50 protein-coding genes and 1 tRNA gene (1 of these 51 cut by a window edge) are annotated in these 56581 nt (G+C 68.7%); 17 read left to right on the forward strand and 34 right to left on the reverse strand.

All coding sequences use genetic code 11. The features are described from left to right. Nucleotides 1–117 precede the first annotated feature (117 nt). A complete protein-coding gene (locus BN948_RS10970) occupies nucleotides 118–1833 on the forward strand; it encodes an ABC transporter transmembrane domain-containing protein (RefSeq protein WP_051756097.1) in 1716 nt (571 codons plus the stop codon). Between the two features lie 15 nt (nucleotides 1834–1848). Here BN948_RS10970 and BN948_RS10975 read toward each other — a convergent pair whose 3' ends face one another. Continuing rightward, nucleotides 1849–2901 (reverse strand): M48 family metallopeptidase, encoded by a 1053-nt coding sequence (locus BN948_RS10975; RefSeq protein ID WP_009520142.1) that lies wholly within the window; start codon nucleotides 2899–2901, stop codon nucleotides 1849–1851. Between the two features lie 7 nt (nucleotides 2902–2908). Then, nucleotides 2909–4090 (reverse strand): YjgN family protein, encoded by a 1182-nt coding sequence (locus tag BN948_RS10980; RefSeq protein ID WP_009520143.1) that lies wholly within the window; start codon nucleotides 4088–4090, stop codon nucleotides 2909–2911. A gap of 170 nt (nucleotides 4091–4260) precedes the next feature. On the opposite strand from BN948_RS10980, the gene BN948_RS10985 reads away from it, so the two are divergent. Then, nucleotides 4261–5565 (forward strand): Glu/Leu/Phe/Val family dehydrogenase, encoded by a 1305-nt coding sequence (locus BN948_RS10985; RefSeq protein WP_009520144.1) that lies wholly within the window; start codon nucleotides 4261–4263, stop codon nucleotides 5563–5565. 8 nt (nucleotides 5566–5573) lie between these two features. Here BN948_RS10985 and BN948_RS10990 read toward each other — a convergent pair whose 3' ends face one another. The 26 genes from BN948_RS10990 to tsaD form a co-directional block, all read right to left on the reverse strand. Further along, nucleotides 5574–6041, reverse strand: a complete 468-nt coding sequence (locus tag BN948_RS10990) for a DUF1178 family protein (RefSeq protein WP_009520145.1) — start codon at nucleotides 6039–6041, stop codon at nucleotides 5574–5576. Then, nucleotides 6038–6619 (reverse strand): NUDIX domain-containing protein, encoded by a 582-nt coding sequence (locus tag BN948_RS10995; protein WP_009520146.1) that lies wholly within the window; start codon nucleotides 6617–6619, stop codon nucleotides 6038–6040. The genes BN948_RS10990 and BN948_RS10995 overlap by 4 nt, the downstream gene beginning before the upstream one ends. Next, nucleotides 6612–6914, reverse strand: coding sequence for a DUF2818 family protein (locus BN948_RS11000; RefSeq protein WP_009520147.1), 303 nt, complete (start codon nucleotides 6912–6914; stop codon nucleotides 6612–6614). Before BN948_RS11000 ends, BN948_RS10995 begins: the two co-directional genes overlap by 8 nt. Nucleotides 6915–6963: 49 nt before the next feature. Next, nucleotides 6964–8460 (reverse strand): NADH-quinone oxidoreductase subunit NuoN, encoded by a 1497-nt coding sequence (gene nuoN / locus BN948_RS11005; RefSeq protein ID WP_009520148.1) that lies wholly within the window; start codon nucleotides 8458–8460, stop codon nucleotides 6964–6966. 18 nt (nucleotides 8461–8478) lie between these two features. Then, nucleotides 8479–9954, reverse strand: a complete 1476-nt coding sequence (locus BN948_RS11010) for an NADH-quinone oxidoreductase subunit M (protein ID WP_009520149.1) — start codon at nucleotides 9952–9954, stop codon at nucleotides 8479–8481. A 21-nt stretch (nucleotides 9955–9975) separates the two neighbouring features. After that, complete coding sequence (gene nuoL / locus BN948_RS11015; protein ID WP_009520150.1) at nucleotides 9976–11988, reverse strand: NADH-quinone oxidoreductase subunit L; 2013 nt, start codon at nucleotides 11986–11988, stop codon at nucleotides 9976–9978. Nucleotides 11989–11995: 7 nt separating this feature from the next. Further along, nucleotides 11996–12307, reverse strand: coding sequence for an NADH-quinone oxidoreductase subunit NuoK (nuoK, locus tag BN948_RS11020; RefSeq protein ID WP_009520151.1), 312 nt, complete (start codon nucleotides 12305–12307; stop codon nucleotides 11996–11998). Continuing rightward, nucleotides 12304–12942 carry an NADH-quinone oxidoreductase subunit J gene (locus BN948_RS11025; protein WP_009520152.1) on the reverse strand — a complete coding sequence of 213 codons (639 nt, stop codon included), beginning with the start codon at nucleotides 12940–12942 and terminating at the stop codon, nucleotides 12304–12306. The genes nuoK and BN948_RS11025 overlap by 4 nt, the downstream gene beginning before the upstream one ends. Nucleotides 12943–12959: 17 nt before the next feature. Further along, entirely contained in the window at nucleotides 12960–13472 is a 513-nt protein-coding gene (gene nuoI / locus BN948_RS11030; protein ID WP_009520153.1) for an NADH-quinone oxidoreductase subunit NuoI, read from the reverse strand. A gap of 13 nt (nucleotides 13473–13485) precedes the next feature. Then, the gene (nuoH, locus tag BN948_RS11035) at nucleotides 13486–14562 is read right to left on the reverse strand and encodes an NADH-quinone oxidoreductase subunit NuoH (protein WP_035621680.1); all 1077 of its coding nucleotides are present in this window, start codon (nucleotides 14560–14562) and stop codon (nucleotides 13486–13488) included. Beyond that, nucleotides 14559–16703, reverse strand: coding sequence for an NADH-quinone oxidoreductase subunit NuoG (gene nuoG, locus BN948_RS11040; RefSeq protein ID WP_009520155.1), 2145 nt, complete (start codon nucleotides 16701–16703; stop codon nucleotides 14559–14561). Before nuoG ends, nuoH begins: the two co-directional genes overlap by 4 nt. Before the next feature lie 25 nt (nucleotides 16704–16728). Continuing rightward, the gene (gene nuoF, locus BN948_RS11045) at nucleotides 16729–18090 is read right to left on the reverse strand and encodes an NADH-quinone oxidoreductase subunit NuoF (RefSeq protein WP_009520156.1); all 1362 of its coding nucleotides are present in this window, start codon (nucleotides 18088–18090) and stop codon (nucleotides 16729–16731) included. Further along, the gene (gene nuoE, locus BN948_RS11050) at nucleotides 18090–18611 is read right to left on the reverse strand and encodes an NADH-quinone oxidoreductase subunit NuoE (RefSeq protein ID WP_009520157.1); all 522 of its coding nucleotides are present in this window, start codon (nucleotides 18609–18611) and stop codon (nucleotides 18090–18092) included. Before nuoE ends, nuoF begins: the two co-directional genes overlap by 1 nt. Further along, nucleotides 18608–19861 (reverse strand): NADH-quinone oxidoreductase subunit D, encoded by a 1254-nt coding sequence (locus BN948_RS11055; protein WP_009520158.1) that lies wholly within the window; start codon nucleotides 19859–19861, stop codon nucleotides 18608–18610. Before BN948_RS11055 ends, nuoE begins: the two co-directional genes overlap by 4 nt. Nucleotide 19862: 1 nt before the next feature. After that, entirely contained in the window at nucleotides 19863–20483 is a 621-nt protein-coding gene (locus tag BN948_RS11060) for an NADH-quinone oxidoreductase subunit C (RefSeq protein ID WP_009520159.1), read from the reverse strand. A 28-nt stretch (nucleotides 20484–20511) separates the two neighbouring features. Continuing rightward, the gene (locus tag BN948_RS11065) at nucleotides 20512–20991 is read right to left on the reverse strand and encodes a NuoB/complex I 20 kDa subunit family protein (protein ID WP_009520160.1); all 480 of its coding nucleotides are present in this window, start codon (nucleotides 20989–20991) and stop codon (nucleotides 20512–20514) included. 36 nt (nucleotides 20992–21027) lie between these two features. Next, nucleotides 21028–21387 carry an NADH-quinone oxidoreductase subunit A gene (locus tag BN948_RS11070; RefSeq protein ID WP_009520161.1) on the reverse strand — a complete coding sequence of 120 codons (360 nt, stop codon included), beginning with the start codon at nucleotides 21385–21387 and terminating at the stop codon, nucleotides 21028–21030. 49 nt (nucleotides 21388–21436) lie between these two features. Next, nucleotides 21437–21521, reverse strand: a tRNA-Leu gene (locus BN948_RS11075). 154 nt (nucleotides 21522–21675) lie between these two features. Further along, on the reverse strand, nucleotides 21676–22086 hold the full coding sequence (gene secG / locus BN948_RS11080; RefSeq protein ID WP_009520162.1) for a preprotein translocase subunit SecG: 411 nt from the start codon (nucleotides 22084–22086) through the stop codon (nucleotides 21676–21678). A gap of 58 nt (nucleotides 22087–22144) precedes the next feature. Beyond that, entirely contained in the window at nucleotides 22145–22891 is a 747-nt protein-coding gene (gene tpiA, locus BN948_RS11085; RefSeq protein ID WP_009520163.1) for a triose-phosphate isomerase, read from the reverse strand. A 4-nt stretch (nucleotides 22892–22895) separates the two neighbouring features. Further along, nucleotides 22896–23885: an NAD(P)H-quinone oxidoreductase gene (locus BN948_RS11090; RefSeq protein WP_009520164.1), complete on the reverse strand. Its 990-nt coding sequence runs from the start codon at nucleotides 23883–23885 to the stop codon at nucleotides 22896–22898. Nucleotides 23886–23904: 19 nt separating this feature from the next. Next, nucleotides 23905–26136, reverse strand: a complete 2232-nt coding sequence (pnp, locus tag BN948_RS11095; RefSeq protein WP_009520165.1) for a polyribonucleotide nucleotidyltransferase — start codon at nucleotides 26134–26136, stop codon at nucleotides 23905–23907. 246 nt (nucleotides 26137–26382) lie between these two features. Then, on the reverse strand, nucleotides 26383–26649 hold the full coding sequence (rpsO, locus tag BN948_RS11100; protein WP_009520166.1) for a 30S ribosomal protein S15: 267 nt from the start codon (nucleotides 26647–26649) through the stop codon (nucleotides 26383–26385). A gap of 149 nt (nucleotides 26650–26798) precedes the next feature. Beyond that, nucleotides 26799–27980: a pyridoxal phosphate-dependent aminotransferase gene (locus BN948_RS11105; protein ID WP_009520167.1), complete on the reverse strand. Its 1182-nt coding sequence runs from the start codon at nucleotides 27978–27980 to the stop codon at nucleotides 26799–26801. Nucleotides 27981–28000: 20 nt separating this feature from the next. After that, entirely contained in the window at nucleotides 28001–29287 is a 1287-nt protein-coding gene (locus BN948_RS11110) for a branched-chain amino acid ABC transporter substrate-binding protein (RefSeq protein ID WP_009520168.1), read from the reverse strand. Nucleotides 29288–29420: 133 nt separating this feature from the next. After that, nucleotides 29421–30506, reverse strand: a complete 1086-nt coding sequence (gene tsaD, locus BN948_RS11115; RefSeq protein WP_009520169.1) for a tRNA (adenosine(37)-N6)-threonylcarbamoyltransferase complex transferase subunit TsaD — start codon at nucleotides 30504–30506, stop codon at nucleotides 29421–29423. Between the two features lie 73 nt (nucleotides 30507–30579). Here tsaD and BN948_RS11120 point away from each other — a divergent pair, with 73 nt between their 5' ends. The 5 genes from BN948_RS11120 (at nucleotide 30580) to BN948_RS11140 (ending at nucleotide 36554) form a co-directional block, all read left to right on the forward strand. Further along, entirely contained in the window at nucleotides 30580–31836 is a 1257-nt protein-coding gene (locus BN948_RS11120) for a nitrate regulatory protein (protein WP_009520170.1), read from the forward strand. A 288-nt stretch (nucleotides 31837–32124) separates the two neighbouring features. After that, nucleotides 32125–33417 carry a CmpA/NrtA family ABC transporter substrate-binding protein gene (locus tag BN948_RS11125; protein WP_009520171.1) on the forward strand — a complete coding sequence of 431 codons (1293 nt, stop codon included), beginning with the start codon at nucleotides 32125–32127 and terminating at the stop codon, nucleotides 33415–33417. Nucleotides 33418–33473: 56 nt separating this feature from the next. Further along, nucleotides 33474–34343 carry a nitrate ABC transporter permease gene (gene ntrB, locus BN948_RS11130; protein WP_009520172.1) on the forward strand — a complete coding sequence of 290 codons (870 nt, stop codon included), beginning with the start codon at nucleotides 33474–33476 and terminating at the stop codon, nucleotides 34341–34343. Between the two features lie 29 nt (nucleotides 34344–34372). Next, on the forward strand, nucleotides 34373–35218 hold the full coding sequence (locus BN948_RS11135) for an ABC transporter ATP-binding protein (protein ID WP_009520173.1): 846 nt from the start codon (nucleotides 34373–34375) through the stop codon (nucleotides 35216–35218). A gap of 109 nt (nucleotides 35219–35327) precedes the next feature. Then, nucleotides 35328–36554 (forward strand): MFS transporter, encoded by a 1227-nt coding sequence (locus BN948_RS11140; RefSeq protein ID WP_009520174.1) that lies wholly within the window; start codon nucleotides 35328–35330, stop codon nucleotides 36552–36554. Nucleotides 36555–36570: 16 nt separating this feature from the next. On the opposite strand, the gene BN948_RS11145 is transcribed toward BN948_RS11140, so the two are convergent. The 3 genes from BN948_RS11145 to BN948_RS11155 all read right to left on the reverse strand — a co-directional run bounded on the left by BN948_RS11145 (nucleotide 36571) and on the right by BN948_RS11155 (nucleotide 40756). After that, complete coding sequence (locus tag BN948_RS11145) at nucleotides 36571–37560, reverse strand: hypothetical protein (RefSeq protein WP_009520175.1); 990 nt, start codon at nucleotides 37558–37560, stop codon at nucleotides 36571–36573. A gap of 158 nt (nucleotides 37561–37718) precedes the next feature. Continuing rightward, entirely contained in the window at nucleotides 37719–39461 is a 1743-nt protein-coding gene (locus BN948_RS11150) for a bifunctional protein-serine/threonine kinase/phosphatase (protein ID WP_035621682.1), read from the reverse strand. An 8-nt stretch (nucleotides 39462–39469) separates the two neighbouring features. Then, entirely contained in the window at nucleotides 39470–40756 is a 1287-nt protein-coding gene (locus BN948_RS11155) for a type IV pili methyl-accepting chemotaxis transducer N-terminal domain-containing protein (RefSeq protein WP_009520177.1), read from the reverse strand. A gap of 356 nt (nucleotides 40757–41112) precedes the next feature. Between BN948_RS11155 and nirB the strand changes: the two genes are divergently transcribed. The 10 genes from nirB to BN948_RS11205 all read left to right on the forward strand — a co-directional run bounded on the left by nirB (nucleotide 41113) and on the right by BN948_RS11205 (nucleotide 52706). Next, nucleotides 41113–43593: a nitrite reductase large subunit NirB gene (gene nirB, locus BN948_RS11160; protein ID WP_009520178.1), complete on the forward strand. Its 2481-nt coding sequence runs from the start codon at nucleotides 41113–41115 to the stop codon at nucleotides 43591–43593. After that, complete coding sequence (gene nirD / locus BN948_RS11165) at nucleotides 43590–43982, forward strand: nitrite reductase small subunit NirD (RefSeq protein WP_009520179.1); 393 nt, start codon at nucleotides 43590–43592, stop codon at nucleotides 43980–43982. Before nirB ends, nirD begins: the two co-directional genes overlap by 4 nt. Continuing rightward, complete coding sequence (locus tag BN948_RS11170) at nucleotides 43979–46759, forward strand: nitrate reductase (RefSeq protein WP_009520180.1); 2781 nt, start codon at nucleotides 43979–43981, stop codon at nucleotides 46757–46759. Before nirD ends, BN948_RS11170 begins: the two co-directional genes overlap by 4 nt. Before the next feature lie 76 nt (nucleotides 46760–46835). Then, nucleotides 46836–47753 (forward strand): DNA-binding protein YbiB, encoded by a 918-nt coding sequence (gene ybiB, locus BN948_RS11175; RefSeq protein WP_009520181.1) that lies wholly within the window; start codon nucleotides 46836–46838, stop codon nucleotides 47751–47753. Beyond that, nucleotides 47734–48522 carry a uroporphyrinogen-III C-methyltransferase gene (gene cobA, locus BN948_RS11180; protein ID WP_009520182.1) on the forward strand — a complete coding sequence of 263 codons (789 nt, stop codon included), beginning with the start codon at nucleotides 47734–47736 and terminating at the stop codon, nucleotides 48520–48522. Before ybiB ends, cobA begins: the two co-directional genes overlap by 20 nt. Before the next feature lie 100 nt (nucleotides 48523–48622). After that, nucleotides 48623–49306: a methyl-accepting chemotaxis protein gene (locus tag BN948_RS11185; RefSeq protein ID WP_009520183.1), complete on the forward strand. Its 684-nt coding sequence runs from the start codon at nucleotides 48623–48625 to the stop codon at nucleotides 49304–49306. 37 nt (nucleotides 49307–49343) lie between these two features. Continuing rightward, nucleotides 49344–50471: a sterol desaturase family protein gene (locus BN948_RS11190; protein WP_009520184.1), complete on the forward strand. Its 1128-nt coding sequence runs from the start codon at nucleotides 49344–49346 to the stop codon at nucleotides 50469–50471. Between the two features lie 3 nt (nucleotides 50472–50474). Further along, nucleotides 50475–51683, forward strand: coding sequence for a BaiN/RdsA family NAD(P)/FAD-dependent oxidoreductase (locus BN948_RS11195; RefSeq protein ID WP_009520185.1), 1209 nt, complete (start codon nucleotides 50475–50477; stop codon nucleotides 51681–51683). A 245-nt stretch (nucleotides 51684–51928) separates the two neighbouring features. Continuing rightward, nucleotides 51929–52141, forward strand: coding sequence for a 30S ribosomal protein S21 (gene rpsU / locus BN948_RS11200; protein ID WP_009520186.1), 213 nt, complete (start codon nucleotides 51929–51931; stop codon nucleotides 52139–52141). 118 nt (nucleotides 52142–52259) lie between these two features. After that, entirely contained in the window at nucleotides 52260–52706 is a 447-nt protein-coding gene (locus tag BN948_RS11205; protein WP_009520187.1) for a GatB/YqeY domain-containing protein, read from the forward strand. Nucleotides 52707–52740: 34 nt separating this feature from the next. Here the strand turns inward: BN948_RS11205 and BN948_RS11210 are convergent, their stop codons facing one another. The 3 genes from BN948_RS11210 to pmbA all read right to left on the reverse strand — a co-directional run. After that, on the reverse strand, nucleotides 52741–54489 hold the full coding sequence (locus BN948_RS11210; protein WP_009520188.1) for a ShlB/FhaC/HecB family hemolysin secretion/activation protein: 1749 nt from the start codon (nucleotides 54487–54489) through the stop codon (nucleotides 52741–52743). A 78-nt stretch (nucleotides 54490–54567) separates the two neighbouring features. Next, nucleotides 54568–55458, reverse strand: a complete 891-nt coding sequence (locus BN948_RS11215; protein ID WP_009520189.1) for a DMT family transporter — start codon at nucleotides 55456–55458, stop codon at nucleotides 54568–54570. 4 nt (nucleotides 55459–55462) lie between these two features. Beyond that, nucleotides 55463–56581 carry the 3' portion of a metalloprotease PmbA gene (gene pmbA / locus BN948_RS11220; RefSeq protein ID WP_009520190.1) on the reverse strand. 288 nt of this gene lie beyond the right edge of the window, so only the last 1119 of its 1407 coding nucleotides appear in the window; its start codon lies beyond the right edge, outside the window; the stop codon is at nucleotides 55463–55465.

Raw genomic sequence — 56581 nt, forward strand, 5'->3', positions numbered from 1 at the left:
AGAGGCCCAGGGTCCCGGTGGCCTGGGAAAGTTGTAAAAGAACCACCCCCAAGCCCCACCGCCTCCGACCGCCCCTCGGGCAAAAGCCCGCGTTCGCTCACCGGGCTGCTGCCGTTCATGCGCCCCTACCGCCTGCAGATGGGGTTGGCCCTGCTGTTCCTGGTGCTGGCGGCGGCGGCCACGCTGGCGTTTCCGGTGGCGCTGCGGCTGCTGATCGACGACGGGCTGGTGCCGGCGGGGCGCGGCGATCAGGTGCTGGCGCTGCGCGAGCACTTCGCGGCGCTGTTCGGGGTGGCGGTGGCGCTGGGGCTGTTCTCGGCGGTGCGCTTTTATCTGGTGAGCTGGATCGGCGAGCGCATCACGGCGGACTTGCGCAACGCGGTGTACCGCCATGTGCTGCGGCAGAGCCCGCAGTTCTTCGAGACGACGCAGACGGGCGAGGTGCTGTCGCGCCTGACGGCGGACACGACGCTGGTGCAGACGGTGGTGGGGTCGTCGCTGTCCATGGGGCTGCGCAACGCGGTGATGGGCATCGGCGCGCTGGTGATGCTGGTGTGGTCGCACCCGTATGTGATGGTGCTGGTGCTGGCGACGGTGCTGCTGGTGGTGTTGCCGGCCATGTGGTTCGGGCGGCGGGTGCGCCGGCTCTCGCGCGCCAGCCAGGACCGCATCGCCGATTCGAGCTCGATCGCGGCCGAGGTGCTGAACGCGATTCCCACCGTGCAGAGCTACGCGGCGGAGGGGCGCGAGTCGCAGCGCTTCGACCAGTCCACGCAGCATGCATTCGAGACGGCGGTGCGCCGCACCAAGGCGCGCGCGGTGCTGGTGGCGTTCATCATCATCGCCAATGCGGCGCTCATTCTGTGGGGCATGTTCCAGGGCACGCAGGCGGTGCTTGATGGCCAGCTCTCGCCGGGGCAACTGGGCCAGGCGGTGTTTTACGTGGTGATCTTCGCGGGCGCGGTGGCGGTGCTGGGCGAGGTGTATGGCGATCTGCTGCGCGCCGCGGGCGCGAGCGAGCGGCTGGTGGAGTTGCTGGCGAGCGAATCGCCGGTGAAGTCGCCCCCGCAGGCGCTGGCCGCGCCGCTGCCGGCGGGGGGCAGCGCGCTGGCGTTCGAGGGCGTGCACTTCAACTACCCGTCGCGCCCGGCGCAGGCGGCGCTGGACGGGTTTTCTCTAACGGTGGAGCCGGGGCAGACGGTGGCCATCGTGGGGCCCAGCGGCGCGGGCAAGACGACGGTGTTCTCGCTGCTGCTGCGCTTTTACGACCCGCAGCAGGGCCGCATCGTGCTGGACGGCACGCCGATCAACGCGCTGCAACTGCAGGATCTTCGCGAGCGCATCGGCATCGTGCCGCAGGAGCCGGTGATCTTCTCCAGCAGTGCGATGGAGAACATCCGCTACGGCAAGCCGGGCGCGAGCGACGAGGAAGTGAAGGCCGCCGCGCGCGCCGCCTTCGCGGACGAGTTCATCTCGACGCTGCCGGAGGGCTACGACACCTTCCTGGGCGAGCGCGGGGTGCGCCTGTCGGGCGGGCAGCGTCAGCGCATCGCGATTGCGCGGGCCATGCTGAAGAACCCGCCGCTGCTGTTGCTGGACGAGGCCACGAGCGCGCTGGACGCGCAGAGCGAGCGCGTGGTGCAGGCGGCGCTGGAGGCGGCGATGCGCGACCGCACGACGCTGGTGATCGCGCACCGGCTGGCCACGGTGCAGCGGGCCGACCGCATCGTGGTGTTGGACCACGGGCGCCTGGTGGAGCAAGGCACACACGCGGAGCTGGTGGCGCGCGGCGGGGTGTACGCGGGGCTGGCGGCCTTGCAGTTCAACGCCTGAGCGGGCGGCGCGGCTTCAGCGCTCGGGCGTCCACTCGCGGAAGTAGCGGATGCGGTCCTCGTCGGCCGGGTGGCTGGCCAGGGCGATGGGCAACACGCCACCGCGCTCGCCTTCTTTCTGGCGCACGGCCGCCAGGCGCTCGAACAGCGTGACCATCACGGCCGGCGAGAGGCCGGCGCGGTGCAGGCGCTCGGCCGCGTAGGCGTCGGCACGGCGCTCCACGTCGCGCGAGTACGACTGGGTGAGCAGCGCGGCGGGCACGGTCGCGATGAAGGTGCTGGCGTCGCCGAAGACGACGCCGACGATGGCGCTGAGCAGGCTGGCGCGCACCAGCATGTCCAGGCCGTCGCGGTGGTGCACGTGGCCCAGCTCGTGCGCCAGCACGCCCGTGAGCGCGTCGGGCCGGTCGCGCAGCAGCTCGACGAGTTGATCGGTGACGATGATGTGGCCGCCCGGCAGGGCCAGCGCGTTGGGGCCCAGGTCGGGCGCGTGGCGGAACGACAGGCGCCAGGCGGGTTCGTCGCCTTCGACGTGGGCGCGCTCGACGAAGGACTTCCAGCGCTGCTCGACCTCGCGCTGTTGCGCTTCGTCGAGGCGCGTGGGCTTGAGCAGCACGCGGTCCAGTTGCTCCAGGCTGTCGCGGCCCAGGCGCTCGTCCAGTTCCATCGGCAGGCGCTGCGCCACGAATTGGCTGGCGGCGGGCACCCCCCAGAGCCAACTGGCCAGCACCACGGCCACGGCACCCACCACCGCCCAGACCGTGGCGCACCAGCTCTGCTGCCAGCCCACCACCCAGGATTCGCTCAAGCCCTGCCCGGCCCACCAGTCGTCCCACTCGGGCGCGTCGGCGTGCTGGATCAGGCTGCCGTCGGGCAGGTCGGTCTGGCGCTGGCCGTGGGTGCGGCGCTCGGGCCAGCGCACGCGGCGCAGGGGGTAGCGCCGCGCGGGGCCATCGGCCGCTTCGTCCAGCGGCTGCAGCACGAATTCGTCGCCGTCCAGGTGCACGCGCACCGCCCGCCCGCGCGGGCTGCGGCCGTCGAACCAGAGGGTGCGCAGGGGCAGGCGCATGGCTGGCTTACAGGCCCAGGTCGATGCCGAAGAAGTCGCCGGCGGCGTCGCCCAGCGGGCCCACGTCGCGCTGTTGGGCGTTGGCCAGCCAGTCGTTCACCGAGCCCTTGACCTGCAGGGCCATGGCCTCCAGCCGCACGCGGGTGAGGCGCACCTGGGCGAAGGGCCAGTACAGGCCGAGCGTGACGATGATGAGCGCCCAGTTGAGGGCGTTCACGCGCGCCAGCGTGCCGAAGCGCAGCTCACTGCGAAAGCGGGTGTTGCGGCTGCGCGTGTTCGCCCACACCAGGTTCTGCAGCCGGGCGGTGACGAAAGGCACCAGGATCAGCGGCACGGCGATGTAGCCCAGCGCCACGATGCCGAACACCGCCACCACGCCACTGGCCATGCCGCGTGCGGCCATGGCAACACCCACTGCGAGCCCACCCAGGACCAGCACCACCAGCAGCAGCACGCCACCCGCGCGCAGGCCCAGTCCATAGAACTCGCGCCACCCCGCGCGCAGTTCGGTGCGTTCACCGGCGAAGCGGTAGCCGCCGTGCTGGTACTGCTTGAGGCGCACGAAGCTCCAGGGCAACACGAGCGCGAACAGCAGCAGGGCGCCGAAGTACAGGAAAGCGAAGAACTGACGGTCCTCTCGCGTGGCCTCTTCTGCGGGCACCATCGCCGACGCGCTCAGGCCCACGGCCACGAGCGCGAGCACCGGCAGCAACAGCGGCGCATAGGCCAGGTAGGCGCCCTTGAGGTCGCCCTCGAACGCCAGGCGCACGCCGCGCCAGCTGGTGTTGCGCAGGCGGAACTGCAGCGAGGCGCGCCACAGTGCGGGCCACAGCAACGCGAAGACCAACATGATGACCCCGGCTACCTCCGGCGCCGTTTCCGAGGCGATGGCGTAGGCCAGGCCCAGGCCCGCCACCAGCAGGTAGCCGCGGAACATCTTCCAGGGATTGGCGTGAAAGCCCAGCGGGTCGTCGCCCACCAGGGTGTTGTTCTGAAAATAGGCGATGCGCCGCGCCCGCGCGAAGGGCCAGTACAGCGTGAACGTCACCAGGATCAGCAGCAGGTTGACGATCCAGATGCGGAAGTATTCGCTGCCCGATCCGGTGAAGCGGATCGGCAGCGTCTGTACGGGTGGGCGCGCGTCCTGTGCGCCCGGAAAACGACCGTCGGGTGTGTCGATGATCTTCATGGTGCCTCCCTCCATTTGCAGGCCGGCGCATGCTAGCACCGCCGCCGGGCAGGCCATGCGCCCCGGGCATGGAGCCATCCTGAGCCCGCCTTGGACAAGCGCGGGACGGCTGCGTACAGTGCTTTTCGCCGTGGCCCACACAGCGGCCACGTCCAAACGAAGGACCCACCATGTCGTCGCAAACCCCTCCCGCCGTCTTCACCCAGGCGCTGCCCTCCTACCTCGATCCCAACCACCTCGGCCCCTGGGGCATCTACCTGCAGCAGGTCGACCGCGTCGCCCCCTACCTCGGCAAGCTGGGCCGCTGGGTCGACACCCTCAAACGCCCCAAGCGCACGCTCATCGTCGACGTGCCCATCCACCTGGACAACGGCACCATTGCCCACTTCGAGGGCTACCGCGTGCAGCACAACACCAGCCGCGGCCCGGGCAAGGGCGGCGTGCGCTTCCACCAGGACGTGACGCTGTCCGAGGTGATGGCCCTCTCAGCCTGGATGTCCATCAAGAACGCCGCGGTGAACGTGCCCTACGGCGGCGCCAAGGGCGGCATCCGCGTCGACCCGAAGCTGCTCTCGCGCGGCGAGCTGGAGCGCATCACGCGCCGCTACACCAGCGAGATCGGCATCATCATCGGCCCGAGCAAGGACATTCCTGCGCCCGACGTGAACACCAACGAGCAGGTGATGGCCTGGATGATGGACACGTATTCCATGAACGAAGGCGCCACCGCCACCGGCGTGGTCACCGGCAAGCCGGTCGACCTGGGTGGCTCGCTGGGCCGGCGCGAGGCCACGGGCCGGGGCGTCTTCACGGTCGGCGTCGAGGCCGCGCGCCGCATCGGGCTGGACGTTGCGCGTTCGCGTGTGGCGGTGCAGGGCTTCGGCAACGTGGGCGGCGTGGCCGGCAAGCTGTTCGCCGAGGCGGGTGCCCGCGTGGTGGCCGTGCAAGACCATGGCGGCACGGTCTACAGCGACGCCGGCCTGAACGTGCCCGCCCTGCTCGACCACGTGGGCCGGCACGGCTCCGTGGCGGGGTTTGCGGGCGGAGAGGTCATTCCCGACGAGGACTTCTGGGGCGTGAGCTGTGACATCCTCATCCCCGCCGCACTCGAAGGCCAGATCACCGACAAGAACGCGGGCCGCATCCAGGCCCGCATGGTGATCGAAGGCGCCAACGGCCCCACCACCCCGCAGGCCGACGACATCCTGCACGACCGTGGCGTGCTGGTGCTGCCCGACGTGATCGCCAACGCGGGTGGCGTCACGGTGAGCTACTTCGAATGGGTGCAGGACTTCTCCAGCTTCTTCTGGACCGAGGACGAGATCAACGCCCGCCTGGTGAAGATCATGAAAGACGCCTTCTCGGCCGTGTGGCAGGTCTCGGAGGACCACAAAGTCAGCCTGCGAACGGCCACCTTCATCATCGCGTGCCAGCGCATCCTGCACGCGCGCGACCTGCGCGGCTTGTACCCCTGACTTCCCTGCTACTGCAGGGTGTCTTTCACCGCGGGCAGCATGGGCAGGGGCATCACCTCCACGCCCTCTTCCAGCAACTCCAGCGCCACGGCGGCGCTGGTCTGGCCGCGGATGTTGCGGCGCTCGATCTCGCCGTGGTGCATGGCGCGGGCCTGTTCGGCGAAGCGCTCACCCACGTCTTCCGTGCTCGTCATGATCTCGCGCATGGCCTTGAGCATACGGCCCTGCAATTCCACCAGCTCGGCCTGCGCCGGGTGGTTGCTGAGGGTGACGCCTTCGGGCCGGGTGGCGGACGATTCCTCGCGGGCCGCGCGCAGGTTCAGGCGCGGCGCCGAGAGCTTCTTTTCCACGCGCAGGTCACCGCACAGCGGGCAGCTCACCAGCCCACGTTCCAGTTGCTGGTGGAAATCGTCTTCGGAGCCGAACCAGCCTTCGAACACGTGCTGGTGGGCGCATTGCAGATCGAGCACCTTCATGGCGCGGGATTATCCTGCCAGTCCAGTACCCACAGGCCCGACAGCACGTTCTGCAGCCACAGCATGCCCGCCAGGGTCTTGCTGTCGATGACCTTGCCTTCACGGCACCAGGTCTGCAGTTCGTCGGGCGTGGCGGCGAACACGTCCAGCGCCTCGCCGTCGTCAAGCGCGCGTTCGCCCAGGCTCAGGCCGCGCGCGAACCAGATGTCGATGACCTCGTCGGAGTACGCGATGGTGGGTGCCAGGCGCCCCGCGAAGGCCCACTGCCGGGCCGCGTAGCCGGTTTCCTCGTGCAGTTCGCGGCGGGCACAGGCCAGACTGCCCTCGCCCGCGTCGAGCTTGCCGGCGGGAAATTCGACGATGACCGAGCGCATGGGGTGGCGGTACTGGCGCTCCAGCACCACGCGACCATCGTCGAGCAGGGGGATCACCATCACCGCGCCGGGGTGCAGCACGAATTCGCGCGTGGCCTCGGCGCCCGTGGGCAGGCGCACGGTGTCGCGCACCACGTGCAGGAAGTGCCCGCGCAGCAGCTCGGTGCGCGCCAGGGGCACTTCGGTCAGGTGCGCGTCATCCACGTCGTTTGTAGAGGTAGCGGTACACGAAGCCGGGGAAGGCCAGCGTGACGAACAGGCTCGCCGTGGTGGCGTAGAACTCCCAGCCCTGCGAATAGATCTGGCCGACGCGGTGCTCCAGCGCCAGCCCCAAGCCACCGACCGCGAAGTACAGCAGCACGAGTTCGAGCAGGCGCATCCACAGCGTTTTGGGTTGCGCGCGCGGAATCAGCGCGAGCCAGCGGTTGTTGACGAAGGGCAGGTTGGCGGCCACCAGGGCCGCCACCAGCACCAGCCAGACGAAGGCGGTTTGGTTCATGGTGACGGTGTGAGCCAGCGCCCGCGCGGGGGTTCCGCGCGGTGCGGCCTCAGGCGAACAGGGCCGCCACGGCCTGCGCGCACAGAGCCATGAGGCCGCCCGGCACGATGCCCAGCACCAGCACCAGCGCGCCGTTGACCGACAGCACCGATCGCACGTCCAGGCCGGCCTCGATGGGCGCGGTCTGGCTCGGGGCGTCGAAGTACATCACCTTGACGAGGCGCAGGTAGTAGAACGCGCCGATCAGCGACATGACGACCGCGAACACGGCCAGACCCACATTGAAGGCGCTGGGCGAGGCGAGCAGCGCCTGCAGCACCGACAGCTTGGCATAGAAGCCCACCAGCGGCGGCACACCCGCGAGCGAGAACATGCAGATGGCCATGACGCCAGCGTACAGCGGGCTGCGCTGGTTCAGGCCGGCCAGGTCCTGGATGGTGTCGGACTCGAAACCCGCGCGCGAGAGCAGGATGATCACGCCGAAGGTGCCCAGGGTGGTGAGCACGTAGGTCACCACGTAGAACATGGACGAGCCGTAGGCGTTGGCCATGTTGGCACCGTCACCGCCCGACACGCCGGCCAGCAGGCCGAGCATGAGGAAGCCCATTTGCGCGATGGTGGAGAAGGCCAGCATGCGCTTGAGGTTGCTCTGCGCGATGGCGGCCAGGTTGCCCACCAGCAGCGACAGCACGGCGAGCACGGCGAGCATCTGCTGCCAGTCCAGTGCCAGGGGCGCCAGGCCCTCGACCAGCAGGCGGATCACGATCGCGAACGCGGCCAGCTTGGGCGCGCCACCGATGAGCAGGGTGATGGAGGTAGGCGCGCCGTGGTAGACGTCGGGCACCCACATGTGGAACGGCGCGGCGCCGAGCTTGAAGGCCAGACCCGCGACCACGAACACCAGGCCCAGCACCAGCACCTGCGTGGAGCCCTTGAGCGTGGCCTCGCCGCCGGCGATGGCGGCCATCACCTCGCCGATGTCGAGCGAGCCGGTGGCGCCGTACACCATGGACAGGCCATAGAGCAGGAAGCCGCTGGCCAGCGCGCCGAGCACGAAGTACTTCATGGCCGCTTCCGTCGCGGCGATGTCGTCGCGGCGCAGCGCCACCAGGGCGTAGCTGGAGAGCGTGAGCAGTTCCAGGCCCAGGTAGATGACCAGGAAGTTGTGGCCCGAGATCATCACGAACATGCCCAGCAGCGCGAACAGGCTCAGGCTGAACAGTTCGCCACCGCGCAACATGTCGCGCGCGCCGGCGTAGGCACGGCCGTAGATCAGCGTGACCATGAGAGCGATGGCGGCGAAGCACTTGAGCCAGTTGCCCATCGGGTCGCTCACGATCATGCCGCCGAAGCCGTCGATGGTGCGGCCGGACGCGCCGGCCATGGCCAACAGGCCCGCCACCACGGCCAGGGTGAGCAGCGTGAGCGCGTAGGTGGCGCCGCGCAGCGGTGTTTTCACCGCGAGGTCGGCCAGGGCGATGACGCAGGTCATCACCGCCAGCATGATTTCCGGGTAGGCCGCGACCCAGCTGAGGTTGTCGATCATGGGCTCTTCTCGGTCTTGTCAGTTCAGCTTGGAGTTCGCGACGTGGCGCAGCAACTCGGCCACGGCCGGGTCCATCACGTCGGTAAAAGGCTTGGGGTACACGCCCATGGCGAGCACGGCGATTGCCAGCAAGGCCATCACCAGGAACTCGCGCGCGTTGATGTCGCTGAGCGCGCGCACGTGGTCGTTGCCGGGCTCGCCCAGGTAGACGCGCTTGAACATCCACAGCGAATAGGCGGCACCGAAGATCAGTGCGGTGGCGGCCAGCAGGCCGATCCAGAAGTTGGCCTTGACGGCGGCGATGATCACCATCCATTCGCCCACGAAACCGGCCGTGCCGGGCAGGCCAGCGTTGGCCATGGTGAACAGCAGCGCGAAGGCGGCGAAGCGCGGCATGGTATTGATCACGCCGCCGTAGTCGGCGATCTCGCGTGAGTGCACGCGGTCGTACAGCACGCCGATGGCCAGGAACATGGCCGCCGACACGAAGCCGTGCGACACCATCTGCACCAGGCCTCCGCTGATGCCCAGGTCACTGAAGATGAAGAAACCCAGGGTGACAAAGCCCATGTGCGCCACGGACGAATAGGCGACGAGCTTTTTCATGTCCTGCTGGACCATGGCCACCAGGCCCACATAGATCACTGCGATCAGCGACAGCGCGATCATGAGCCAGGCCCACTCGTGCGAGGCGTCGGGCAGGATGGGTAGCGAGAAGCGCAGGAAGCCGTAGGCGCCCAGCTTGAGCATGATGGCGGCCAGCACGGCCGAGCCGCCCGTGGGCGCCTCAACGTGCACGTCGGGCAGCCAGGTGTGCACCGGCCACATCGGCACCTTCACCGCGAACGCCGCGAAGAACGCAAAGAACAGCAGTGTCTGTACGGTGCCGCCCAGGGGCAGCGCGTACCAGTCGGTGAAGGCGAAGCTGCCGCCCGATTTCACGTACAGGTAAATCAGCGCCACCAGCATGAGCAGCGAGCCCAGCAGCGTGTACAGGAAGAACTTGAAGGCCGCGTAGATCTTGTTGGGGCCACCCCAGATGCCGATGATCAGGTACATCGGGATCAGCGTGGCTTCGAAGAACACGTAGAACAGCATCGCGTCCTGCGCGGCGAACACGCCAATCATGAAGCCCGAGAGGATCAGGAAGGCGCCCATGTACTGGTTCACGCGCTCGGTGATCACCTCCCAACCCGCGATCACCACGATGACGGTGATGAAAGCGGTGAGCAGCACCAGCCACAAAGAGATGCCATCCACGCCCAGGTGGTAGTGCACGTTGAAGCGCTCGATCCACAGGCTCTTCTCGACGAACTGCATGGCCGAGCTGCCGACCTCGAAACCGGTGTACAGCGGCACGGTGACGGCCAGGCCGACCAGCGCGCCGATGAGCGCGATCCAGCGGACCATGCCCGCCTGCTCGTCACGCCCCAGCGCGAGCAGCACGACGCCCACAACGATCGGCGTCCAAATGGCAAGGCTCAGCAAACCCATGATGGCTTTCTCTTTCTTGTCTTATTTCGCGAGCCAGACGAAGTACGTCATGAACAGCATCACCCCCACGAGCATCATCAGCGCGTAGTGGTAGAGATAGCCGGTCTGCGCGCGGCGCACCACCGCCGCGATGGCGCCGACGATCTTCCAGCTGGCGTTGACGATCCCGCCCTCGATGACACCGCGGTCACCGCCCTTCCAGAGGCCGGTGCCCAGGCCGCGCGCGGCGCGGGCCAGCACGTTCTCGTTGAACCAGTCCATGTAGTACTTGTTCTCGAGGACGACGACGATGGGACGCAGCGCGCGCGCGATGGCCGCCGGCACGGCCGGGTTGACCATGTAGCAGTACCAGGCGCTCACGAAGCCGGCCAGCGCCAGGTACAGCGGCGGCGTGCTGAAGGCATGACCAGCCATGGACAGCGGGCCGTGGAAGATCTCGGCGAACTTCGACAGCGCGGGGTGCGCGTCGCTGTTGATGGTGATGGCGTCGCGGAAGAAGTCGCCGAACACCATGGGTTCTATCGTGAGGTAGCCGATGATCACCGACGGGATGGCCAGCAGCACCAGGGGCAGCGTCACCACCCAGGGCGACTCGTGCGGCTTGCCGTCACCGTGGTGGCCATGGTCGTCGTGGTGGTGCGCGTCGGGGTTCTGGTCGTAGCGCTCTTTTCCGTGGAAGACCAGGAAGTACAGGCGGAACGAATAGAACGAGGTGACGAACACGCCAGCCAGCACCGCGAAGTACGCGAAGTGCGCGGCCGGCAGGTTGCTGAAATGCACCGCCTCGATGATCGAGTCCTTGGAGTAGAAGCCCGAGAACAGCGGCGTGCCGATGAGCGCGAGCGTGCCCAGCAGCGAGGTGATCCAGGTGATGGGCATGTACTTGCGCACGCCGCCCATCCAGCGGATGTCCTGGTTGTGGTGCAGGCCCATGATGACCGAGCCGGCCGCGAGGAACAGCAAGGCCTTGAAGAAGGCGTGCGTCATCAGGTGGAACACCGCGACCGAGTAGGCCGAGGCGCCGAGCGCCACCGTCATGTAGCCAAGCTGCGATAGCGTGGAGTACGCCACGACGCGCTTGATGTCGTTCTGGATGATGCCCAGAAAGCCCATGAACAGCGCGGTGATGGCGCCGATGATCATGACGAAGTTGAGCGCGGTGTCGGACAGCTCGTAGAGCGGGCTCATGCGCGCGACCATGAAGATGCCGGCCGTCACCATGGTGGCGGCGTGGATCAGCGCGGAGATCGGCGTGGGACCTTCCATGGAGTCGGGCAGCCACACGTGCAGCGGGAACTGCGCGCTCTTGCCCATGGCGCCGATGAACAGGCAGATGCAGATCACGGTGATCAGCATCCAGTCGGTGCCCGGGAAGCCCAGGCCGCCGAGTTCGCCGGCCTTGGCGAAGATCTCGCTGTAGTTCATCGTGCCGGTGTAAGCCACAATCAGGCCGATACCGAGGATGAAGCCGAAGTCGCCCACCCGGTTGACCAGGAAGGCCTTCATGTTGGCGAAGATGGCCGAAGGCTTGTTGAACCAGAAGCCGATCAGCAGGTACGACACCAGGCCCACCGCCTCCCAGCCGAAGAAGAGCTGCAGCAGGTTGTTGCTCATGACCAGCATGAGCATGGAGAAGGTGAACAGCGAGATGTAGGCGAAGAAGCGGTTGTAGCCGTCGTCGTCGGCCATGTAGCCGATGGTGTAGAGGTGCACCATGAGCGAGACGAAGGTGACGACCACCATCATCATCGCGGTCAGGCCGTCGACGAGGAAGCCGATTTCCATCTTCAGGCCGCCGATGACCATCCATTCGTAGATGGTGGCATTGAAGCGCGCGCCCTCGATCACGTCACACAGCGTGATGACCGAGAGGATCATCGCGATCAGCACGCCAAGGATGGTGGCGCCGTGCGAGGCGCGCCGGCCAATGACGTTGCCACCGAAGGCGGTGCCCAGGATGCCAGCCACGAGCGAGCCCACCAGGGGCGCCAGCGGCACGGCGAGCAGCGTGGAGGCGGATAGCGTGTTGCTCATGTTCCGGTCAGCCCTTCAGCGTGTTGAGTTCTTCGACGCTGATCGACGACTTGTTGCGGAACAGCAGCACGAGGATGGCGAGGCCGATGGCCGACTCGGCGGCCGCCACGGTGAGGATGAAGAACACGAACACCTGGCCGTGCAGGTCGCCCAGGTAATGGGAGAAGGCCACGAAGTTCATGTTGACCGCGAGCAGCATGAGCTCGATGGCCATGAGCAGCACGATCAGGTTCTTGCGGTTGAGGAAGATGCCGACGACGGAGATCGCGAAGAGGATCGCGCCGACGGACAGAAAATGACCCAGCGAGAGACTGCTCATGCCTTGCCCTCCTCGGCGTTCTGGGGAACGGCCACCGGGGCCGGCTTGGTGGCCGCCATGGGCACGACGACCAGGCGGTCGCGGGCGCGCACATGAACCTGATCACCCGGGTTGATGGCCTTGCTGTCCTTGCGCTGGCGCAGCGTGAGCGCGATGGCCGCGATCATGGCCACGAGCAGGATGAAGCCCGCGACCTGGATGGGGTAGAGGTAGGCTGAGTACAGCAGCTTGCCCAGTTCGCCGGTGTTCGACACGTCGGGCGCCACGGCCGGGACGTTGGTGGCGATGGTGGGGAAGCCAGCCCACAGCACGGCGATCAGTTCGCCGGCCACGACCAGGCCGAGGATGGCCGCCAGCGGAAAGTGGTGCCAAAAGCCGCGGCGCAGCGTCTCGATGTTGATGTCGAGCATCATCACCACAAACAGGAACAGCACCATGACGGCGCCGAGGTAGACCAGCACCAGCGTGATACCCAGGAACTCGGCCTTGAGCAGCAGCCACAGCGCGGCCGCCTGCGAGAACGAGAGCATCAGGTAGAGCACCGCGTGCACGGCGTTGCGCGAGGTGACGACGCGGAAGGCCGCGAACAGCAGCACCGCCGCGAAGAGGTAGAAGAAACCGGTGGTGAAGTCCATGGGATGTCTGGATGGGCTCAGCGGTACTTCGCGTCGGCGGCCTTGGCTGCGGCGATCTGGGGTTCGTAGCGGTCACCCACGGCGAGCAGCATTTCCTTGGTGAAGTACAGGTCGCCGCGCTTTTCGCCGTGGTATTCGAAGATGTGGGTCTCGACGATCGAATCGACCGGGCAGCTTTCTTCGCAGAAGCCGCAGAAGATGCACTTGGTCAGGTCGATGTCGTAGCGCGTGGTGCGGCGCGTGCCGTCGGCGCGCACGTCGCTTTCGATGGTGATGGCGACGGCGGGGCACACGGCCTCGCAGAGCTTGCAGGCGATGCAGCGCTCCTCACCGTTCTCATAACGGCGCAGCGCGTGCAGGCCACGAAAGCGCGGCGACAGCGGCGTCTTTTCCTCGGGGAACTGCACGGTCACCTTGCGGCGGAAGGCGTAGCGGCCGGTCAGGGCCATGCCCTTGGCCAGCTCGACGAGCATGAAACTCTTGAAGAAGTCGCGGAAGCTGAACGGCGCGACGGCGGTCGTGGTGGTCATCGTTATGCCCTCCTCACTGCCAGATGTTCCACGGCGACTTCATGAGCGCACCCACGAGCAGCAGCCACACCAGCGTGACAGGGATGAAGATCTTCCAGCCCAGACGCATGATCTGGTCGTAGCGGAAGCGCGGGAAGGTGGCGCGGATCCAGATGAAGATCGAGACCACGAAGACGGTCTTGATGCCCAACCAGATCCAGCCCGGAATGAAGTCGAGGAAGGCCACGGGTGGCAGCCAGCCGCCGAGGAACATCAGCACGGCAATGATGGACACCAGCCACATGCTGGCGTACTCGGCCAGGAAGAAGATGGCGAAGCCCATGCCCGAGTACTCGACCATGTGGCCGGCCACGATCTCGGCCTCGCCCTCGACGACGTCGAAGGGGTGGCGGTTGGTTTCGGCCACACCCGAGATGAGGTAGACGACAAAGATGGGCAGCAGCGGCAGCCAGTTCCAGGAGAGGAAGTCCAGGCCCATGCCCGCGCCCATGCCACGGCTCTGCGAGTTCACGATCTCGGCCAGGTTCAGGCTGCCGGCGGTCATCACCACCACCAGGAAGCAGAAGCCGATGGCGATCTCGTAGCTCACCATCTGCGCGGACGCACGCAGCGCGCCCAGGAAGGCGTACTTGGAGTTGGACGCCCAGCCCGCGATGATCACGCCGTAGACCTCGATGGAGGTGATGGCGAGGATGACCAGCAGGCCCGCGTTGACGTTGGCCAGCACGGCCTCGGGGCCGAAGGGAATGGCCACCCACGCGGCCAGCGCCGGCATGATGGCCATGACCGGGCCGAGGCGGAACAGGCCGTTGGCGGCCGCGCTCGGGCGGATCAGTTCCTTGGTGAGCAGCTTCAACGCGTCCGCGATGGGCTGCAGCAGACCGAAGGGGCCCACGCGGTTGGGACCGTGGCGCACCTGCATCCAGCCGAGCAGCTTGCGCTCCCACAGCGTGAGGTAGGCGACCGCGCCCATCAGCGGCGCCAGCACCGCGACGATCTTGATCAGGGCCCAGAGCACGGGCCAAGCCGCTGCCGTCCACCACGGCGCGTTGATGAGGCCCAGGCCTCCGTTGTACATCGCGTCGATCACGCTGCCACCCCTTCCTGGGCGCTCTGCTTCGCGTGCGCACGACGCGCGTCGGCGGTGAGTTGCAGCGACGTCGCCCGGCGCACGAGCGGATCGAGCTGGTAGATGCTGGCCACGCAGGGCGCGGCACTGGCGGTTGCGGTGTCGATGCTTGCGCCGGAAGCCTTGTTGTTCAGGCGATCGGCCGCGACCACGGCACCCGATTCGACACCCGGCAACGCGCGCGCGAGCACGGCCTGCGAGGAGTCGGCGTCGAAGCCCGGGAGTTCGAGCAGGTTGCCCAGCACGCGCAGCACCTTCCAGGCCGGGCGGGTGTCGCCCAGCGGGCGCACCACGGCGTGGAAGCTCTGCAGGCGGCCTTCGGCGTTGACGAAGCTGCCCGAGGTCTCGCTGAACGGTGCGATCGGCAGCAGCACGTCGCTCAAGTCCAGGTTGGTCTTGAACGGGCTCAGTGTGACGACCATGTCGGTCTGGCGCAGACCATCAAGTCCAACGGCCGTGTCCTCGGCCTCCACGTTGAGCAGCAGCGCGGCCTTGAGCGCGCCGCCGAGCATGCGGCCGGCGTCCAGCCCGCCCTGCCCCGGCACGGCATTCACAAGCTGCGCGCCCACGGTATTGGCGGCCTCGGTGAGGTACCCCACGCTGGCGCCGGTGTGCTCGGCGATGAAGTTGGCAAGAGCCAGCAGGCTGGCGGCCTGCGCGTGGTGCGCGGCGGCATTGCCCAGCAGCACGGCTTTGTGCTCGCCGCCCAGCAACGAGGTCGCGATGGCGCGCTGCGCGTCGCTGGGCGTGGCGGCCACGGGCGCGTTCACGCCCTTCTCGGCGGCCACGGCAGCGGCCACGCCGGCCAGGGCGGAGGCCCAGTCACGGCTGTCGGACAGCAGGCTGTTCTTGAGCTTGATGGCCCAATCGGGCGCGGTCTCGGTGATCGCGCTGAGCTGAGCGCCACGGCGCACGGCCTGGCGAATGCGTTGCGCGAACAGCGGGTGGTCTTTGCGCAGGTTGGCACCCACGACGAGCACGCGCTGCAGCGTGGAGAGTTCGGCAATGGGCCGGCCCAGCCAGCGCGCCTGGCCCTTGGGTGCCACGGCAGCGGCGTCGGCCGCGCGCAGGCGGCTGTCGATGTTTTCGCTGCCCAGGCCGCGCACCAGCGCGCCAGCGAGGGCCAGTTCTTCCACGGTGGCGTGCGGGCTGGCCAACAGGCCGATGGCACCGGCACCGTGCGAACCCTTGACCTGTTTGAGGCCGTTGGCCACGTACTCCAGCGCGGTCTGCCAGTCCACGGTCTTCCACTCGCCGCCCTGCTTGAGCATGGGCTGGGTGAGTCGGTCAGGGCCATTGAGCGCTTCGTAGGAGAAGCGGTCGCGGTCGGCGATCCAGCATTCGTTGACCGCTTCGTTCTCGAGCGGCACCACGCGCATGACCTGGTGGTTCTTGACCTGCACCACGAGGTTGGCGCCGGTGGAATCGTGCGGACTCACGCTCTTGCGGCGCGAGAGTTCCCAGGTGCGCGCGCTGTAGCGGAAGGGCTTGCTGGTGAGCGCACCCACGGGACAGATGTCGATCATGTTGCCCGAGAGCTCGGAGTCCACCGACTGACCCACGAAGGTTTCGATCTCGGCGTGCTCACCGCGGTGGCTCATGCCGAGCTCCATGACGCCCGCGATCTCTTGTCCGAAGCGCACACAGCGCGTGCAGTGGATGCAGCGGCTCATCTCTTCCATGGAGATGAGCGGGCCCACGTTCTTGTGGAAGACGACGCGCTTTTCTTCCTGGTAGCGCGAGCCGGAGCCGCCGTAGCCCACGGCCAAGTCCTGCAACTGGCATTCGCCGCCCTGGTCGCAGATGGGGCAGTCGAGCGGGTGGTTGATGAGCAGGAACTCCATCACAGACTTCTGGGCCTTGACGGCCTTGTCGCTCTGGGTACGCACGATCATGCCCTGCGTGACGGGCGTGGCGCAGGCCGGCATGGCCTTGGGCGCCTTCTCCACGTCGACCAGACACATGCGGCAGTTGGCCGCGATGGACAGCTTCTTGTGGTAGCAGAAGTGGGGGATGTAGGTGCCCGCCTTCTCGGCCGCATGCATGACCATGCTGCCCGGGGGCACTTCGACCTTCTTGCCGTCGAGTTCGATTTCGATCATGGGGATGTCCGTGTTCCTCGTGCTCTCAGGCCGTGGCCGCCTTGTTGCGCGTGTCGGCCTGCGCGGCGTTGATCTTGGCCTCGAACTCGTGGCGGAAGTGCTTGATCATGGCGCGCACCGGCATGGCCGCGGCATCGCCGAGCGCGCAGATGGTGCGGCCCATGATGTTCTCGGCCACGTTGTCCAGCAGTTGCATGTCTTCTGGGCGGCCCAGGCCACGGTCGATGCGATCGACCATGCGCCAGAGCCAGCCCGTGCCTTCGCGGCAGGGCGTGCACTGGCCGCAGCTTTCGTGCATGTAGAAGTAGGACAGGCGCTTGAGCGACTCGACCATGTCGCGCGAGTCGTCCATCACGATGACGGCGCCCGAGCCCAGCATGGAGCCGGCCTTGGCGATGGAGTCGTAGTCCATCGTGCACTCCATCATGATGTGCGCGGGCAGGACGGGGGCCGACGAACCGCCGGGGATCACGGCCTTGAGCTGGCGGCCCTTGCGCACGCCGCCCGCGAGTTCGAGCAGCTTGCTGAAGGGCGTGCCCAGCGGGATCTCGAAGTTGCCGGGCATCTCCACGTCGCCGCTGACCGAGAAGATCTTGGTGCCGCCGTTGTTGGGCTTGCCGATCTCGAGGTAGGCCTGGCCGCCGTTGCGGATGATCCAGGGCACCGCCGCGAAGGTCTCGGTGTTGTTGATGGTGGTGGGCTTGCCGTAGAGGCCGAAGCTGGCGGGAAACGGTGGCTTGAAGCGCGGCTGGCCCTTCTTGCCTTCCAGCGATTCGAGGAGCGCGGTTTCCTCACCGCAGATGTAGGCGCCGAAGCCGTGGTGGCCGTGCAGCTGGAAGCTGAAGTCGGAGCCCAGGATCTTGTCGCCGAGCAGGCCGGCCGCCCTGGCCTCCTCCAACGCGGCCTCGAAGCGCTCGTACACCTCGAAGATCTCGCCGTGGATGTAGTTGTAGCCCACGCTGATGCCCATGGCGTACGCCGCGATCGCCATGCCTTCGATGACGATGTGCGGGTTGTACATGAGGATGTCGCGGTCCTTGCAAGTGCCCGGCTCGCCCTCGTCGGAGTTGCAGACGAGGTACTTCTGCCCCGGGAACTGGCGCGGCATGAAGCTCCATTTCAGGCCGCTGGGGAAGCCGGCGCCGCCACGGCCGCGCAGGGCCGATTCCTTGACGGTGGCGATGACCTGGTCGGGCGTGAGCGGCTCGCCGCCGTCCTTGCCGAGGATCTTGCGCAGGGCCTTGTAGCCGCCGCGCGCCTCGTAGTCCTTGAGGGACCAGTTCTTGCCATCGAGGTCCGCGTAGATCTGCGGGCTGATGTGGCGGCCGTGGAAGCAGGTTTGCACGCCGGTGGCGGCGAACTGGCCGATGATCTGTTGGGCGTTCATCAGGACTGGCCCTCCGCGGCGCGCAGGCCATCGACAAGCTGGTCAAGCTTGTCGTGGCTCATGAAGCTGCACATGTGGCGGTCGTTCACCAGCATCACGGGGGCGTCGGCGCAGGCGCCCAGGCACTCGCTCTGCTGCAGGGTGAACAGGCCGTCGGGCGTGGTCTCGCCCATTTCGATGCCGAGCTTGTGCTCGAGATGGTGCAAGGCCTTCTGGCCATCGCGCAACTGGCACGGCAGGTTGGTGCAGACGTTGAGCTTGAACTTGCCCACCGGCCGCTGGTTGTACATGTTGTAGAAGGTCGTGACCTCGTGCACCGCGATCGGCTCGACGCCGATGTAGGCGGCCAATGCGGCCTCGGCCTCGGTGCTCACCCAGCCCTGCTCCTGCTGGATGATGGCCAGGCAGGCCATGACGGCCGAGATGCGTTGCTCGGCCGGGTACTTGGCGACCTCGCGGTCGAAGCGCGCGATGGTCGCGGCGGAGAAGCTCACAGGGGTGCTGGGCACGGGGGTGCTCATCGGTCGATCTCCCCGAAAACGATGTCCATGGTGCCGATGATGGCGACCGCGTCGGCCAGCATGTGGCCACGCGCCATCTCGTCGAGCGTGGCGAGGTGCGCGAAACCGGGCGCACGGATTTTCAGGCGGTAGGGCTTGTTGGCACCGTCGCTCACGAGGTAGATGCCGAACTCGCCCTTGGGGTGCTCGACGGCGGCGTAGGCCTCGCCCTCGGGCACGTGGAAACCTTCGGTGAAGAGCTTGAAGTGGTGGATCAGCTCTTCCATGTTGGCCTTCATGGCCTCACGCGCGGGCGGCGCCACCTTGTGGTTGTCGGTGATCACCGGGCCCGGGTTGGCGCGCAGCCAGTCCACGCACTGCTTGATGATGCGGTTGGACTGCTTCAGCTCCTCCATTCGGACGAGGTAGCGGTCGTAGGTGTCACCGGTCTTGCCGACCGGGATGTCGAAATCCATGCGATCGTAGACCTCGTACGGCTGCTTCTTGCGCAGGTCCCAGGCGATGCCGGAGCCGCGCAGCATGGGGCCGGTCATGCCCAGGTTGAGCGCGCGCTCGGCCGGCACCACGCCGATGCCCACCGTGCGCTGTTTCCAGATGCGGTTGTCCGTCAGCAGTGTGTGGTATTCGTCGAGATAGGTCGGGAAGCGCTTGGTGAAGTCGTCGATGAAGTCGAGCAGGGAACCCTGACGGTTCCTGTTGAGTTCGTCCACGCCGCGCTGGTTGCGCACCTTGCTCGCCTGGTACTGCGGCATGGTGTCGGGCAGATCACGGTACACGCCACCGGGGCGGAAGTAGGCCGCGTGCATGCGCGCACCGGACACCGCCTCGTACATGTCGAACAGGTCCTCACGCTCGCGGAAGGCGTAGATGAGGATGGTGGAGCTGCCGCAGTCGTTGCCGTGCGAGCCGAGCCACATGAGGTGGTTCAGCATCCGCGTGATCTCGGAGAACATCACGCGGATGTACTGCGCGCGGATCGGCACATCGATGCCGAGCAGCTTCTCGATCGCCAGGCAGTAGGCGTGCTCGTTGCTCATCATGGACACGTAGTCGAGACGGTCCATGTAGGGCAGCGACTGGATGAAAGTCTTGTGCTCGGCCAGTTTCTCGGTGGCGCGGTGCAGCAGGCCGATGTGCGGGTCGGCGCGTTGCACGACCTCGCCGTCGAGCTCGAGCACCAGGCGCAGCACGCCGTGCGCGGCCGGGTGCTGCGGGCCGAAGTTCAGGGTGTAGTTCTTGATCTCAGCCATGTCAGTGCAGACCGCCGTAGTTGTCTTCGCGGATCACGCGCGGCGTGACCTCGCGCGGCTCGATCGTCACGGGTTCGTAGATGACGCGCTGGCGCTCGGCGTCGTAGCGCATCTCGACGTGACCCGAGAGCGGGAAGTCCTTGCGGAACGGGTGCCCGATGAAGCCGTAGTCGGTGAGGATGCGGCGCAGGTCGGTGTGGCCCTCGAAGACGATGCCGTAGAGATCGAAGGCCTCGCGCTCGTACCAGTTGGCGCTGTTCCAGAGGTTGTTCACCGAGGGCAGCACGGGGAAATCGTCGTCGGCGCAGAACACGCGCACGCGCACGCGCTGGTTGAGGCTGACGGAGAGCAGGTGCGAGACGGCCGCGAAGCGCTGGCCTTCCCAGCGGCCATCGCCATAGGCGGAATAGTCCATGCCACACAGGTCGATGAGTTGCTCGAAGCTCGCTTGCGGAGCGTCGCGCAGGGTCTGCATGACGTCCAGGTAGGCGCTGGCGTCGACCGTGACCGTGACCTCGCCACGCTCCAGATCGACCGCGCGCACGCGGCCGGCGAGCAATTCCTGAAGGCTGGCCTGCAGGGTCTCGGGTGCGACCAGGTGGGAGGGGGATGCGTCGGTCATGTCGTGGGGCTCGGTGTTGTGCTGTGACTCAGGCGCGGGCGATGGTCTGGGTTCGCCGGATCTTCTGCTGCAGCTGGATGATTCCGTACAGCAGCGCTTCCGCCGTGGGCGGGCAGCCAGGCACGTACACGTCGACCGGCACGATGCGGTCGCAGCCGCGCACGACCGAGTAGCTGTAGTGGTAATAGCCGCCACCGTTGGCACACGAGCCCATGGAGAGCACCCAGCGCGGCTCGGCCATCTGGTCGTAGACCTTGCGCAGGGCCGGCGCCATCTTGTTGCACAGGGTGCCGGCCACGATCATGAGGTCGGACTGGCGGGGACTGGCGCGGAACACCTCGGAGCCGAAGCGCCCGATGTCGTAGCGCGCGGCGGCCGCGTGCATCATCTCCACCGCGCAACAGGCCAGACCGAAAGTCATGGGCCACAGCGAACCGGTTTTGGCCCAGTTCACCACCGCGTCGTAGCTGGTGGTGACGAAGCCTTCCTTGAAGACACCTTCAATCATGTGCTGCTCCGAAGCGCGCCCGCAGCGGGAGTGAACTCACTCCCAGTCCAGGGCGCCCTTTTTCCATTCGTAGGCGAAACCCACCGTGAGAATGGCCAGGAACACGACACCGGCGACGAAGCCGGTCAAACCGATGTCGGAGAAGGCCACGGCCCAGGGGATGAGGAACGCGATTTCGAGGTCGAAGAGGATGAAGAGGATGGCCACAAGGTAGTAGCGCACGTCGAACTTCATCCGCGCGTCTTCGAAGGCTTCGAAGCCGCATTCGTAAGGGGAGTTTTTCTCGGCGTCCGGCAGGTTCGGGCCGAGGATGTAGCCGAGGACCTGGGGAATGATGCCGACCGCGATGCCCACGACGATGAACAGTAGCACGGGCAGGTACTGGTCAAGGCTCATGGTGGGGCGGTTCCGTTGACAAGGCCTGCTGGCCTTGTCTTCAACGATCTGGTGCCGACGGCGAGACTCGAACTCGCACAGCTTTCGCCACTACCCCCTCAAGATAGCGTGTCTACCAATTTCACCACGTCGGCTTGGGTCTGAGTTGCCGTGCTCAAGAGGGACACTGAGCACTGCGGACAACTCATAGAGTTTACCCTGAATCGCCTCCCCCATCTGGGGAGTGGCCCATCCTTTTTTCATGGGCGTCCCCAAGGCGTCAGGCCCGCGCAAGGCAGGCTTGCCCGATCACTTGGAAGGGATCTGCCCGGCGCCGGTGGGCGCGGGAGTGCCGGACGGTGCCGGCGTGGTGTCGGGCGCGGCGGGCGCCGTGGCACCACCCGGAATCTGCTGCACTGGGCTGGCCGGCGCGGCGGGCACGTTCTCAAGCACGCTGCCCGAACTCGGTGCCTCGCGCAGGTTGCCGAAATACGCCAGGCCCAGCGTGCAGGCGAGAAATACGCCAGCCAGCACGGCCGTGGTGCGCGAGAGGAAGTTCGCGCCGCCGGAGGCGCCAAACAGGCTGGCCGAACCGGCACCGCCGCCGCCGAACGCGGCGCCAGCATCGGCACCCTTGCCGTGTTGCATGAGGATCAGGCCGATCATGCCGAGCGCAGCGAGGATCTGCACCACGAGCAGAAGGGTCAACAGGACATTCATCAGGTTCTCCGTTTGGTTCGATCAGCGCCTTCTGGGCGCGATCGGTTCGATGCTGTGTTCAGTGGGCGGCGGCGACGATCTGCAGGAAATCGGGCGCCTTGAGGGAGGCTCCACCGATCAGTCCCCCGTCGATGTCGGGCTGGGCGAGCAAGCTGGCGGCGTTGGCCGCGTTCATGCTGCCGCCGTACAGGATGCGCACGCGCTCGGGGTGGCTGGTGGCCGCGGCGAGCTGGGCGCGCAGCACGGCGTGCACCTGCTGGGCTTGCTCGGGCGTTGCCGTCTTGCCGGTGCCGATGGCCCACACGGGCTCATAGGCCACGACGATCTCGCTCGTGCAATGGGCCACGGCGTGGATGACTGCGGCCAGTTGGCGCTTGACAACCGCCTCGGTCTGCTCAGCCTCACGCTCGACCAGGGTTTCACCCACGCACACGATGGGTGTGATGCCTGCAGCCAGCGCGCGCTGCGCCTTGGCCGCGACGAGGGCGTCGGTTTCGCCATGGTACTGGCGACGCTCGGAATGGCCCACGATGGCGTAGCGGCAGCCGAAGTCCTTGAGCATGGCGGCCGACACCTCACCGGTGTAGGCACCTTGTTCGTGCGCGGACATGTCCTGCGCACCCCAGTCGATCGGGCTGCCGGCGAGCAAGCCTTGCACCTGCGCGAGATACGGCGCGGGCGCACAGACGGCCACGTCGGCCGAGGGCTGGCCAACACCGGTCAGCAGCGCGCGCAACAGCGCCTCGTTGGCGGCCAGGCCGCCATTCATCTTCCAGTTGCCGGCGATGAGTTTCTTGATCGTCATGACATCAGGACCACTTCAGCACGAGCTTGCCGACGTGGCGGTTCGATTCCATGAGGGTGTGCGCCTCGGCCGCCTGGGTAGGGGCGAACACCTGGTGGATGACGGGCTTGACCGCGCCCGATTCGAGCAGCGGCCAAACGTGTTCCTTGAGCGAACGCGCAATGGCGGCCTTGAAGGCCACGGGGCGCGGGCGCAGTGTGGAGCCTGTGATGGTGAGGCGGCGGCGCAGCACCAGGCCGGCGTTGAATTCGGCCTTGACGCCGCCCTGCACCGCGATGATGACCAGACGGCCGTCCTCGGCCAGGCAATCGACCTCGCGCGCCACGTAGCCGCCCGCGACCATGTCGAGGATGACGTCGACACCCCGGCCGCCGGTGATGTCGGCCACAGCGGCCACGAAGTCCTGCGAGCGGTAGTTGATGGCGTGATCGGCGCCCAACGCCTTGCACGCCGCGCATTTCTCGTCGCTGCCGGCGGTGGCGATCACTGTCGCGCCCCGGGCCTTGGCGATCTGGATCGCGGTGACACCGATGCCGCTGGTGCCGCCCTGTACGAGCAGGGTTTCACCGGCCTGCAGGCGGCCGCGATCGAAGACGTTGCTCCAGACGGTGAAGAAGGTCTCGGGCAAGGAAGCCGCGGCCACGTCGTCGAGCACCTTGGGCACGGGCAAGCACTGGCCCACCGGCGCCACGCACCACTCGGCGTAGCCACCACCGGCCACCAACGCGCAGACACGGTCACCGATCTTGAGACCGGCCTGCGCCAGCGCGTCGGCGTCACCCGATTCGATGACGCCGGCCACTTCCAACCCCGGGATGTCGGACGCGCCGGGCGGTACCGGGTAGTTGCCGGTGCGCTGCAGCACATCGGGACGGTTCACGCCCGACGCGCTCACGCGGATCAGCAATTCCCCGGCGCCCGCCACGGGGCGCGGGCGCTCGGCCAGGCGCAGCACCTCGGGCGCACCAAAGCCGTTGATCTCGACCGCTTGCATGCTCGACATCGCGCGCGGCTTATTGCTGCTGCTGTTGCTGCTGGGCGGCCTCGTCGGCCGTCGCGGCGGGGCGCTGGTCGCGTTGCTCGCGGCCTTCGCGGGGCTCACGCGGTTCGCGCGGTTCACGGAACTCGCGCGGCTCGCGATCGCCACCACCGCTGCGCTCCAGCAGTGCCTTCATCGACAGCTTGACGCGACCCTTCTCGTCGGTCTCGAGCACCTTGACCTTCACGATCTGGCCTTCCTGGAGGTAGTCGGTGACCTTCTCCACGCGCTCGTGCGCGATCTGGCTGATGTGCAGCAGGCCGTCCTTGCCGGGCAGCAGGTTGACCAGGGCGCCGAAGTCCAGGATCTTGGTGATCGGGCCTTCGTAGACCTTGCCCACTTCCACCTCGGCCGTGATCTCGCCGATGCGACGCTTGGCCTCGTCGGCCTTGGCGCCGTCGGTGGCCGCGATGGTGATGGTGCCGTCTTCCTCGATGTTGATCTGGCAACCGGTTTCTTCGGTCAGCGCGCGGATCACGGCGCCGCCCTTGCCGATCACGTCGCGGATCTTCTCGGGGTTGATCTTCATCGTGTAGAGCTTGGGCGCGAAGCTGCTGATCTCCGTCTTGGCTTCGCCCATGGCTTCCTGCATCTTGCCCAGGATGTGCATGCGCGCCTCTTTGGCCTGGGCCAGCGCGACCTGCATGATTTCCTTGGTGATGCCCTGGATCTTGATGTCCATCTGCAGGGCGGTGATGCCGTTGGTGGTGCCCGCGACCTTGAAGTCCATATCGCCCAGATGATCTTCGTCACCCAGGATGTCGGTCAGCACGGCGAAACGGTTGGCGTCCTTGATCAGGCCCATGGCGATGCCGGCCACGTGCGCCTTCATGGGCACGCCAGCGTCCATCAGCGCCAGGCAACCGCCGCACACCGACGCCATCGACGACGAGCCGTTGGATTCGGTGATCTCGGAGACCACGCGCATGGTGTAGGGGAAGTCTTCCTTGGTGGGCAGGCAAGCCACCAGGGCGCGCTTGGCCAGGCGGCCGTGGCCGATCTCGCGGCGCTTGGGGCTGCCCACGCGGCCGGTCTCGCCAGTGGCGAAGGGTGGCATGTTGTAGTGCAGCATGAAGCGGTCTTCGAACTCGCCAGCCAGCGCGTCGATGCGCTGCGCGTCGCGGTCGGTACCCAGGGTGGCGACCACCAGGGCCTGCGTCTCGCCGCGCGTGAAGAGCGCCGAGCCGTGGGTGCGCGGCAGCACGCCGTTGCGGATTTCGATCGGGCGCACGGTACGCGTGTCGCGGCCGTCGATGCGCGGCTCGCCGGCCAGGATCTGGCCGCGCACGATGCCGGCTTCGATGTCGAACAGCAGGCCTTCGACCTTGACGCTATCGAACTCGATGCCGGCCGCCTTCAGGCCGCTCATCACGGCGGCGTAGGCCTCGCGGCAGGCCTGGGTGCGGGCCTGCTTGTTGCGGATCTGGTAGGCCGCGCGCAGCTTGTCGCCGCCGAGCTCTTCCACCTTGGCGATCAGCGCTTCGTCGCGCGCGGGCGCCTGCCATTGCCACTCGGGCTTGCCGGCATCGCGCACCAGTTCGTTGATGGCGTTGATGGCGATGTTGGCCTGCTCATGGCCGAACACCACGCCACCCAACATGACCTCTTCGGACAGTTGCAGCGCCTCGGATTCGACCATCAGCACCGCGGCCTGCGTGCCGGCCACCACCAGGTCCATCTGAGAGCCCTTGCGCTCGGTCTGGCCCGGGTTGAGCACGTACTGGCCATTGACGTAGCCCACGCGCGCAGCACCGATGGGACCGTTGAACGGGATGCCGGAGATCGACAGCGCGGCCGAGGTCGCGATCATCGCGGCGATGTCGGCGTCCACCTCGGGGTTGAGCGACAGCGTGTGGATGACCACCTGCACTTCGTTGAAGAAGCCCTCGGGGAACAGCGGGCGGATCGGGCGGTCGATCAGGCGGCTGGTCAGCGTCTCCAGCTCGCTCGGGCGGCCTTCGCGCTTGAAGAAGCTGCCGGGAATCTTGCCGGCGGCATAGGTCTTCTCGATGTAGTCGACCGTCAGGGGGAAGAAGTCCTGGCCGGCCTTGGCCTCGCTCTTGGCGACCACGGTGGCCAGCACCACGGTGCCGTCCATGTCGAGCAGCACGGCGCCGCTGGACTGGCGGGCGATTTCGCCGGTTTCCATGGTGACCGTGTGCTGGCCCCACTGGAAGGTCTTGGTGACTTTGTTGAACATGCTCATGTGTGTTCTCCTGTGTGCGCCCCGTTCAACGGGGACTGCTTGGCGTGCAATGCCTTGCACGGACCCGGAGAACGCACCCGCAAGACGATGCCATTCCAGAGGGATTGCGCCGACCGCAACCCCGTTGGAATGACACAGCTTCGCTCGGTGTGTGAACTCCGGACTGGATGAGCGGGGGCGCCAAACGCAAAAAGCCCGAGCCAGCGAACCAACTCAGGCTTTTCGATCGGGCACACCCGGCTCGGTTTATTTGCGCAGGCCCAGTTTCTGGATGAGGGCCAGGTAGCGGTCGGCGTCCTTGGCCTTCAGGTAATCCAGCAGCTTGCGGCGACGGCTCACCATGCGCAGCAGGCCGCGACGACCGTGGTGGTCCTTGGCGTGCGTCTTGAAGTGCGGGGTGAGTTCGTTGATGCGGGCCGTCAGGATGGCGACCTGGACTTCGGGGCTGCCGGTGTCGTTGGCACCGCGGGCGTTGTCGGCGATGACGCCGGCTTTGACTTGCTGATCGATCATTTCAATGTTTCCTGTGGACTTGCGTCCCGCTGCAGCATGGGCCGGACCCTGTGGGGTGACCTTGGGGTGAGACCCCGCCGCGACGGGCGTGGAGCCGCTCCAACCGGAACGGCAACCGCGCATTCTAGCCGAAGTGGCACCGAGGCTGGCTAGTTCTTGCCCTGCTTGTCCAGCCAGCCGCGCAGCCGCCGCACGCCCTCCTCCAGCCGCGCCACATCCTGGCTGGCGAAACACCAGCGCAGCCAGCCGGCCGCCTCGGGCGCGAAGGCGCTGCCCGGCGCCAGGCCCAGGCCAGCCTCGCGCACCAGGCGCTTGGCCACGTCCAGGCAATCGGCCTGCCCAGGCAGACGGAAGAAGGCGTACATGCCGGCACGCGGCGTGGCCAGTTCCACCCCAGGCAGGGCCTGCAGCAGCGGCACCAGGGTGTCGCGGCAGCGGCGCAGGTGAGCCACCAGGGCGGGCGTGACGGCGTCGCCGTGCGCGATGGCGGCGATGGCGCCGCGCTGCACGAACACCGGCGCGCAGGAGGTGTTGAACTCGATGAGCTTGCCCACCGCCTCGATGAGCGCGGCCGGCAACACCAGCCAGCCCAGACGCCAACCGGTCATGAGGAAACTCTTGGAAAAGCTGTGGGCGACGATGAGGCGGTCGTCGGGCTCAGCCACGTCCAGGAAGCTGGGTGCCGCGCCGTTCGAGGTATCACCTTCGAAATACAGGCGTTCGTAGACCTCGTCCGCCACGATCCAGGTGCCGGTGGCGCGGCAGTGGGCCAGGATGGCGCGCTGCTGGTCGGCCGCGAGCGTGAAGCCGGTGGGGTTGGCCGGCGCGTTGATGATCAGCGCCCGCGTGGCCGGCGTGACGGCCTGGCGCAGCGCGTGGAGGTCCAGCGTCCAGGCGCCGCCGCGCGGCACCAGCGACACACTGCGCACACGCGCGCCCAGGATCTGCGGCTGCGCCACCAGGTTGGGCCAGGCCGGCGTGAGCACCACCACCTCGTCGCCCGCGTTCACCAGGGCCTGCGCCGCCAGCATGAGGCCATTGACGCCGCCCGAGGTGACCGCGATTCGGCCGAACCAGTGCGCAGGGCCGCGCCCCGGGTGAAGCCGCTCGGTGTAACCGGCGATGGCCTCGCGCAGCTCGGGCAGGCCCAGGTTATGCGCGTAGAAGGTCTCGCCGGCCTGCAGCGAGGCGATGGCCGCCTGGCGGATCGGCTCGGGCGTCACCTCGTCGCTTTCGCCGAACCAGAACTTGAGCACGCCCTCGCGGCCGATGCCCTCGTTGGCAACCTCCCGAATGCGCGAGCCTTCCAGGCCCGCCACCACCTTACGCATGCGCTGGCTCCGTCTTCAATTCAGAAGCGGGGCATGCTACAGGCGTGCGGCAGCTCCGCCTGCTGTGGGGTCAGGCTGCGGATCACGCGGAAACCGTAGCCCGAGCCCTCGACGTCGAACTTCACGCCGGGCGTGCCCTGGCGGTCCATCACGGCCACGGCCAGGCTCTGCTGGAACTGGTGGTCGGCACCGCGCATGCGCCCACGTTGGCCCGCCAGGCCCACATCGGCCTTTTCCAGTTGGGTGGCGACGGCACCCGCCTCCACCGTGCCCGCGCGCTCGATGGCTTGCGCCAGTGCCTCGATCATGAGCTGCATGCGCATGTGCACGTAGTCCTCCTCGGGCTTGGGGAAGCGCTCGCGGAAGGTTTTGTAAAAGGCCTCGCTCTCGGCCGTGGGCACGTTCGGGAACCAGTCGGCCACGGCCACCACCTTGCCGATGCCGGCGTCGCCGAGGGCCGCTGGCGCGCCCAGGGCGTTGCCGTAGAAGGTGTAGAAGCGGCCGTCGAAGCCGACCTCGCGCGCGGCCTTCACCAGCAGGGTGAGGTCGTTGCCCCAGTTGCCCGTGAGCACGGCCTGCGCGCCACTGGCCTTGATCTTGGTGGCGTACGGCAGGAAATCCTTGATACGCGCCATGGGGTGAAGCTCGTCGCCGACGATCTTCACGTCGGGCCGCTGGGCACCGAGCTGGCGGCGCGCCTCGCGCAGCACGCCCTGGCCGAAGCTGTAGTCCTGGCCGATGAGGTAAATGCGCTCCAGCGCCTTGTCCTCGCGCAGCACGCTCATGAGCGCGGTCATGCGCATGTCGGCGTGGGCGTCGAAGCGGAAGTGCCAGGGGCTGCACTTCTCGTTGGTGAGCACCGGGTCCACCGCCGAGTAGTTGAGGAAGAGCTGGCGGCGCTGCGGCTCGCGCTCGTTGTGCTTGTTGATGGCCTCGATGATGGCGCTGGCCGCCGCAGAAGAGTTGCCCTGGGCCACGATGGTGATGCCGCGATCGTTGGCCAGGCGCAGGGAGGCCAGCGCCTCTTCCGCCTGGTTCTTGCTGTCGAAGCGCTCGATGAGCAGGGGCCGCGCGCCACCGGGCAGCTTGACGCCGCCGCGCGCATTGACCCGCTCGGTGGCCCACAGCAGGTTGCGGAACACCGCCTCGCCGGTGTTGGCGAAGGGGCCGGACAGGCCTTCGATCATGGCGATGCGGATGGGCTCGCCGCGCGGCGCGGGGGCCTGGGCCTGGCCGGGCGACACGACGGCAAGGGACAAGACGGCAGCGGCCAGCGTGGCCAGCCCGCGACGGGAAATCAGGGTCATGAACAACTCCGTGGTGAAACTGCGGGCCGTCGAAAGGAGGATGCGGCCCGTCACTGTCGCCTGCGCGACAGATAAGTACTCTAATTCATAATTATCCCGATCACCTGCCGCTGATCCGTCGGTCATGCGAAGCTCAGAACAGCGGAGCCAGATCGGCCAGCGGCCAGCGCGGGGCCACGTCGAAGCGGCCGGCGCCCACGTCGGCGGCCAACAGGCCCGCCTGGGCGCGCAGGCCGGCGGCCAGGGCGATCATGGCGCCGTTGTCGGTGCACAGCGCCAGCTCGGGGTAGTGCACGCGCAGGCCACGCTCAGCGGCGGCCTGGTTCAACTGGGCGCGCAGGTGGGTGTTGGCGCCCACGCCACCGGCCACCACCAGGCGGCGCAGGCCCGTGGCCTTCAATGCCGCCAGCGACTTCTTCACCAGCACCTCCACAATGGCCGCCTGCGCGCCGGCGGCCACGTCAGCCTTCTCCCGCTCGCTCAGCGGATCGGCCAGCCGGCTGGTGGCCGGGCCTTCGGGGGCGGCGCGCGCCAGGCGCTTCACCTGGGTCAGCACAGCCGTCTTGAGGCCGGCGAAGGAGAAATCCAGGTCACCGCTGTGCAGCATCGGCCGGGGGAATTTGTAGGCGGCGGCGTCGCCCTGCTCCGCCAACCGCGCCAGCGCCGGCCCGCCCGGGTAGCCCAGGCCCAGCAGCTTGGCCGATTTGTCGAAGGCCTCCCCGGCCGCGTCGTCGATGGTTTCGCCCAGCAGCTCGTAACGCCCCACCCCGTCCACGCGCATGAGCTGCGTGTGCCCGCCCGACACCAGCAAGGCCACGAAGGGGAATTCGGGCGGGTCGGCGCTCAGGAAGGGCGACAGCAGGTGCCCTTCCAGGTGATGGATACCGTGCACCGGCTTGCCCAACGCTACGCCCAGCGCGTGCGCCACGCCCGTGCCCACCAGCAGCGCGCCGGCCAGGCCGGGGCCGCGGGTGCAGGCGATGGCGTCGACGTCGGCCAGCGCGAGTCCGGCCTGCGCCAGCACCGCGTCGGTCAGCGGCAGCACACGGCGGATGTGATCGCGGCTGGCCAGTTCGGGCACCACGCCGCCGTAGGCCTGGTGCATCTCGATCTGGCTGTGCAGCGCGTGACCGAGCAGGCGCGGCACGCCCTCGCTGCCCGCGTCCACGAGGGCCACACCGGTTTCGTCACAGGAGGATTCGATGCCGAGGATGCGCATGAGGGGCGGGAGTTTAAGCGCGGCACGTTTGTTGCTCCGCCCTTGTGGAGATACGCCATCGGATAGGTGAAAGATGAAAACGGGCCTGGACTTCCTGCTGGCCGCCAAGCGCTGCGAGATCGATGGCCTGCAACGCCTGGCCTTTACCGCCACCCTGGTGGACGTGACCGCGCGGCTGGTGCACGGCCTGCAGCGTGAGCGGGGCTTGACGAACCTGTACCTGGGCTCGCAGGGTCGCAGCTTCGCCGAGGCGCGCGCGGCGCAGGTGGCGGCCTCGCGCCAGGTGGAGGCCGAGTGGCGCGCGCAGTTCGAGCGCGTGGACGCCGGGACCGCGCAGGCTGGGCACGGCGCGCGCCTGTTCAGCCGCATCGCCTACGTGCTGCAAGGTCTGGACGGCCTGGATGCGCTGCGCGCCCAGCTCGACGACCGGGCCTGGGACACCGCCCGCGCCACCGAGGCCTACGTGCACCTGGTGGCCGCGCTGCTGGCGGTGGTGTTCGAGGCCGCCGACAGCGCCAGCGACCCCGAGGTCTCGCGCCGTCTGGTGGCGCTGTTCAACTTCATGCAGGGCAAGGAGTTCGCGGGCCAGGAGCGCGCCGCCGGTGCGGCCCTGTTCGCGCAGGGCCAGGCCGACGCGGCCGGCCAGCAGCGCCTGCTGCACCTGATCGAATCGCAGGAGCGCTGCCTGGAGCTGTTCGAGAGCTTCGCGCCCACCTCCGCCCGCGCCCTGTGGACAGCCCCACACACCAGCGCGCCCCTGGCCGAGCTGGAGCGTCTGCGCCGCGTGCTCTACACCGCCACCCACGGCGCCGCGCTCAAGCCCGAGTTGAGCCAGACCTGGTTCGACGTCTGCAGCGCCCGCATGGACGCCATGAAGCTGGTGGAGGACCGGCTCACCGCTGACCTGCGCGCCCTGTGCGGCGAGAAGATCGCGCACGCCCAGGCCGAACTGGCCACCTACGGCGCCCTGGCCGCCCAGCCCGCGCCCGACCCCCTGAGCTTCTACCTGGCACCGGCCGACGCCAGCGCCGCCGCGCCCCCTGTGGGCGCACAGGGCTTCGGCCTGCCGCTGGACCGCTCGGTGCTGGAACTGGTGCACGACCAGGCGCGCCGCCTGCAAGCCATGGCCGACGAACTGGAGGCCGTGCGCGCCAGTCTCAACGAACGCCGCATCGTCGAGCGCGCCAAGGGCCTGCTCATGGCGCACCGCCAACTCAGCGAGCCGGAGGCGCACAAAACCCTGCGCCAGATGGCCATGAACCAGAACCGGCGACTGGTGGACGTGGCCGAGGCGCTGCTGAGCATGGCCGAGGTACTTCCACCCCGGTGAACACGCACTGCTGCGGTGCACAAGAATCGATCGAACGCACCAAGCGCGCGCCGGCCAGCCTCGATACTTCTTTATAAATCAATTACTTAGAAAATCACCTCTTGCTGGCACGCTCTCTGCTTCATGAGAGCAGAACAGCCCGCGGCCAACGGCGGCCGTGAGCTGAGCAGTCTCCCCAGACACGGACAACGGCGTCCATTTCCTTCCCGCGCGTCGCGGGCCTGGAAATGGGCGCCGTTGTGCTTTTGGGGTTCCGGTTTGTCATTCGCCTCACAGGAGTCCACGACCATGCCTTCGACCCCTCTGTCCCGCCGCCACCTGATCCAGCGGGCCGGCGCCCTCGGTTCCGTCGCCCTCGCCGGCAGCCTGCTCGGCACCCGCGCGCAAGCCGCCACCGCACTGGAAACCAAGGCCGCCAAGCTCGGCTTCATCGCCCTCACCGACGCCGCGCCCCTGTTCGTGGCCGATGAGAAGGGCTTCTTCAAGAAGCACGGCATGACCGAGGTGGAGGTGCTCAAGCAATCGTCCTGGGGCACCACGCGCGACAACCTCGTGCTCGGCTCGGCCAAGGGCGGCATCGACGGCGGGCACATCCTCACGCCCATGCCCTACCTCATCACCACCGGCGCGGTCACGCCCAACAACGTGCCGGTGCCCATGAACATCCTGGCGCGCCTGAACCTGGGCGGCCAGGGCATCTCGGTGGGCGCCGAATACGCCAACCTGAAGGTGGGCACGGACACCAAGGCCTTCGGCAAGGCCCTGGCGGCCAAGCGCGGCAGCGGCAAGGCGGTCAACGCCGCCATGACCTTCCCCGGTGGCACGCACGACCTGTGGATCCGCTACTGGCTGGCCGCCGGCGGCGTGGACCCGAACAAGGACATCTCCACCATCGTGGTGCCGCCCGCGCAGATGGTGGCCAACATGAAGGTCGGCAGCATGGACACCTTCTGCGTCTGCGAGCCCTGGAACCGCCAGCTCATCAACCAGAAGATCGGCTACACGGCCATCACCACCAGCGAACTCTGGATGAACCACCCGGAGAAGGCCTTCGCCATGCGCGCCGACTACGTGCAGGCCAACCCCAACGCCACGCAGGCGCTGATCAAGGCCGTGATGGAAGCGCAGATGTGGTGCGAGGACCCGGCCAACCGCGCCGAGGTGGCCGAGATCTGCTCGCGCCGGCGCTGGATCAACGCCCCCGTGGCCGACGTGATCGACCGCGTCAAGGGCGACTTCGACTACGGCACCGGCCGCGTCGAGATGAACAGCAAGTTCCAGATGCGCTTCTGGAAAGACCAGGCCAGCTACCCCTTCCAGAGCCACGACCTGTGGTTCCTGACCGAGAACATGCGCTGGGGCTACCTGCCCACCAGCCTGGACACCAAGGCCCTCATCGCCAAGGTGAACCGCGAAGACCTGTGGCGCGCCGCCGCCAAGGACCTGGGCGTGGCCGCCAAGGACATCCCCACGTCCACCTCGCGCGGCGTGGAGACCTTCTTCGATGGCAAGGTCTTCGACCCGGCCAACCCGAAGAAGTACCTCGACAGCCTGGCCATCAAGACCGTCAAGGCCGCCTGAACGCGCGCCCCGCCCGCGCCGAGCCCGCAATTCCCCGTAGACCAGGAGTCCCCGCGATGAACACCACCACGGAAACCCTCGAGCCGATCCGGCTGGCCACGCCCGCCGCACCCCCGGCCGCCCTGCCCAACTGGATCAAGGCCGCCGCGCGCGGCTTCATGACGCACGTGCTGCCGCCGCTGGTGATCATCGGCCTGCTGCTGGTCATCTGGGAGCTGCTGGGCTCGCGCCCGGGCGCGGCGCTGCCGCCACCGAGCAAGGTGGTGCAAGACACCTGGGAGCTCATCGTGAGCCCCTTCTACGACAACGGCGGCAACGACGTGGGTCTGGCCTGGCAGATGCTCGCCAGCCTCAAGCGCGTGGCCTACGGCTACACGCTGGCGGTGATCGCCGGCGTCAGCCTGGGGGTGCTGGTGGGGCAGTCCACCTGGGCGCTGCGCGGGCTCGACCCGCTGTTCCAGGTGCTGCGCACCGTGCCGCCGCTGGCCTGGCTGCCGATCTCCCTGGCCGGCTTCCGCGACGGCCACCCCTCGGCCATCTTCGTCATCTTCATCACCGCCATCTGGCCGATCATCATCAACACCTCCATCGGCATTCGCAACATCCCCGACGACTACCGCAACGTCGCGCGCGTGATCCGGCTCAACGGCGTGGAGTACTTCGGCAAGATCATGCTGCCCGCCGCCGCGCCCTTCATCTTCTCGGGGCTGCGCATCGGCGTGGGCCTGTCCTGGCTGGCCATCGTCGCGGCCGAGATGCTGATCGGCGGCGTGGGCATCGGCTTCTTCATCTGGGACGCCTGGAACAGCTCGCGCATCAGCGACATCATCCTCGCGCTCTTCTGCGTCGGCATCGTCGGCTTCCTGCTCGACCGCATCGTCGCCTTCATCGGCCACCTCGTCACGCGCGGCACCGCCGCGAGCTGATCCCGTCTTCGCAACACAGGAGCCCCACCATGAGCGACAACGCCTACCTCAGCATCAGCGGCGTGGACATGACCTTCACCAAGGGCCGCACCGTCAACCCCGTGCTGCGCCACATCAACCTGGACGTGAAGCGCGGCGAGTTCATCTCCCTCATTGGCCACTCGGGCTGCGGCAAGTCCACGGTGCTCAACATCGTGGCCGGCCTGCTCAAGGCCAGCGCGGGCGGCGTCATCGTCGACGGCCGCGAGGTGAACGAACCCGGCCCCGACCGCGCGCTGGTGTTCCAGAACCACTCGCTGCTGCCCTGGCTCACGGTCTACCAGAACGTGGAACTGGCGGTGGACAAAACCTTCCGTGGCGTGAAGACCAAGGCCGAGCGCAAGGACTGGATCCTGCACAACCTGGAGATGGTGAGCATGGGCCACGCCCTGCACCGCCTGCCCTCCGAAATCTCGGGCGGCATGAAGCAGCGCGTGGGCATCGCGCGCGCGCTGGCCATGGAGCCCAAGGTGCTGCTGCTCGACGAGCCCTTCGGCGCGCTGGACGCGCTGACCCGCGCGCACCTGCAGGACGAGGTGATGCGCATCCAGACGGAGCTGCACAACACGGTGATGATGATCACGCACGACGTGGACGAAGCCGTGCTGCTGAGCGACCGCATCGTGATGATGACCAACGGCCCCTCGGCCACCATCGGCGAGATCCTCGACGTCGAACTCGAGCGCCCGCGCGACCGCCTGGCCCTGTCGGACGACGCGCGCTACAACCACTACCGCCACGAGGTGCTGAGCTTCCTGCACGAGAAGCAGCGCAAAGTGGAGCCGATGGCACGCAGCGCCCGCGCGAGCAAGGCGCCGGAGGCCCTGAGCGCCTGAGGGCGCAACACACACGCCATCGGGCGCACCCCGGCGGTGCGCCCCAGCTTGGCGCGGTTCTTGCACCAATGCGGGAGCCTTCTCCCCCGTTGATTTCAAGGACTGCACCATGGCGGCACAGCCCGGCCACTTCCGACAATTCCTCAATGCCGGCCACGCCCCGACCCTGGGCGCGGCCTTTTTCTACTTCGCCTTCTCCTGCGCCATCTGGGTGCTCAACGGCTCCATGGCGCCGTTCATTTCCGAGGCCTACAACCTCACCCCCACGCAGAAGGGTTTGATGCTCTCCGTGCCCATCTTCGCGGGCGCGCTGATGCGTTTTCCCCTGGGCGTGCTGGCCCAGTACGTGGGGCGCAAGAACGCCACGCTGGTCGAGATGGGCGGCATCGCCATCGCGATGCTGTTCGGCTACTTCTTCGTCGAATCCTTCAACGACCTGCTCGCCATGGGCGTGCTGCTGGGCATCGCGGGCGCCAGCTTCGGCGTGGCGCTCTCGCTCGGCTCGGGCTCCTTCCCACCGCGCTACAAGGGCCTGGCCATGGGCCTGGTGGGTGCGGGCAACGTGGGCACGGCCGTGTCGGCCCTGCTGGCGCCACCGCTGGCCCAGGCCTTCGGCTGGCAGACGGTCTACGGCATCGCCGCCATCGGCGTCTTGCTGCCCGTGGTGGTCATGGTCGTCTGCGCGCAGGAGCCACCCGACCGCGCCGCGCACGCCAGCTTTCGCGATCACATCGCCTGCCTGTTCGAAAAGGACGGCTGGGCCTTCAGCCTGATCTACGCCGTCACCTTCGGCGGCTTCATCGGCCTCACCACCTTCCTGCCCAGCTACTTCTACGACCAGTTCGGCGTGAGCAAGGTGCAGGCGGGCCAACTCACCATGCTGGCGGCCTTCATGGGTGCGGCGCTGCGCGTCTTCGGCGGCTGGATCTCCGACCACTGGGGCGGCGTGAACACGCTCACCGGCGTGCTGCTGGTCGTCACGGTCACGCTGGTGCTCTGTGGCTTCGCCCAGCAATCGCTCACGGCCACCATGCTGCTGTTCCTGCTGTGCTTCGCGGCGCTGGGCGCGGGCAACGGCGCGCTGTTCCAGTTGGTGCCCTTGCGCTGGCCGCTCACCACCGCCGTGGCCGGCTCCATGATCGGCGAGATCGGTGCCCTGGGCGGCGGCCTCATCCCCAACGCCATGGGTCTGAGCAAGCAGCACAGCGGCGACTACCTCTGGGGCTTCGTCAGCTTCGCGGCCTGCTCCGCGGCCATGCTGCTGATGCTGCGCGTGATGCAGATCCGCTGGACGCGGACCTGGGCGGAGAAAGGCGGGCGGGCGCGCAGCGCCTGAACGCCGGTCCGCGCGCTCAGTGCACCGCCGCACTCATGGCGCGCACCGCCTCCGCTCTCGCCGGCACGGCGTACGCGAGCGGCGCCAATGCGGCCTGGATGCGCGCCATCTGCGCCGCGCTGACCAATCCGCCCAGCAGCGCCTGGAAGCGCGGCTCCAGCGTGCCCGAGACGATGTACTGCCAACGGTAGGCCTTCAGCAGCGTGGCGTGCACCGCCTCCACGCGCTCGTCGTCGCGCGTCGCGCCGGTGATGTCCAGAAAGTACGCCGCGTCGGCCGCGGCTTGCGCCTGCAGGATGCCGTCCACGCCACCGACCAGCGCGATCAGGTCGTCCACCGCCGCGTCGCGCTCGGCGTCGGAGACAAGCCGCGCGTCCTCGCGCTCCCACTCCAGCTCATCGATGATGGCGTGCTGCGACTCCTCGCGCCAATGGAACAGGAACACGTCCTTGAACAGCGGCGACAGGCCCTCGGCACCCGCGATGCTGGCCCGGTAGTGCGCCTGCGAGAACAGCTCGATGTGGCAGGTGAGCGCCAGCACGGCCCAGGTGCTCTTGCCCAGCACGAAGGCGGCCACGTCGTTGGGCGACACGTCGAAGCGGTAGCCGGGCGGCATGCCAGCCGCCACCAGGCGCTCGATGCGGCGGAACAGTTCCTGGTGCTTCAGCTCCTCGTCGGTGAAGCGCACGATGGCCTCCAGCGCGGTCTGGTCGCCCAGCCAGTGGTCGCGGCTGACTTCGAGCATCTTGGCGCCGATGAAGCGCTCGACGAGGCCGAACATGTTGGCGTAGGTGCGGCCCTGCACCTGGCTCAGGAAACGGTGCTCGGCCGGGCTCAGGAAGCCCAACTCGTCGGCCAGCGACAGGCCGTCGGGCAGGAATGTGTGGGTCAGGTCGAAGGTGCGCTCGCGGATCACGTCGCGATCGATGTCCCAGCGGATGCGCTTGGAGACCTCGATGGTCTTGGCGTAGCGCGGGGTGTCGGTGGCAATGGCGGTGGTGGGCATGGCGTGTCCTTTCGGGTGGGCTGGTGTCGGATCGACGGGGACACAGCATTCACCGTGGTGGGACCGCGCGCGCGGGACGTGCGTCCCGCTCAGCCCGATGAGGGGACGTCCTTGGCGCGCGGGTGCGGGACACGCGTCCCGGCCGAGCGCGACCGCGCTCACCTCGGCAAAAACAGCAACCAGACCACCAGGATCAGGTTGAACACCAGGCTCACGCCCGCCAGCAGCTTCCAGCGCATCGCCGGGTCGCGCCGCAGCAGCGGTGACGCCGGCGGCGCGTTCAAGGGCCGTGACGCCCCGCGCTCCAGCGCGAGCAGGAACTCCTCCGCCGTCTCGAAGCGCAAGGCGCGATCCCGCGCCACGGCCTTGAGCACCACGTGGTCGAGCCAGATCGGTACCTCCGGGTTGTGGCGGCTCGGCGCCACGGGGTCGCGGTGGTAGCGGCCCATCTGGTAAGGCAGCACCTCGCCATACGGCAGCCGCCCGGTGAGCAACTGGTACAGCGTGACGCCGAGCGCGAACAGGTCGCTGCCAGCGTCAGGCGCGGCGGGCTCGGCCTCGCCAGGGCCGAGCTGAAAACCCCACTGCTCAGGGTTGATGAAGCTTGGCGTGCCCGCGTGCAGCGCGCGCGTGGCGGCCGGCTCGCGGCCCGACAGCGCCACGCCCAGGTCGAGCACGCGCAGCAGGCCGTCGTCGCCCTGGTGCAGGTTGGCGGGCTTGATGTCACGGTGCACCACGCCCTGGCGGTGCAGGCGACCCAACACGCGCAGCGCCTGCATGGCAAGGGCCACCGCTTTGGTGGGCCCGGGGCGCTCACCGCGGTCGATCTGCTGCTGCAAGGTCTCGCCTGCGTGCCAGTCGTACAGCAGGTAGAAGGCGGTGCGCTCGCCACCGCCCGGCAGCCACGGGTGCAGGGCCACCAGGTGTTCGGCCACGCGCGATGAGGCCATGCGCGCGGCCAGCCACCCCTCGTGCGCGAGCGTGGCGCGTTCGTCGGCGTCGTGCGCGCGCGAGGGGTGCAGCGTCTTGAGCGCGTACAGGCGCTGCGTGCCGGGGTCGCGCACCTGGTAGAGGCGGTTGACGCCGTTGTCGGCCACCAGCGCGGTCACCACCAGGCCATCGATGGCGGCGCCCACCGCCAACTTGGGAGGCACCGGCAAGGCCTGGGCCTGGCGCTGCGCGTCCTGCAGCGTGGCTTCCAGCAGGCCGCGCACGCGCACCACCAGCGCGGTCACGTTGTCGTCGCTGCCGGCGGCCAGCGCCGCCTCCACCACGGTCTCGGCGGCGGCGCGCGCCTCGCGGCCGGCCAGGCATTCGCGCAGGCGCCGGTCGGGCAGGCTGCCGTGCACGCCGTCGGTGAGCAGCAGGAAGGTGTCGCCCACCTGCAGGTCGCCCTGCTGGTAGTCCACCACCACGTGGTCCTCCAGGCCGACGGCGCGCAGCAGGCGGTGGCGCAGGTCCGGATGCGGCACCACGTGGTCGTGGCTGAGCTGCGTGAGCTCGCCCTCACGCAGCAGGTAGCAGCGGCTGTCGCCCACGTGCGCCAACGTGTACGACTGGCCGCGCAACACCAGCGCGGTGAGCGTGGTGAGCCCCATGGCCGGCGCGCGGCGGCGGTTCATGCCGGCCAGCCAGGCGTTCTGCGCGGCGATCACGCGGTCCAGCGCCACGGTGGTGTCCCAGGTCTCGGGCGTGCCGTGGTAGTCACGCAGCACGCTGGTGACGGTGGTCTGCGCGGCCTCGCGGCCCAGGCCGCCGGCGCTCACGCCATCGGCCACGGCGACGACGCTGCCGCGCGCCTCCTGGCCGGGAGGCGGCAACTGCGCGCCGCAGAAGTCCTCGTTCACCGGGCATCGGCCGGCGCGGCACCAGAAGCCGATGTCGAGGTCGATGCCGGCCATGCGCTGCCTCAGCCCATCAACAGTTGCATGCTGTGCTCCACCTGCGCGGTGAGTCGCTCGACGGCGTCCAGCACCGCCTCGCTGGCCGTGGCGAAGGCGCCCAGGCGGTTCTGGCGCTCGCGGCCCGTGGCGCGCTCGGCCAGGGCGGCGCCGGCCAGCATCTGCTGCCAGGCGCCCAGGGCCGCGTCCATCGCGGCGCGGATCTCGGGCGTGGACAGCGGCGCCGCCTGCAGGTAGGCCAGGCCTTGCTCGAAGGCCTGGCGGGCCTCGTCCATGGCCTGTGCGTGTTGCGACACGGCGGCCGGCTCCAGCAAGGCCAGCAGCGCGCACTTGGCGTAGCGCTGCGACAGCATGCGCTGGCGCCCGGCGGTATTGAGCGCGCGCAGCGGCGCCACGGAACCCGCGCTCTCCAGGCTGGCGGTCAGGCGCTCGGCGCTGGCCAGTAGTTCATCGGCCAGGGCATCGGCCTGCGCGGGCGCGGCGGCGGGCGCGCCGCGCAGCAGCGGCTTCAGGCGCGCCCAGGCCTCGCTCGGCGGGGCGATCAGGTCGCCGAAGGTGGGCTGCGAGAGGTTGCGTTGCAGCAGCGCCAGGTTGGCGTCGATGCGCGCGGCCGATTCGTCGAGCAGCGCGCGGTGGCGCGCCTCGTCCACGCCGGCCAGGCACAGCAGGTGCAGCTTGACCACGCGCTGCGACAGCATGCGCAACTGACCCGCGCGGTTCACGCCCTCGGCGTAGCGCGCCGAATGGATGATCTGCTGCGCCAGTTGGCCCATGCGCTGCTGCGTCTGCATGGCGGCGCCGCGCAACAACTGGAAGGCGTCCTCGTCCGGGATCTGCCGCGCGCGCATCAAGATGCCTTTGGCGCGCTCCACCAGCTTGCGCTCCTCGAAGCGCTGCGTCAGATCGCGCAGCTCCTCGCGCAGCGCCTGCTCGCGCTGGAAGCGCGCCTGCGCCAGATGAATGAGCGGGCGCAGGCGCGGCGCGCCGTAGCCGTTGACGGCCCAGACCTGCACACCGGCATCGAGCGCGCGCGCCATGTTCTGCGCATCCACGTCGCCGGTGAACACCAGCACGGGGCGCGGCGCGGTGCCGGCCAGGGCCGCCAGCGCCTGGAACAGGGCCTCGCCGGGCAGCGGCGCGTCCACCACCACCAGATCTGGTGCATGGCGGACCACGCCCGCCATCAATTGGTGCACCGCATCAAGCACCTCGGGCACCTGCAGGCCGGCGGCCTGCAGGTCCTTCGCCAGCGGCGAGGCCTTGGCGCCATCGAGAAGAACGAGCACGGAAGTCATGCGAATCAATCACTTGCGCAGCAGAGCGGGCGAGGTCGCGGCGCTGCGGCACGCCCGCGACCCCGCGATGGTGCACCAGAACGGGGGCCTCGAAAGACGCTGCAAGCCCGTGGCACGGCTCTTGCGTTGAATCGCCCGGACGCGACGAGGCGTCCCGCCCCGGCGGCCCAGCCGGGGCACTGCGTGCAACGACGCGCGCAGACATGGCAGCGGCCAGCGCCCGAGGGCGCGCGCCCACCCGGTCGTTCGACCGGCGCAAGAAACACCCACCGCCTGAGCGGGGCGCATGCCCCCCTGCCCTGTCCCCGCGCCGGGCGGTTCACTCGTTCCGCGAAACACGTCCTGGAGTTCCCACGATGAAGAAACCCAAGCTGGTGATGGTTGGCAACGGCATGGCCGGGGTGCGCACGCTTGAGGAACTGCTCAAGATCGCCCCCGGGCTCTACGACATCACCGTCTTCGGTGCCGAGCCGCACCCGAACTACAACCGCATCCTGCTCTCGCCCGTGCTCGCAGGCGAGCAGACCCTGGATGAGATCGTGCTCAACGACTGGTCCTGGTACCAGGACAACGGCATCACCCTGCACGCGGGCTGGCAGGTGAGCAGCGTGGACCGCGTCAAGCGCGTGGTGCACGCCACCAACGCCGCGGGCGACGCGATCAGCGCGCCCTACGACCGCCTCATCATGGCCACCGGCTCCAACCCTTTCATCCTGCCGATCCCCGGCAAGGACCTGGAGGGCGTGCTGGCCTACCGGGACATCGCCGACACCCAGGCCATGATCGACGCCGCCGCGAAATACAAGCACGCGGTGGTCATCGGCGGCGGCCTGCTGGGCCTGGAGGCCGCCAACGGCCTCATGAAGCGCGGCATGACGGTGAGCGTGGTACACGTGGCGCCCTGGCTGATGGAGCGTCAGCTCGACGACGTGGCCGGCAAGTTGCTGCAGCAGTCGCTGCAGTCGCGCGGCATGAACTTCCTCATCGGCGCGCAGACGCAGGAGCTGGTGGGCGATCAAAACGACGGCACTGGCGGGCGCGTGACATCGGTGCGCTTCAAGGACGGCAGCGAAGTCCCCGCCGACCTGGTCGTCATGGCCGTCGGCATCCGCCCCAACACCGCGCTGGCCGAATCGATGAAGCTGCACGTCAACCGCGGCATCGTGGTCAGCGACACCCTGCAGACCGTCACCGACGCGCGCATCTACGCCGTGGGCGAATGCGCGGCGCACCGCGGCATCGCCTACGGCCTGGTCGCGCCACTGTTCGAGCAGGGCAAGGTGCTGGCCACGCACCTGGCCGAGTTCGGCATCGGCCGCTACAGCGGCTCGCTCACCTCCACCAAGCTCAAGGTCACCGGCATCGACCTGTTCTCGGCCGGCAATTTCATGGGCGGCGACAACACCGAAGAGATCGTGATGAGCGACCCCGGCGGCGGCGTCTACAAGAAGCTCGTCATCCAGGACGACAAACTGGTGGGCGCCTGCCTGTACGGCGACACGGTGGACGGCAGCTGGTACTTCAAGCTGCTGCGCGAAGGGCGCAGCGTGGCCGACATCCGCGACAAGCTGATGTTCGGCGAGTCCAACATCGGCGACACCGGCCATGAAGGCCACAGCAAGGCCGCCAGCATGCCCGACGAGGCCGAGGTCTGCGGCTGCAACGGCGTCAACAAGGGCGCCATCTGCAAGGCCATCAAGGACAAGGGCCTGTTCACGCTGGAAGAGGTGCGCAAGCACACCAAGGCCAGCGCGAGCTGCGGCTCCTGCACCGGCCTGGTGGAACAGATCCTGATGTTCACCGCCGGCGGCGATTACTCCGCCACGCCCAAGCTCAAGGCCATCTGCGGCTGCACCGAACACGGTCACCAGGCGGTGCGCGACGCCATCTGCGAGCGCAAGTACCTCAGCACCGCCGAGGTCTTCGCCGGCATGGGCTGGCGCACGCCCAACGGCTGCGCCACCTGCCGCCCTGCCGTCAACTACTACCTCATCAGCACCTGGCCCAAGGAGGCCAGGGACGACCCGCAGAGCCGCTTCATCAACGAGCGCAGCCACGCCAACATCCAGAAGGACGGCACCTACAGCGTGATCCCGCGCATGTGGGGCGGCGAGACCACGGCCGCCGAGCTGCGCCGCATCGCCGACGTGGTGGACAAGTACCAGATCCCCACCGTCAAGGTCACCGGCGGCCAGCGCATCGACCTGCTGGGCGTGAAGAAGGAAGACCTGCAGAACGTCTGGCGCGACATCGGCATGCCCAGCGGCCACGCCTACGCCAAGGCCCTGCGCACGGTGAAAACCTGCGTGGGCAGCGAGTGGTGCCGCATGGGCACGCAGGACAGCACGCAGATGGGCAAGGACCTGGAGCGCGCGATGTGGCGCATGTACGCGCCGCACAAGGTGAAGTTCGCGGTGAGCGGTTGCCCGCGCAACTGCGCCGAGGCCGGCATCAAGGACGTGGGCATCATCGGCGTCGACTCGGGCTGGGAGATGTACGTGGCCGGCAATGGCGGCATCAAGACAGAGGTGGCCGAGTTCCTGGTGAAGCTGAAAACGGCCGAGGAGGTGCTGGAGTACACCGGCGCCTTCATGCAGCTCTACCGCCTGGAGGGCTGGTACCTGGAGCGCACCGTGCACTACGTGGGCCGCGTGGGCCTGGACTACGTGAAGAAGCGCATCCTGGACGACGCCGAGGGCCGCAAGGCGCTGTGGGCGCAACTGCAGTTCGCGCTCGACGGCGAGCCCGACCCCTGGTTCGAACACGAGAAAGCCGCGGTGGACACCCGGCAGTTCATTCCCATTCAGTCCATGGCTGTCGAAGGGAGCGCCGCATGAGCCTGCTCAGCCAATGGACCGCCATCTGCCGCGTCGACGAGATTCCCGAGTTGGGTTCGCGCACCGTGCGCCGCCCCGTGGGCCTGGACGTGGCCATCTTCCGCAACGCCGACGGCGGCGTGTTCGCCCTGCTCGACCGCTGTCCGCACAAGGGCGGGCCGCTGAGCCAGGGCATCGTCTTCGACAACCGCGTCGCCTGCCCGCTGCACAACTGGACCATCGGACTGAACGACGGCTGCGCACAGGCACCCGACGAGGGCTGCACGCCACGCTTCGCGGTGCAGGTGGTGGACGGCGTGGTGCACCTGGACGCACGCGAACTCGCCACGCACGCCACCGACCTCGCGCGCCCTGTCGCCGGCCCGGCCACGCGCCGCGTCTCCCCATGACCGACACCCGCTCCACCTGCCCCTACTGCGGCGTGGGCTGCGGGGTCATCATCGAAAGCGAGGGCACGCGCATCACCGGCGTGCGCGGTGACCCCGATCACCCGGCCAACGTCGGCCGCCTGTGCAGCAAAGGCCAGACCCTGCACCTCACCGCCGCCGACAGCGTGGCGCGCCAGACGCGCCTGCTGCACCCCATGCAACGCCCCGCGCGCGGTGCCGCGCCGGTGCGCACGTCATGGGACGAAGCCCTGAACCTGGCCGCGCGCCGCTTCAACGGCGCCATCGCCACGCACGGCCCCGACGCCGTGGGCTTCTACATCAGCGGCCAGTTGCTCACCGAGGACTACTACGTCTTCAACAAGCTCGCCAAGGGGCTCATCGGCACCAACAACGTCGACACCAACTCGCGCCTGTGCATGAGCAGCGCGGTGGCCGGCTACAAGCTCACCCTGGGTGCCGACGCGCCCCCGGCCTGCTACGACGATCTGAACCACGCGGACTGCCTGTTCATCGTGGGCAGCAACGCGGCCTTCGCGCACCCGGTCCTGTTTCGCCGACTGGAAGACGCGCGGCGCGCCAACCCGGACATGAAGGTGATCGTGGCCGACCCGCGCCGCACCGACACCGCCGGCATCGCCGACCTCTACCTGCCCCTGCAGCCCGGCACCGATGTGATGCTCTTCCACGGCCTGCTGCACATCATGCTGTGGGAGGGCTGGACCGACGCGGCGTACATCGAGCGCCACACCAGCGGCTTCGACGCGCTCAAGGCCCTGGTGCGCGAGTGCACGCCCGAGCGCGTGGCCCAGGTTTGCGGCCTCACCGAAGAAGACCTCTTCACCGCCGCGCGCTGGTTCGCCACCGGCGCCAGCACCGACCCACAGGCGCGCGGCGCCACGCTGAGCCTGTACTGCCAGGGCCTGAACCAGAGCAGCAGCGGCACCGCCAAGAACGCGAGCCTGATCAACCTGCATCTGGCCACGGGCCAGATCGGCAAGCCCGGCGCTGGCCCGTTCAGCCTGACGGGCCAGCCCAACGCCATGGGCGGGCGCGAGGTCGGCGGCCTGGCCAACCTGCTCTCGGCCCACCGCGACCTGGCCAACCCCGCGCACCGCGCCGAGGTGGCCGCGCTGTGGGGCGTGCAGAGCGTGCCCGACAAGCCCGGCCTCACCGCGGTGGAGCTGTTCGAAGCCGCCGCCGACGGCGCGGTGAAGGCGCTGTGGATCGCCTGCACCAACCCCGCGCAGTCCATGCCCGACCAGCGCACCGTGCGCCGCGCGCTGCAGCGCGCCGAGTTCGTGGTGGTGCAGGAGGCCTTCACCACCCCCGCCACCTGCGACTTCGCCGACCTGCTGCTGCCCGCCACCACCTGGGGCGAGAAGGAAGGCACCGTCACCAACAGCGAACGCCGCATCAGCCGCGTGCGCGCCGCCGTGCCACCGCCAGGCGAGGCGCGGCACGACTGGCGCATCGTGGTCGACTTCGCGCGGCGCCTGCGCCCGGGCAACACGCTGTTCCCCTACGACACGCCCGAATCCATCTGGCTCGAACACCGCGAATCCACGCGCGGGCGCGACCTGGACATCACCGGCCTGAGCTACGCGATGCTCGAACAGCAAGGCCCGCAGCAGTGGCCGCTGCGTGAAGGTCTGTCCGAAGGGAAAGCCCGCCTGTACGAAGACGGCGTCTTCCCCACCGCCGATGGCCGCGCCCGCTTCGCCGCCCTGCCCTACAAGCCGCTGGCCGAGCCGCGCGAATCGCGTTACCCCTTCTCCCTCACCACCGGCCGCCTGCGCGACCAGTGGCACGGCATGAGCCGCACCGGCACGCTGGGCCGCCTGTTCGGCCACGTGGCCGAACCGGCCGTGCAACTCAACGCCCGCGACATGGAGCGCCTGGCGCTGGCCGACGGGGACCTGGTGCACGTCACCAGCAAGCGCGGCAGCATCGTGCTGCCCGCGCAGGCCAGCGAACAGATCGCCCCCGCGCAAGCCTTCATCGCCATGCACTGGGGGGCCGAGTACCTGAGCGGCCTGAGCAGCAGTGGGGAGCCACTGGCCGGTGTGAACGCGCTCACCACCTCGGCCTACTGCCCTTCATCGAAACAGCCCGAACTCAAGCACGCGGCGGTGAAGGTGCTCAAGGCCGACCTGCCCTGGACCCTGCTGGCCGTGGCCTGGCTGCCCGATGACCGCGCCCTGGCCACGCAGGCCGAGCTGCGCGCGCTGATGGGCGAATTCCCCTTCGTCAGTTGCGTGCCCTTCGGGCGCGAGCGCACCGGCGTGCTGTTTCGCGCCGCCGCGCACGACGCGCCCGCGCCTGCCCTGCTGGACCGGCTTGAGGCCGTGCTGGGCCTGGACGCGCCCGACGCCCAGCGCTACGCCGACCGCCGCCTGGGCCAGCGGCGTTGCGCCCGCCTGTCGCGCAGCCCGGAACGCGGCGCGCGCCTGGAGGCCTTCCTGCTCGCCGGCGACGCGCGCGCAGAGGCCTGGCTCAAGCCCCTGCTGCAGGATGAGGCCCCCGCCGAGGCCTACGCCCGCCGCCTGCTCATGCCCGGCGCCAGCGCCCCGGTGGAGCAGGCGCCGCGCGGCAAGCAGGTCTGCACCTGCCTGAACGTCAGCGACAGCGCCATTCGCACCTGCCTGGCGCGCGCGGACGGCAGCGACGAGGAACGCCTGGCGCAACTGCAGACCCAATTGCGCTGCGGCACCCAGTGCGGCTCCTGCGTGCCCGAACTGCGCCGCCTGGTGCGCGAGCGCGACACCACGCCGGCCTGAGCCAGGCGCCGTCTTCATATAACGACAAGTCATCAAGCCTGCCGGACAATCCCGCGATTCAGCCTCTCTCACCAACATGGGCATCAGCCACTACATCAAGGAAATCGGCCGCGGCAAGGACGGCGCGCGAGCCCTCACGCGCGAGCAGGCCGCCGACCTGATGGGCCAGGTGCTCGACGGCGCCGTGAGCGACCTGGAGTTGGGCGGCTTCTGCCTGGCCATGCGCATCAAGGGCGAAACGCCCGAGGAGATGGCCGGCTTCCTGGACGCCACGCACGCGCGCCTGAAGCGCGTGCCCGGCAACGGCAAACCCATCGTCGTGCTGCCCAGCTACAACGGCGCGCGCAAGCTGCCGCTGCTCACACCCCTGCTGGCGCTGCACCTGGCGCGCCGGGGCGCGGCGGTGCTGGTGCACGGCACGGCCACGGAGGACAAGCGGGTCGCCGCCGAAGCGGTGTTCGACGCCCTCGGCGTGGCCCCGGCCGCGCACGTGGCGGCCATCGCCCCGGGAGCGTGCGCCTTCGTGCCCACCCCGGTGCTGCTGCCCGGTCTCAAGCGCCTGCTCGACGTGCGCCGCGCCGTGGGCCTGCGCAACCCGGGGCATAGTCTGGTCAAGCTCATGAACCCGGTGGACGGGCCCGCACTGATCGTGGGCAGCTACACCCACCCCGAATACGCCCTCAGCATGGCCGCCACCTTCGCGCTCACCGGCGCGCACGCCCTGCTGCTGCGCGGCACCGAGGGCGAGCCCGTGGCCGATGCGCGCCGCCAGCCACGCATCGAGGCCTTTCGCGACGGCCAGCGCATCGAGCGCATCGCCGCGCAGGACGGGCCACTGGCCAGACTGCCCGAGCTGCCCGCCATCGACGCCGTGTCCACGGCCGCCTATATCCGCGCCGTGCTCGACGGCCACATCCCCCTGCCGGCGCCCATCGCGCGCCAGGCCGACTGCATCCTCGCCGAGGTGAACGCCCATGAAACCGTCAACGCCTGACTTCCTGCCCGGCACCGTCACCCTCGTGGGCGCGGGCCCCGGCGACCCGGAACTGCTCACGCTCAAGGCGGTGCGCGCCATCGGCGCGGCCACCGTGCTGCTGGTGGACGACCTGGTGAACGAGGCCGTGCTGGAACACGCCAACCCGAACGCGCGCATCGTGCACGTGGGCAAGCGCGGCGGCTGCAAGAGCACGCCACAGGCCTTCATCGAACGCCTCATGCTCATGGCCGCGCGCGAGGGCGAGGTGGTGGTGCGCGTGAAGGGCGGCGACCCGTTCATCTTCGGCCGTGGGGGTGAAGAACTGGAGCACCTGCGTGCCGAGGGCATCGCGGTGCAGGTGGTCAACGGCATCACCTCAGGCCTGGCGGGCCTCACCGCGCTGGGCGTGCCGCTCACGCACCGCGACCACGCGCATGGCGTGGTGTTCATCACCGGCCACGCCAAGCCCGGCGACGCCGGCACCGACTGGCCCACCCTGGCCGCCACCGCGCGCGACGCGAAACTCACCCTGGTCATCTACATGGGTGTGAGCGGGGCTGCGCAGATCGAGGCGGGCCTGCTCGCCGGGCTGCCGGCCGATACGCCGCTGGCCGTGATCCAGCACGCCACCCTGCCTCAGCAGCGCCACACCGTCAGCACCCTGGGTGACCTGCGCGGCTGCATCGACCGCGAGGGGCTGGGCAGCCCCTCGGTGATTGTGGTGGGCGACGTGCTGCGGGGCCTGGCCTCGCTGCAAGCATCCAAGCCTGCCATTCGCGCGGCCTGACGCGCGGCCTGACGCGCGGGCGTCGTCCACTGGCGCACGCCTGCTCCATTTTTTTCAGCACCCGCCCTCGCGGTGGCGCGGCGATTGCTTGGTGTGGGCCATGACATCGCTTGCCGCCCCACCCACGGGCACGCGCCCCGACACGGTGCCCGTCCACATCGCCGGCCTCTCCCTGGTCAACCTGGCCGCGCGCCAGCGCATGCTCTCGCAGCGCATGGTCCTGCAGACCGTGCTGGCCGCCCAGGGCGACGCCGAGCGCCTGCAGGCCGCCCGGCGCAGCCTGCAGACCTTCACCGAAAGCCAGCAGCACCTGCAGGCCACCGTCGGCCACCTGGAGCCAGCGGGTGCCCGCCGCATCGACGAGACCTACCATGGTGCGCGCGGCGTGGGCCCGGTGGTGCAGGCCTTCATGCGGCTCATGAACCAGGCGCTGGACCAGATCGAGTCCGGCAGCGCCCGCGCGCCCACCACGCTGGCCGAACTGGTGGCCCACACCGACCGCGTGCTGGACGCCCTGAACACCGCCACCACCGCCTTCGACGAGGTCGCCAAGGCCCGCGCCGACGCCATGATGAAAGAGCTCACGGGCATCGTCGGCGCCATCCAGAGCGTGGCCAAGGAAGCCAAGGTGGTGAGCTTCAACGCCCAGGTGATGGCCGCGCGCGCCGGCCAGCACGGCCGCGAGTTCGCCGTGGTGGCGAACGTGCTGTCGGACATCAGCACCGAGATCGACGAGCTGACGCGCAAGGCGGCCGTTCTGGCGGAGCGCAACGCAAGACAGTGAACCCCTACACTGCGGCCCATGATCAGGAGGCGGCCGCATGCTCGACAAACTCAACCACCTCGCCGAAAGCCACGGCGCGCTGCGCCCCGGGCGCGGCCTGGTCACCGGGGTCATTGCCCTGGTGCTGGCCGTGCTGTGCTTCCTGGGCGTGCTGGCCTTCCACTTTCCCGAGTACCTCACCACGCCCGAGCTGCGCCGCCAGTACGACGTGGCGCTGATGCGCCAGATCCTGTTCTGGTCACTGGTGCTGGCCGGGGCGCTGAGCCTGGCCAACCTGGTCTTCCGTCGCGCGCCCTGGCTGGCCGGCGCGGCCTTCGCGCTGGTGCGGCTGAGCGCCCTGCTCGGTGGCCACGCGGTGGAGGTGGACCCGAACTTTCCCGACGACACGCCCTACATCGGCCTGGACTGGTTCATCCTCGACCTGCTGGGCTCGGCGCTGATCTTCATCTTCATCGAGAAGCTCTTCAAGCTGCGCAAGGACCAGCCGGTGTTCCGCCCCGAGTGGCAGACCGACTTCCACCACTTCATCGTCAACCACATGCTGGTGGGCTTCATGCTGCTGGCCACCAACCTGCTGGTGCACCGCCTGTTCGGCTGGGTGCCGGTGGACGGCGTGCGCGGCTGGATCGCCGGCCTGCCCTTCTGGGCCGGCCTGCCGCTGTGCATCCTGGTGGCCGATCTGGCGCAGTACTGGACGCACCGCGCGTACCACGAGGTGCCGCTGCTCTGGCGCCTGCACGCGGTGCACCACAGCACCAAACACATGGACTGGATGGCCGGCTCGCGCCAGCACATCCTAGAGACGCTCATCACCCGCACCCTGGTGCTGGGGCCGATGTTCCTGCTGGGCTTCTCCAAGGAAGTGATCGACGCCTACATCATCGTGGTGGGCTTCCAGGCGGTGTTCAACCACGCCAACGTGAGCGTGCGCCTGGGCCCGCTGCGCTACCTCATCGTCACGCCCAACTTCCACCACTGGCACCACAGCCAGGACCAGGAGGCGCTGGACCGCAACTACGCCGCGCACTACGCCTTCCTGGACCACCTCTTCGGCACCGCCGTGAACAGCCCGAAGCTGTGGCCCGAGCGCTACGGCGTGCTGGGCGACTACGTGCCCAAGGGCTTTCTGCGGCAACTGGCCTTCCCGTTCACCTGGAAGGGCTGAGCCTTGAGCGACAAGCCCTGGGACGCCATCGTCGTCGGCGCCGGCGCCGCCGGCCTGTTCTGCGCCGGCATCGCCGGCCAGCGTGGGCGCCGCGTGCTGCTCATCGACCACAGCCCCAAGGTGGCCGAGAAGATCCGCATCTCCGGCGGCGGGCGCGCCAACTTCACCAATCGCGACCTCGACCCGCGCGCGCCGCAGAAGCACTTCGTCAGCGAGAACCCGAACTTCTGCCGCTCGGCGCTGTCGCGCTACACGCCCACCGACTTCATCGCCCTGGTGCAGCGCCACGGCATTGCCTGGCACGAGAAGCACAAGGGCCAACTCTTCTGCGACCGCTCGGCCGACGACCTGATCCAGATGCTGCTGCGCGAGTGCGAGGCCGGCGGCGTGACCCGCTGGCAGCCCTGCGCTGTGCAGGCCGTGCGCCAGGGCGGCGACGGCACCTACGAACTCGACACCGACCGCGGCCCCGTGCGCGCGCCCCAGCTGGTGGTGGCCACCGGCGGCCTGCCCATCCCGCAGATCGGCGCCAGCGACTTCGGCCTGCGCCTGGCGGCGCAGTTCGGCCTGGGCGTGATCGAACCCCGCGCCGCCCTGGTCCCGCTCACCTTCGACGGCGCCGCCTGGGCGCCCTACGCCGGCCTGGCCGGGCTGGCGCTGCCTGTGCGCATCGAGACCGGCGGCAAGAAGGAGCGCATGGCCTTCGATGAGGACCTGCTGTTCACCCACCGGGGTCTGTCCGGCCCCGCGGTGCTGCAGATCTCCAGCTACTGGCTGCCGGGCGCGCCCATCCGCCTGGACCTGGCACCCGACACCGACCTGGCCGAGGCCCTGGGCGAGGCCAAGCGCCGATCACGCAAGCTGCTGGCCAACGAACTGGCCCAGTGGGTGCCCGCCCGCCTGGCCGACGCCTGGGCCGCGACGGATGCCGACTGGCAGCGCCCCGTGATGGAAACCGGCGACCGTGCCCTGGCCCGCCTGGCCGAGCGATTGCAGCGCTGGGAGCTGGTGCCCACCGGCACCGAGGGTTGGCGCAAGGCCGAGGTGATGCGCGGTGGGGTGGACACGCGGGCCCTGTCCCAGCAGACGATGGAATCGCGCCAGGGCGGGCTGTACTTCATCGGCGAGGTGGTGGACGTGACGGGCTGGCTGGGCGGATACAACTTCCAGTGGGCCTGGGCGTCCGCCCATGCCTGCGCGCAGGCGCTGTAAGCACAAGCCCCCACGCTCCGCCGCGGCGCGGGTCGCTGCCCCCCGAGGGGGCTGAGCCGCCTTGGTGCGGCCCGGCGGCGGCTCGGCGGTAGCCAACGCGGCGGAAATGTCTATAATCGCGGGCTTTGCTGGCAAATTCCCGTCGGCCAATACTAGTTTTAGACGGGACACTTCGCAGCCAAGAAGGCCGGGCCTGATCTTCCCCGCCATCCTCTGGCCGCACATTCTCAGGAATCGATCGATACATGACCACCATCCGTGTCAAGGACAACGAGCCGTTCGACGTGGCTCTGCGTCGCTTCAAGCGCACCATTGAAAAACTCGGCCTGCTGACCGACCTCCGCGCCCGCGAGTTCTACGAGAAGCCCACCGCCGAGCGCAAGCGCAAGAAAGCCGCCGCAGTCAAGCGCCACTTCAAGCGCGTTCGCTCCATGCAGCTGCCCAAGAAGCTGTACTGAACGCCGCCGGCGTGTCCGGCCGAAAAGCCCGCTCCAGGACGCTAGAGCGGGCTTTTTCTTTTGCCCTACCCTTTTTCTCTTGCGACGGCCGCGCGCCGCCGAACCACCGGAGCCCACCATGAGCCTCAAAGTCCGCATCACCGACGACATGAAAGCCGCCATGCGCGCCAAGGAAACCGAGCGCCTGGCCACCATCCGCCTGCTCACGGCGGCGATCAAGCAGAAGGAAGTGGACGAGCGCATCGAGCTCGACGACGCCGCCGTGGTGGGCGTGATCGACAAGATGGTCAAGCAACGCAAGGACTCCATCGCCGCCTTCGAACAGGGCAACCGGCCGGATCTGGCGGCCAAGGAAGCCGCCGAGCTGGTGGTGCTGCAGGCCTACCTGCCCGAACGCCTGTCGGCCGAGGCGGTGGCGGCGGAGGTGAAGGCCATCGTGGCCGAACTGGGTGCCAAGGGGCCGGGCGACATGGGCAAGGTGATGGGCGCGGTGAAGACGCGCCTGGCGGGCAAGGCCGACATGGGGCAGGTGTCGGCGGCGGTGAAGGCGGCGCTGGCGGGGTGAGCCGCGACGTGCCGCCGAGCGCAGGGCACGCCCACTAGAAGCTGGCGCCCAACTGGAACCCCGCGACCGCGTGGGGCGTGCGGAACCCTTCGGGCTTGTGCACCGGCACGCCCAGGAACACGTCGTAATGCAGCGCGCGCCAGCCACCGCGCAAGCCGAGCACGGCGCCGGCCAGGCGCTGGCCCACCAGCCACTGCGCGCTGGGGCCGCCCACGCGGCCCTGGTCCACGCCGGCGTAGAGTCGCTGGCCGCTGTCGCCCAGCAGCAGGCTCAGCTCGTTGCGCCACAGCCAGCCTCGCTCGCCAGTCAGGCTGCTTTCGCCGTCGAAGCCGCGCACGCTGTAGCGCCCACCGATGGCGAAGCGGTCTTGCGGCGTGAGTGGCGTGCGTTCACGCTGGCCGCGCCAGTGGCTGCTCCAATGCAGCCGCAGTCCCGCCAGCTCGAACGGCTGGGACCAGGCGAGGTCCATGCTGAACAGCTTGAAGCGTGATCTACCTTCACCGAAAGGCTCTTCGGGCGCGGGCCGTGAGCCAAACGCACCGGTGCCGCGTTTGGCGGCGGCCCGCAGGTCGAGCTGCGATGAGCCGATCTGGCGGTGGTGCTCGGCGCCCAGCTCCCAGCCGCCGGTGCGCCGACGCTGCACCTCCACTTCCGTGTCGTCGATGAAACTGCTGGACTGGCGCGCGAACGCCTTGAGGCTGAGCGTGGTCTTGGCCACCGCGTCGCGGTGCAACAGGCGCGATAGGGTGATGTCCTGCTGCGCGCCGCGGCCGCTGTAGCGGTAGTCCTGCGTCAGGCCGGCCACGCTCTGGAAGTAGCGGTGGCGGCTGGCGTTGAAACCCAGCCCCCAGTAGCCCAGGGGCAGCGAGTAGTGCACGCTGGTGTTGCGCGTGCCGCGATCGCCCGGATCGCCGCCGCCCAGGTCGCGGCCCTGGGTGAAATAGAACAGGTCGTTGAGTGTCCACCAGTGGTCCACGCTGAGGGTGGCGCTGGCCTGATAGCGGCCAGTGGATCTGGCTCCGCCGTCGTCGAGAGACAGGTTCAGCCGCAGCGGAAAGGCCTGGCGCCACTGGATGAGCAGTTCGCTGTCGGCCGGCGACGCGCCGGGCACGATCTGGACGTCGGCCTCCACCGTGGGCACGCGGCGCAGGTTCTCCAGCGCCTGCTCGACGTCGCGCACGTTGAGGATGTCGCCCACGCGCGCGGGCACGGCGTTGAGTGGTGTGGCGCGCAACGAGGTGCCCTCCGCGAAGCGGATGGCGCCAATGCGCCCTGGCAGCAACGTCAGGGCAAGGGTGCCGCGGGAGAGGTCCTGCGGCTCCAGCATCACGCGCGAGGTGACGAAGCCCTGCGCCGTGAGGTGCCGCTGCGCGCGCGCCACCGCCACGGAGACGCCCTCGGTACCCAGGCAACGGCCGACGGCCGGGTCGGGTCCCTGCGTGAGCGCGTCCGCTACCCAGCCGAACGAGTCGGCCGCTTCACCGCGCACGCGCACGCGTTCGATGGCGACGCACGGGGTTTCGGTCGCGGGCCAGTCCTGCCGGGGCGGCGCGGCCTCGGCACCGCCGAACACGTCGGTGCCGCGCTGCAGTGCCTCGCGCTGCTGACGTTCACGCTCGGCGGCACGGCGTTGTTCGAATTGGTCACGTTGGGCGGCGTCGGCGGGCGACTGGGCCCAGGTCGGACAGGACAGCAAGCTGGCGACGACGAGCGCCGGCAGCGAGACGCGTGCGGCAAGGCCCATGGGGCAGAGGAAGGGGATGGTGGTTTTCACGGGCGGCATTACAGCCGCCGCTGCGAAGCACAACGGGAGGGGAGTACCCCGCCCGATGCGCCGCCCGACCCGCCACGCGCGGGCGAATCAGCCCAGGATGAGCGTGGTGCCCGCCACCGCCAGCGCTGCGCCCGCCCACGCGCCCCACGCCGGGCGACGCCGGTACACCAGCCACAGCAGCGGCAACACCACGATGGGGGTGACCGACGACAGGATCGCCACCAGCCCCGCCTGGCCGTGTTTCATGGCCTGCAGGATCAGCGTCATGCCCAGGGCCATGGCAATGGCGGCGCTGCCGAAGATCTGGCCCGCCTCGCGCCAGCGCATGGGCTCGCGCGAGCGCGCGATGCCCCAACCGCTGGCCCACAGCAGCGCGTGCGCCGCAAAGGCCGTGCTCATGCGCATGGCCGAGCCGGCCACGGCGTCGATGCCACTGGCCATGAGCGGTTTGAGCATCAGCGTGGCCACCGACTGGCACAGCGCCGCCGCCAGCCCCAGTGCCACGCCCACCCACAGGTGCCCACGCGTCTGTTCCCAGGCGTGGGCCTCGTCGCCGCGCCGACCGCGCAGGATGGCCAGCATGACGCCCGCCACCAGCAGGCCGCTGCCCACCAGTGCCCAGCCCAGCAGCGATTCGCCGAGGAACATCCAGGCAAACACCGCGGAGAACACCGCGTGGGTGGCGAACAGCACGCCGCTGCGGCGCGGTCCCAGGCGGTTCATGCAGGCGAACAGCGCCGTGTCGCCGATGAAAATGCCGATGACGCCCGACAGCGCGAGCAGACCGAAGGCGGAAGCGTCGAGGCTGCGCCAGCCACCGCTGGCCAGCGCGATGGTCCACAGCAGCAGGGCAGCGAAGAACATGCGCCAGCGGCTGAATGCGATGGCGCCCAGGCGCTGCGCGGCGGGGGCCGAGAACAACGCCGCGATGGCCCAGCAGGCGGCCGCCACGAGCGCGAGCGCCTCGGGCCGCAGCATGTGATCAGCTCCCGGCGACCTTCATGCGATTGACGAGCACCGAGCCCACCGTCTTGGCCCCGTAGTTGTAGGCGTCCGCGCCCACGGCCTCGATGCCCATGAGCATGTCGCGCAGGTTGCCGGCGATGGTGATTTCCTGCACCGGGTAGGCGATGACGCCGTTCTCGACCCAGTAACCCGAGGCGCCGCGCGAGTAGTCGCCCGTGACGGGGTTGACGCCCTGCCCCATCAGTTCGGTGACGAACAGGCCACGGCCCAGCTTCTTCAGCATGGCGTCGAGGTCGTCGCCGGCTTGGGTGCGCCGGCTGGTGAGGGTGAGGTTGTGCGAGCCACCCGCGTTGCCTGTGGTGCGCATGCCCAGCTTGCGGGCCGAGTAGGTGGACAGGAAGTAGCCCTGCACCACGCCGCCGTCGACCACGCGCCGCGCGCGCGTTTGCACGCCTTCGTCGTCGAACGGCGAACTGCCCTTGCCGCCGCGCACGAAGGGGTCTTCGTCGATGTCCAGGTGCGCGGCCATGGCCGACTTGCCCAGGCTGTCGGCCAGGAAGCTGGTCTTGCGGTACAGCGCGCCGCCGCTGATGGCCTGCACGAAGGCGCCCAGCAAGCCGGCGGCCAGGGGCGACTCGAACAGCACCGGGCATTCGGTGGTGGCGATCTTGCGGGCGCGCAGGCGCGAGAGCGCGCGCTCGGCGGCGTAGCGGCCCACCACCTCGGGCGAGGCCAGGTCTTGCGGCGCGCGCATGGAGCTGTACCAGTAGTCGCGCTGCATCTGTGCGCCCTTGCCCGCGATGGGCGCGACCGACAGGCTGTGGCGCGAGCTGGCGTAGCCGCCGCTGAAGATGCCCTTGCCGCCGCGCTGGCCGCCGCGCATGTGCGCGCCGAAGAAGTGCGACTGCTGCGCCGAGACGCTGGCGCCTTCGCTGTTGGTGATCTGCTTGCTGGTGGCGAAGGCCGCGGCCTCGCAGGCCAGGGCCAGTTCGGCCGCCTGTTCGGAGGTGATGGCCCAGGGATGGAACAGATCCAGATCGCGCAGGCGGTCGGCCTCGGCGGCCACGTCCTGCGCGTCGGGCAGGCCAGCCACCGGGTCTTCGGCGGTGAAGCGGGCGATGTCGTAGGCGGCCTG

The organism is Hydrogenophaga intermedia (assembly GCF_000723405.1).
In the GTDB taxonomy this organism is placed as follows: Bacteria; Pseudomonadota; Gammaproteobacteria; order Burkholderiales; family Burkholderiaceae_C; genus Hydrogenophaga; species Hydrogenophaga intermedia.

Bases quoted from the DNA above. Each gene is read 5' to 3' on its own strand.
- BN948_RS11125 (WP_009520171.1), top strand. From the start codon at position 32,125: ATGCCTTCGACCCCTCTGTCCCGCCGCCACCTGATCCAGCGGGCCGGC.
- nuoG (WP_009520155.1), bottom strand. From the start codon at position 16,703: ATGATCGAAATCGAACTCGACGGCAAGAAGGTCGAAGTGCCCCCGGGC.
- nirD (WP_009520179.1), top strand. From the start codon at position 43,590: ATGAGCCTGCTCAGCCAATGGACCGCCATCTGCCGCGTCGACGAGATT.
- nuoE (WP_009520157.1), bottom strand. From the start codon at position 18,611: ATGAGCACCCCCGTGCCCAGCACCCCTGTGAGCTTCTCCGCCGCGACC.
- BN948_RS11000 (WP_009520147.1), bottom strand. From the start codon at position 6,914: ATGAACCAAACCGCCTTCGTCTGGCTGGTGCTGGTGGCGGCCCTGGTG.
- BN948_RS11135 (WP_009520173.1), top strand. From the start codon at position 34,373: ATGAGCGACAACGCCTACCTCAGCATCAGCGGCGTGGACATGACCTTC.
- BN948_RS11170 (WP_009520180.1), top strand. From the start codon at position 43,979: ATGACCGACACCCGCTCCACCTGCCCCTACTGCGGCGTGGGCTGCGGG.
- pnp (WP_009520165.1), bottom strand. From the start codon at position 26,136: ATGAGCATGTTCAACAAAGTCACCAAGACCTTCCAGTGGGGCCAGCAC.
- BN948_RS11215 (WP_009520189.1), bottom strand. From the start codon at position 55,458: ATGCTGCGGCCCGAGGCGCTCGCGCTCGTGGCGGCCGCCTGCTGGGCC.
- nuoL (WP_009520150.1), bottom strand. From the start codon at position 11,988: ATGAGCAACACGCTATCCGCCTCCACGCTGCTCGCCGTGCCGCTGGCG.
- BN948_RS11190 (WP_009520184.1), top strand. From the start codon at position 49,344: ATGCTCGACAAACTCAACCACCTCGCCGAAAGCCACGGCGCGCTGCGC.
- BN948_RS11065 (WP_009520160.1), bottom strand. From the start codon at position 20,991: ATGATTGAAGGTGTCTTCAAGGAAGGCTTCGTCACCACCAGCTACGAC.
- ybiB (WP_009520181.1), top strand. From the start codon at position 46,836: ATGGGCATCAGCCACTACATCAAGGAAATCGGCCGCGGCAAGGACGGC.
- nuoK (WP_009520151.1), bottom strand. From the start codon at position 12,307: ATGAGCAGTCTCTCGCTGGGTCATTTTCTGTCCGTCGGCGCGATCCTC.
- nirB (WP_009520178.1), top strand. From the start codon at position 41,113: ATGAAGAAACCCAAGCTGGTGATGGTTGGCAACGGCATGGCCGGGGTG.
- BN948_RS11185 (WP_009520183.1), top strand. From the start codon at position 48,623: ATGACATCGCTTGCCGCCCCACCCACGGGCACGCGCCCCGACACGGTG.
- BN948_RS11145 (WP_009520175.1), bottom strand. From the start codon at position 37,560: ATGCCCACCACCGCCATTGCCACCGACACCCCGCGCTACGCCAAGACC.
- BN948_RS11155 (WP_009520177.1), bottom strand. From the start codon at position 40,756: ATGACTTCCGTGCTCGTTCTTCTCGATGGCGCCAAGGCCTCGCCGCTG.
- BN948_RS11010 (WP_009520149.1), bottom strand. From the start codon at position 9,954: ATGGGTTTGCTGAGCCTTGCCATTTGGACGCCGATCGTTGTGGGCGTC.
- tsaD (WP_009520169.1), bottom strand. From the start codon at position 30,506: ATGCGCATCCTCGGCATCGAATCCTCCTGTGACGAAACCGGTGTGGCC.
- rpsO (WP_009520166.1), bottom strand. From the start codon at position 26,649: ATGATCGATCAGCAAGTCAAAGCCGGCGTCATCGCCGACAACGCCCGC.
- BN948_RS10985 (WP_009520144.1), top strand. From the start codon at position 4,261: ATGTCGTCGCAAACCCCTCCCGCCGTCTTCACCCAGGCGCTGCCCTCC.
- BN948_RS10980 (WP_009520143.1), bottom strand. From the start codon at position 4,090: ATGAAGATCATCGACACACCCGACGGTCGTTTTCCGGGCGCACAGGAC.
- nuoN (WP_009520148.1), bottom strand. From the start codon at position 8,460: ATGATCGACAACCTCAGCTGGGTCGCGGCCTACCCGGAAATCATGCTG.
- BN948_RS11055 (WP_009520158.1), bottom strand. From the start codon at position 19,861: ATGGCTGAGATCAAGAACTACACCCTGAACTTCGGCCCGCAGCACCCG.
- cobA (WP_009520182.1), top strand. From the start codon at position 47,734: ATGAAACCGTCAACGCCTGACTTCCTGCCCGGCACCGTCACCCTCGTG.
- BN948_RS11070 (WP_009520161.1), bottom strand. From the start codon at position 21,387: ATGAGCCTTGACCAGTACCTGCCCGTGCTACTGTTCATCGTCGTGGGC.
- BN948_RS11205 (WP_009520187.1), top strand. From the start codon at position 52,260: ATGAGCCTCAAAGTCCGCATCACCGACGACATGAAAGCCGCCATGCGC.
- BN948_RS10990 (WP_009520145.1), bottom strand. From the start codon at position 6,041: ATGAAGGTGCTCGATCTGCAATGCGCCCACCAGCACGTGTTCGAAGGC.
- nuoF (WP_009520156.1), bottom strand. From the start codon at position 18,090: ATGAACGCCCAACAGATCATCGGCCAGTTCGCCGCCACCGGCGTGCAA.
- tpiA (WP_009520163.1), bottom strand. From the start codon at position 22,891: ATGACGATCAAGAAACTCATCGCCGGCAACTGGAAGATGAATGGCGGC.
- rpsU (WP_009520186.1), top strand. From the start codon at position 51,929: ATGACCACCATCCGTGTCAAGGACAACGAGCCGTTCGACGTGGCTCTG.
- BN948_RS11060 (WP_009520159.1), bottom strand. From the start codon at position 20,483: ATGACCGACGCATCCCCCTCCCACCTGGTCGCACCCGAGACCCTGCAG.
- BN948_RS11025 (WP_009520152.1), bottom strand. From the start codon at position 12,942: ATGGACTTCACCACCGGTTTCTTCTACCTCTTCGCGGCGGTGCTGCTG.
- secG (WP_009520162.1), bottom strand. From the start codon at position 22,086: ATGAATGTCCTGTTGACCCTTCTGCTCGTGGTGCAGATCCTCGCTGCG.
- BN948_RS11105 (WP_009520167.1), bottom strand. From the start codon at position 27,980: ATGCGTAAGGTGGTGGCGGGCCTGGAAGGCTCGCGCATTCGGGAGGTT.
- BN948_RS11210 (WP_009520188.1), bottom strand. From the start codon at position 54,489: ATGCCGCCCGTGAAAACCACCATCCCCTTCCTCTGCCCCATGGGCCTT.
- BN948_RS11110 (WP_009520168.1), bottom strand. From the start codon at position 29,287: ATGACCCTGATTTCCCGTCGCGGGCTGGCCACGCTGGCCGCTGCCGTC.
- BN948_RS11150 (WP_035621682.1), bottom strand. From the start codon at position 39,461: ATGGCCGGCATCGACCTCGACATCGGCTTCTGGTGCCGCGCCGGCCGA.
- nuoI (WP_009520153.1), bottom strand. From the start codon at position 13,472: ATGACCACCACGACCGCCGTCGCGCCGTTCAGCTTCCGCGACTTCTTC.
- BN948_RS11120 (WP_009520170.1), top strand. From the start codon at position 30,580: ATGAAAACGGGCCTGGACTTCCTGCTGGCCGCCAAGCGCTGCGAGATC.
- BN948_RS11140 (WP_009520174.1), top strand. From the start codon at position 35,328: ATGGCGGCACAGCCCGGCCACTTCCGACAATTCCTCAATGCCGGCCAC.
- BN948_RS10975 (WP_009520142.1), bottom strand. From the start codon at position 2,901: ATGCGCCTGCCCCTGCGCACCCTCTGGTTCGACGGCCGCAGCCCGCGC.
- BN948_RS11090 (WP_009520164.1), bottom strand. From the start codon at position 23,885: ATGCAAGCGGTCGAGATCAACGGCTTTGGTGCGCCCGAGGTGCTGCGC.
- ntrB (WP_009520172.1), top strand. From the start codon at position 33,474: ATGAACACCACCACGGAAACCCTCGAGCCGATCCGGCTGGCCACGCCC.
- BN948_RS10970 (WP_051756097.1), top strand. From the start codon at position 118: ATGCGCCCCTACCGCCTGCAGATGGGGTTGGCCCTGCTGTTCCTGGTG.